General features: G+C 64.0%; 60 protein-coding genes and 1 tRNA gene (2 of these 61 running past the window's edge). 27 read left to right on the top strand and 34 right to left on the bottom strand.

Going from position 1 to position 55977, the window contains the following annotated elements; translation table 11 throughout:
* The 6 genes from fusA to ACZYZ4_RS01115 form a co-directional block, all read right to left on the bottom strand.
* On the bottom strand, positions 1–1707 hold the 5' portion of the coding sequence (fusA, locus tag ACZYZ4_RS01140) for an elongation factor G (protein WP_058931715.1). The gene continues 408 nt to the left of window position 1, outside the view; the window shows 1707 of its 2115 coding nt (coding positions 1–1707); it begins with the start codon at positions 1705–1707; its stop codon lies beyond the left edge, outside the window.
* A gap of 69 nt (positions 1708–1776) precedes the next feature.
* Complete coding sequence (gene rpsG, locus ACZYZ4_RS01135) at positions 1777–2247, bottom strand: 30S ribosomal protein S7 (RefSeq protein WP_011692813.1); 471 nt, start codon at positions 2245–2247, stop codon at positions 1777–1779.
* 1 nt (position 2248) lies between these two features.
* The gene (gene rpsL / locus ACZYZ4_RS01130) at positions 2249–2623 is read right to left on the bottom strand and encodes a 30S ribosomal protein S12 (protein ID WP_011692814.1); all 375 of its coding nucleotides are present in this window, start codon (positions 2621–2623) and stop codon (positions 2249–2251) included.
* A gap of 334 nt (positions 2624–2957) precedes the next feature.
* Positions 2958–6857 (bottom strand): DNA-directed RNA polymerase subunit beta', encoded by a 3900-nt coding sequence (locus tag ACZYZ4_RS01125; protein WP_463857437.1) that lies wholly within the window; start codon positions 6855–6857, stop codon positions 2958–2960.
* A gap of 119 nt (positions 6858–6976) precedes the next feature.
* Entirely contained in the window at positions 6977–10486 is a 3510-nt protein-coding gene (rpoB, locus tag ACZYZ4_RS01120) for a DNA-directed RNA polymerase subunit beta (protein ID WP_056344405.1), read from the bottom strand.
* A gap of 397 nt (positions 10487–10883) precedes the next feature.
* Positions 10884–11351: a hypothetical protein gene (locus ACZYZ4_RS01115; RefSeq protein WP_463857435.1), complete on the bottom strand. Its 468-nt coding sequence runs from the start codon at positions 11349–11351 to the stop codon at positions 10884–10886.
* A gap of 222 nt (positions 11352–11573) precedes the next feature.
* On the opposite strand from ACZYZ4_RS01115, the gene ACZYZ4_RS01110 reads away from it, so the two are divergent.
* Entirely contained in the window at positions 11574–12773 is a 1200-nt protein-coding gene (locus tag ACZYZ4_RS01110; RefSeq protein ID WP_463857433.1) for an acetyl-CoA C-acetyltransferase, read from the top strand.
* A gap of 2 nt (positions 12774–12775) precedes the next feature.
* Positions 12776–13270, top strand: coding sequence for an aminoacyl-tRNA deacylase (locus ACZYZ4_RS01105; RefSeq protein WP_463857431.1), 495 nt, complete (start codon positions 12776–12778; stop codon positions 13268–13270).
* A 70-nt stretch (positions 13271–13340) separates the two neighbouring features.
* Here the strand turns inward: ACZYZ4_RS01105 and rplL are convergent, their stop codons facing one another.
* From rplL to ACZYZ4_RS01060, 9 genes are all read right to left on the bottom strand, one after another.
* Entirely contained in the window at positions 13341–13718 is a 378-nt protein-coding gene (rplL, locus tag ACZYZ4_RS01100; protein WP_463857429.1) for a 50S ribosomal protein L7/L12, read from the bottom strand.
* An 80-nt stretch (positions 13719–13798) separates the two neighbouring features.
* Positions 13799–14410, bottom strand: coding sequence for a 50S ribosomal protein L10 (rplJ, locus tag ACZYZ4_RS01095; RefSeq protein ID WP_463857427.1), 612 nt, complete (start codon positions 14408–14410; stop codon positions 13799–13801).
* Positions 14411–14706: 296 nt separating this feature from the next.
* The gene (locus ACZYZ4_RS01090) at positions 14707–15825 is read right to left on the bottom strand and encodes a GNAT family N-acetyltransferase (RefSeq protein WP_463857881.1); all 1119 of its coding nucleotides are present in this window, start codon (positions 15823–15825) and stop codon (positions 14707–14709) included.
* 8 nt (positions 15826–15833) lie between these two features.
* Positions 15834–16952, bottom strand: a complete 1119-nt coding sequence (locus ACZYZ4_RS01085) for a GNAT family N-acetyltransferase (RefSeq protein ID WP_463857425.1) — start codon at positions 16950–16952, stop codon at positions 15834–15836.
* Positions 16953–17069: 117 nt separating this feature from the next.
* Positions 17070–17777, bottom strand: a complete 708-nt coding sequence (rplA, locus tag ACZYZ4_RS01080) for a 50S ribosomal protein L1 (protein WP_463857424.1) — start codon at positions 17775–17777, stop codon at positions 17070–17072.
* A 129-nt stretch (positions 17778–17906) separates the two neighbouring features.
* Positions 17907–18338, bottom strand: a complete 432-nt coding sequence (rplK, locus tag ACZYZ4_RS01075; RefSeq protein WP_024365990.1) for a 50S ribosomal protein L11 — start codon at positions 18336–18338, stop codon at positions 17907–17909.
* Between the two features lie 130 nt (positions 18339–18468).
* A complete protein-coding gene (gene nusG / locus ACZYZ4_RS01070; protein WP_463857421.1) occupies positions 18469–19335 on the bottom strand; it encodes a transcription termination/antitermination protein NusG in 867 nt (288 codons plus the stop codon).
* 118 nt (positions 19336–19453) lie between these two features.
* Complete coding sequence (gene secE / locus ACZYZ4_RS01065; RefSeq protein ID WP_111906645.1) at positions 19454–19738, bottom strand: preprotein translocase subunit SecE; 285 nt, start codon at positions 19736–19738, stop codon at positions 19454–19456.
* Between the two features lie 81 nt (positions 19739–19819).
* Positions 19820–19892 (bottom strand) — tRNA-Trp (locus ACZYZ4_RS01060).
* A gap of 274 nt (positions 19893–20166) precedes the next feature.
* On the opposite strand from ACZYZ4_RS01060, the gene ACZYZ4_RS01055 reads away from it, so the two are divergent.
* Complete coding sequence (locus tag ACZYZ4_RS01055) at positions 20167–21384, top strand: pyridoxal phosphate-dependent aminotransferase (RefSeq protein WP_463857419.1); 1218 nt, start codon at positions 20167–20169, stop codon at positions 21382–21384.
* A gap of 106 nt (positions 21385–21490) precedes the next feature.
* On the opposite strand, the gene ACZYZ4_RS01050 is transcribed toward ACZYZ4_RS01055, so the two are convergent.
* Complete coding sequence (locus tag ACZYZ4_RS01050) at positions 21491–22174, bottom strand: LuxR C-terminal-related transcriptional regulator (protein ID WP_463857417.1); 684 nt, start codon at positions 22172–22174, stop codon at positions 21491–21493.
* Positions 22171–23508: an ATP-binding protein gene (locus ACZYZ4_RS01045; protein ID WP_463857415.1), complete on the bottom strand. Its 1338-nt coding sequence runs from the start codon at positions 23506–23508 to the stop codon at positions 22171–22173. Before ACZYZ4_RS01045 ends, ACZYZ4_RS01050 begins: the two co-directional genes overlap by 4 nt.
* Before the next feature lie 124 nt (positions 23509–23632).
* On the opposite strand from ACZYZ4_RS01045, the gene ACZYZ4_RS01040 reads away from it, so the two are divergent.
* From ACZYZ4_RS01040 to ACZYZ4_RS01000, 9 genes are all read left to right on the top strand, one after another.
* Positions 23633–25171, top strand: a complete 1539-nt coding sequence (locus ACZYZ4_RS01040; protein ID WP_463857414.1) for a PspC domain-containing protein — start codon at positions 23633–23635, stop codon at positions 25169–25171.
* 1 nt (position 25172) lies between these two features.
* Positions 25173–25463, top strand: a complete 291-nt coding sequence (locus ACZYZ4_RS01035) for a hypothetical protein (RefSeq protein ID WP_463857412.1) — start codon at positions 25173–25175, stop codon at positions 25461–25463.
* A gap of 3 nt (positions 25464–25466) precedes the next feature.
* The gene (locus ACZYZ4_RS01030) at positions 25467–25718 is read left to right on the top strand and encodes a PspC domain-containing protein (protein ID WP_463857410.1); all 252 of its coding nucleotides are present in this window, start codon (positions 25467–25469) and stop codon (positions 25716–25718) included.
* A gap of 197 nt (positions 25719–25915) precedes the next feature.
* Positions 25916–26878, top strand: a complete 963-nt coding sequence (locus tag ACZYZ4_RS01025; RefSeq protein ID WP_463857408.1) for an ABC transporter ATP-binding protein — start codon at positions 25916–25918, stop codon at positions 26876–26878.
* On the top strand, positions 26875–27741 hold the full coding sequence (locus ACZYZ4_RS01020) for an ABC transporter permease (RefSeq protein ID WP_463857406.1): 867 nt from the start codon (positions 26875–26877) through the stop codon (positions 27739–27741). Before ACZYZ4_RS01025 ends, ACZYZ4_RS01020 begins: the two co-directional genes overlap by 4 nt.
* Before the next feature lie 64 nt (positions 27742–27805).
* Positions 27806–29092 (top strand): sensor histidine kinase, encoded by a 1287-nt coding sequence (locus ACZYZ4_RS01015; RefSeq protein ID WP_463857405.1) that lies wholly within the window; start codon positions 27806–27808, stop codon positions 29090–29092.
* Positions 29089–29721 carry a response regulator gene (locus tag ACZYZ4_RS01010; protein WP_463857403.1) on the top strand — a complete coding sequence of 211 codons (633 nt, stop codon included), beginning with the start codon at positions 29089–29091 and terminating at the stop codon, positions 29719–29721. The genes ACZYZ4_RS01015 and ACZYZ4_RS01010 overlap by 4 nt, the downstream gene beginning before the upstream one ends.
* A 98-nt stretch (positions 29722–29819) precedes the next feature.
* The gene (locus ACZYZ4_RS01005) at positions 29820–30845 is read left to right on the top strand and encodes an ATP-dependent 6-phosphofructokinase (RefSeq protein WP_463857401.1); all 1026 of its coding nucleotides are present in this window, start codon (positions 29820–29822) and stop codon (positions 30843–30845) included.
* Between the two features lie 90 nt (positions 30846–30935).
* A complete protein-coding gene (locus tag ACZYZ4_RS01000; RefSeq protein ID WP_463857400.1) occupies positions 30936–31652 on the top strand; it encodes a GNAT family N-acetyltransferase in 717 nt (238 codons plus the stop codon).
* 6 nt (positions 31653–31658) lie between these two features.
* Here ACZYZ4_RS01000 and ACZYZ4_RS00995 read toward each other — a convergent pair whose 3' ends face one another.
* The 6 genes from ACZYZ4_RS00995 to ACZYZ4_RS00970 all read right to left on the bottom strand — a co-directional run bounded on the left by ACZYZ4_RS00995 (position 31659) and on the right by ACZYZ4_RS00970 (position 35946).
* Positions 31659–31856, bottom strand: a complete 198-nt coding sequence (locus tag ACZYZ4_RS00995; RefSeq protein WP_463857398.1) for a hypothetical protein — start codon at positions 31854–31856, stop codon at positions 31659–31661.
* A gap of 103 nt (positions 31857–31959) precedes the next feature.
* A complete protein-coding gene (locus tag ACZYZ4_RS00990) occupies positions 31960–32400 on the bottom strand; it encodes an ankyrin repeat domain-containing protein (protein ID WP_463857397.1) in 441 nt (146 codons plus the stop codon).
* Positions 32400–33482: a CAF17-like 4Fe-4S cluster assembly/insertion protein YgfZ gene (gene ygfZ, locus ACZYZ4_RS00985; protein WP_463857395.1), complete on the bottom strand. Its 1083-nt coding sequence runs from the start codon at positions 33480–33482 to the stop codon at positions 32400–32402. The genes ACZYZ4_RS00990 and ygfZ overlap by 1 nt, the downstream gene beginning before the upstream one ends.
* Before the next feature lie 114 nt (positions 33483–33596).
* Positions 33597–34319, bottom strand: coding sequence for a flavodoxin family protein (locus ACZYZ4_RS00980; RefSeq protein WP_463857393.1), 723 nt, complete (start codon positions 34317–34319; stop codon positions 33597–33599).
* A 74-nt stretch (positions 34320–34393) separates the two neighbouring features.
* Positions 34394–35008, bottom strand: coding sequence for a nitrobindin family protein (locus ACZYZ4_RS00975; protein ID WP_463857391.1), 615 nt, complete (start codon positions 35006–35008; stop codon positions 34394–34396).
* Between the two features lie 170 nt (positions 35009–35178).
* Positions 35179–35946, bottom strand: a complete 768-nt coding sequence (locus ACZYZ4_RS00970; RefSeq protein WP_463857880.1) for a permease — start codon at positions 35944–35946, stop codon at positions 35179–35181.
* Between the two features lie 348 nt (positions 35947–36294).
* Between ACZYZ4_RS00970 and ACZYZ4_RS00965 the strand changes: the two genes are divergently transcribed.
* From ACZYZ4_RS00965 to asd, 8 genes are all read left to right on the top strand, one after another.
* Entirely contained in the window at positions 36295–36993 is a 699-nt protein-coding gene (locus ACZYZ4_RS00965; RefSeq protein ID WP_056344481.1) for a winged helix-turn-helix transcriptional regulator, read from the top strand.
* Between the two features lie 223 nt (positions 36994–37216).
* A complete protein-coding gene (mshD, locus tag ACZYZ4_RS00960; RefSeq protein WP_463857389.1) occupies positions 37217–38188 on the top strand; it encodes a mycothiol synthase in 972 nt (323 codons plus the stop codon).
* A gap of 148 nt (positions 38189–38336) precedes the next feature.
* Positions 38337–40586, top strand: a complete 2250-nt coding sequence (locus tag ACZYZ4_RS00955; protein WP_463857387.1) for an RNA degradosome polyphosphate kinase — start codon at positions 38337–38339, stop codon at positions 40584–40586.
* Between the two features lie 10 nt (positions 40587–40596).
* Entirely contained in the window at positions 40597–41565 is a 969-nt protein-coding gene (locus tag ACZYZ4_RS00950) for an NUDIX hydrolase (RefSeq protein ID WP_463857385.1), read from the top strand.
* Between the two features lie 170 nt (positions 41566–41735).
* On the top strand, positions 41736–42539 hold the full coding sequence (locus ACZYZ4_RS00945) for a thymidylate synthase (RefSeq protein ID WP_463857384.1): 804 nt from the start codon (positions 41736–41738) through the stop codon (positions 42537–42539).
* Positions 42536–43120 carry a dihydrofolate reductase gene (locus ACZYZ4_RS00940; RefSeq protein ID WP_463857382.1) on the top strand — a complete coding sequence of 195 codons (585 nt, stop codon included), beginning with the start codon at positions 42536–42538 and terminating at the stop codon, positions 43118–43120. The genes ACZYZ4_RS00945 and ACZYZ4_RS00940 overlap by 4 nt, the downstream gene beginning before the upstream one ends.
* Position 43121: 1 nt before the next feature.
* Positions 43122–43340, top strand: coding sequence for an NF038396 family protein (locus ACZYZ4_RS00935; protein ID WP_463857380.1), 219 nt, complete (start codon positions 43122–43124; stop codon positions 43338–43340).
* A gap of 274 nt (positions 43341–43614) precedes the next feature.
* Positions 43615–44757 (top strand): aspartate-semialdehyde dehydrogenase, encoded by a 1143-nt coding sequence (gene asd / locus ACZYZ4_RS00930; RefSeq protein ID WP_463857378.1) that lies wholly within the window; start codon positions 43615–43617, stop codon positions 44755–44757.
* 84 nt (positions 44758–44841) lie between these two features.
* Here asd and ACZYZ4_RS00925 read toward each other — a convergent pair whose 3' ends face one another.
* Positions 44842–45939 (bottom strand): winged helix DNA-binding domain-containing protein, encoded by a 1098-nt coding sequence (locus ACZYZ4_RS00925; RefSeq protein WP_463857376.1) that lies wholly within the window; start codon positions 45937–45939, stop codon positions 44842–44844.
* A gap of 37 nt (positions 45940–45976) precedes the next feature.
* On the opposite strand from ACZYZ4_RS00925, the gene ACZYZ4_RS00920 reads away from it, so the two are divergent.
* Positions 45977–46477, top strand: a complete 501-nt coding sequence (locus ACZYZ4_RS00920) for a hypothetical protein (RefSeq protein WP_463857374.1) — start codon at positions 45977–45979, stop codon at positions 46475–46477.
* Between the two features lie 2 nt (positions 46478–46479).
* Here the strand turns inward: ACZYZ4_RS00920 and ACZYZ4_RS00915 are convergent, their stop codons facing one another.
* The 4 genes from ACZYZ4_RS00915 to ACZYZ4_RS00900 are packed head-to-tail and all read right to left on the bottom strand — an operon-like array spanning position 46480 to position 49757.
* The gene (locus tag ACZYZ4_RS00915) at positions 46480–47547 is read right to left on the bottom strand and encodes a UDP-N-acetylmuramate dehydrogenase (protein WP_463857372.1); all 1068 of its coding nucleotides are present in this window, start codon (positions 47545–47547) and stop codon (positions 46480–46482) included.
* Between the two features lie 25 nt (positions 47548–47572).
* Positions 47573–48841: an MFS transporter gene (locus ACZYZ4_RS00910; protein WP_463857371.1), complete on the bottom strand. Its 1269-nt coding sequence runs from the start codon at positions 48839–48841 to the stop codon at positions 47573–47575.
* Positions 48842–48855: 14 nt separating this feature from the next.
* A complete protein-coding gene (locus tag ACZYZ4_RS00905; protein ID WP_463857369.1) occupies positions 48856–49293 on the bottom strand; it encodes a MaoC family dehydratase in 438 nt (145 codons plus the stop codon).
* Positions 49294–49295: 2 nt separating this feature from the next.
* Positions 49296–49757, bottom strand: a complete 462-nt coding sequence (locus ACZYZ4_RS00900) for an FAS1-like dehydratase domain-containing protein (protein ID WP_463857367.1) — start codon at positions 49755–49757, stop codon at positions 49296–49298.
* 146 nt (positions 49758–49903) lie between these two features.
* On the opposite strand from ACZYZ4_RS00900, the gene ACZYZ4_RS00895 reads away from it, so the two are divergent.
* The 4 genes from ACZYZ4_RS00895 to ACZYZ4_RS00880 are packed head-to-tail and all read left to right on the top strand — an operon-like array spanning position 49904 to position 51370.
* Entirely contained in the window at positions 49904–50281 is a 378-nt protein-coding gene (locus ACZYZ4_RS00895) for an ArsR/SmtB family transcription factor (protein ID WP_463857878.1), read from the top strand.
* Positions 50278–50418 carry a hypothetical protein gene (locus ACZYZ4_RS00890; protein ID WP_463857366.1) on the top strand — a complete coding sequence of 47 codons (141 nt, stop codon included), beginning with the start codon at positions 50278–50280 and terminating at the stop codon, positions 50416–50418. Before ACZYZ4_RS00895 ends, ACZYZ4_RS00890 begins: the two co-directional genes overlap by 4 nt.
* Complete coding sequence (locus ACZYZ4_RS00885) at positions 50415–51077, top strand: SulP family inorganic anion transporter (RefSeq protein ID WP_463857364.1); 663 nt, start codon at positions 50415–50417, stop codon at positions 51075–51077. The genes ACZYZ4_RS00890 and ACZYZ4_RS00885 overlap by 4 nt, the downstream gene beginning before the upstream one ends.
* Positions 51014–51370, top strand: coding sequence for an ASCH domain-containing protein (locus ACZYZ4_RS00880; RefSeq protein WP_463857362.1), 357 nt, complete (start codon positions 51014–51016; stop codon positions 51368–51370). The genes ACZYZ4_RS00885 and ACZYZ4_RS00880 overlap by 64 nt, the downstream gene beginning before the upstream one ends.
* Here ACZYZ4_RS00880 and ACZYZ4_RS00875 read toward each other — a convergent pair.
* The 3 genes from ACZYZ4_RS00875 to ACZYZ4_RS00865 all read right to left on the bottom strand — a co-directional run bounded on the left by ACZYZ4_RS00875 (position 51338) and on the right by ACZYZ4_RS00865 (position 52737).
* Positions 51338–51694 carry a GNAT family N-acetyltransferase gene (locus ACZYZ4_RS00875; protein WP_463857360.1) on the bottom strand — a complete coding sequence of 119 codons (357 nt, stop codon included), beginning with the start codon at positions 51692–51694 and terminating at the stop codon, positions 51338–51340. The genes ACZYZ4_RS00880 and ACZYZ4_RS00875 overlap by 33 nt on opposite strands.
* On the bottom strand, positions 51610–51891 hold the full coding sequence (locus ACZYZ4_RS00870) for a hypothetical protein (protein ID WP_463857358.1): 282 nt from the start codon (positions 51889–51891) through the stop codon (positions 51610–51612). The genes ACZYZ4_RS00875 and ACZYZ4_RS00870 overlap by 85 nt, the downstream gene beginning before the upstream one ends.
* 249 nt (positions 51892–52140) lie before the next feature.
* Positions 52141–52737, bottom strand: coding sequence for a helix-turn-helix domain-containing protein (locus tag ACZYZ4_RS00865; RefSeq protein WP_463857356.1), 597 nt, complete (start codon positions 52735–52737; stop codon positions 52141–52143).
* Positions 52738–52813: 76 nt separating this feature from the next.
* Here ACZYZ4_RS00865 and ACZYZ4_RS00860 point away from each other — a divergent pair, with 76 nt between their 5' ends.
* Together ACZYZ4_RS00860 and ACZYZ4_RS00855 are read left to right on the top strand one after the other, a co-directional pair.
* On the top strand, positions 52814–53740 hold the full coding sequence (locus ACZYZ4_RS00860) for an NAD(P)/FAD-dependent oxidoreductase (RefSeq protein ID WP_463857354.1): 927 nt from the start codon (positions 52814–52816) through the stop codon (positions 53738–53740).
* 68 nt (positions 53741–53808) lie between these two features.
* Complete coding sequence (locus ACZYZ4_RS00855; protein WP_463857353.1) at positions 53809–54057, top strand: putative antibiotic biosynthesis monooxygenase; 249 nt, start codon at positions 53809–53811, stop codon at positions 54055–54057.
* 808 nt (positions 54058–54865) lie between these two features.
* Here ACZYZ4_RS00855 and ACZYZ4_RS00850 read toward each other — a convergent pair.
* The 3 genes from ACZYZ4_RS00850 to ACZYZ4_RS00840 form a co-directional block, all read right to left on the bottom strand.
* Positions 54866–55144: a hypothetical protein gene (locus ACZYZ4_RS00850; protein WP_463857351.1), complete on the bottom strand. Its 279-nt coding sequence runs from the start codon at positions 55142–55144 to the stop codon at positions 54866–54868.
* 263 nt (positions 55145–55407) lie between these two features.
* The gene (locus ACZYZ4_RS00845) at positions 55408–55764 is read right to left on the bottom strand and encodes a helix-turn-helix transcriptional regulator (protein WP_463857350.1); all 357 of its coding nucleotides are present in this window, start codon (positions 55762–55764) and stop codon (positions 55408–55410) included.
* Positions 55765–55952: 188 nt separating this feature from the next.
* Positions 55953–55977 carry the final stretch of a recombinase family protein gene (locus ACZYZ4_RS00840; protein ID WP_463857348.1) on the bottom strand. Its footprint extends 542 nt past the window's final position, so the window shows 25 of its 567 coding nt (coding positions 543–567); its start codon lies off the right edge, out of view; its stop codon occupies positions 55953–55955.

The raw sequence follows: 55977 nt of genomic DNA, 5'->3' as shown, positions 1-55977 counted from the left end.
CGGGTAACCGGCCAGGACGCCGTCGTTCAGTGCATCCTGGATACCGGCGTCAACCGACGGGATGTATTCGCGCGGAATACGGCCACCGGTGACCTTGTTCTCGAACTCGTACAGCTCGCCCTCGGAAGTGTCCAGCGGCCCAATGGCAATCTGGATCTTTGCGAACTGACCCGAACCACCGGTCTGCTTCTTGTGCGTGTAGTCGTGACGCGCAACAACATTCTTGATGGTTTCACGGTAAGCGACCTGCGGCTTGCCGACGTTGGCCTCGACCTTGAATTCGCGGCGCATGCGGTCCACAAGGATATCCAGGTGGAGCTCGCCCATGCCGGCGATGATGGTCTGACCGGTGTCCTCGTTGAGGGAGACCTGGAAGGTCGGGTCCTCAGCGGAGAGCTTCTGGATAGCCAGTGAGAGCTTCTCCTGGTCACCCTTCGTGTTCGGTTCGATGGCAACCGAGATCACGGGCTCCGGGAAGCTCATGGACTCGAGGACGATCTGGTTGCTGGAGTCACACAGGGTGTCACCCGTGGTGGTGTCCTTCAGCCCGATCGCTGCGTAGATGTGGCCGGCGGTAGCGCCCTCAACGGGCATTTCCTTGTTGGCGTGCATCTGGAACAGCTTGCCGATGCGCTCCTTCTTGCCCTTGGTGGAGTTGACCACCTGGGCACCCGCTTCGACGTGACCGGAGTACACGCGGATGAAGGTGAGCTGGCCGAAGAAGGGGTGCGCGGCAATCTTGAATGCCAGAGCCGAGAACGGCTCCTCGGAGGAAGGCGCGCGCGTGAGTTCCTTCTCTTCGTCGCGAGGATCGTGACCGATCATCGGCGGGACGTCGAGCGGGTTGGGCAGGTAGTCAACCACGGCGTCAAGCATCGGCTGAACGCCGCGGTTCTTGAACGCGGAGCCACAGAAGACCGGGTAGAGCTCAGAGTTGATCGTCATCTTGCGGATGCCGGCCTTGAGCTCCTCGACGGTGAGTTCTTCACCCTCGAGGTACTTCTCCATGAGCTCTTCGGTAGCGTCAGCCACCGTCTCAACGAGGGCAGCCCGGTATTCCTTGGCCTTCTCCAGCAGATCCGCGGGGATCTCCTGGACCTCGTACTTGGCACCCATGGTGACGTCACCCTTGGAGTCGCCCGGCCAGACCAGCGCGCGCATTTCCAGGATGTCGACAACGCCGACGAAGTCGTTCTCGGCACCGATCGGCAGCTGCATAACAAGCGGCTTGGCACCGAGGCGGCTGATGATGGTGTCTACCGTGTAGTAGAAGTCAGCGCCGAGCTTGTCCATCTTGTTGACGAAGCAGATGCGCGGAACGTTGTACTTGTCAGCCTGGCGCCAAACGGTCTCAGACTGGGGCTCGACACCTTCTTTACCATCGAACACGGCAACGGCCCCGTCGAGGACGCGCAGCGAGCGCTCAACCTCGACGGTGAAGTCAACGTGGCCGGGGGTGTCGATGATGTTGATCTGGTTGTTGTCCCAGAAGCAGGTCACGGCGGCAGACGTGATGGTGATGCCGCGTTCCTTCTCCTGTTCCATCCAGTCAGTCGTCGAAGCGCCGTCGTGCGTTTCGCCGATCTTGTGGTTCACACCTGTGTAGAACAGAATGCGCTCGGTGGTGGTGGTCTTGCCAGCATCGATGTGGGCCATAATGCCGATGTTGCGGACCTTACTAAGGTCTGTAAGCACGTCCTGTGCCACGGTGTCTCCCTTTCGGATGGACTACGCGTTCGCCGCCGGCTCAGTCGAGCCGGCGGCGTCCGGGAAGTATTACCAGCGGTAGTGTGCGAAGGCCTTGTTGGACTCGGCCATCTTGTGGGTGTCTTCGCGACGCTTCACAGCGGCACCGAGACCGTTGGAGGCATCCAGGATTTCGTTCTGGAGGCGCTCGGTCATGGTCTTTTCACGGCGGGCCTTGGAGTAGCCAACCAGCCAACGCAGGGCGAGGGCGGTGGAGCGGCCCGGCTTGACCTCAACCGGAACCTGATAGGTAGCGCCACCAACGCGGCGTGAGCGGACCTCGAGGGAAGGCTTGACGTTCTCCATGGCCTTCTTGAGGGCCGCTACGGGGTCGCCGCCGGACTTGGCGCGGGCGCCTTCGAGGGCACCGTAAACAATGCGCTCTGCGGTGGACTTCTTACCGTCAACCAGCACCTTGTTGATCAGCTGGGTAACCAGCGGGGAGCCGTAAACGGGATCTAGTACGAGCGGCCGCTTGGGGGCCGGACCCTTGCGAGGCATATTACTTCTTCTCCATCTTTGCGCCGTAGCGGCTGCGTGCCTGCTTACGGTTCTTCACACCCTGGGTATCGAGGGCGCCACGGACGATCTTGTAACGGACACCGGGGAGGTCCTTCACGCGACCACCGCGAACGAGCACAATGGAGTGCTCCTGCAGGTTGTGGCCCACACCGGGGATGTAAGCGGTAACTTCAACGCCACCGTTGAGGCGCACACGTGCAACCTTACGAAGAGCCGAGTTCGGCTTCTTGGGGGTGGTGGTGTAAACGCGGGTGCAAACACCGCGGCGCATCGGGCTGCCGTTAAGCGCGGGAGCCTTGGTCTTTTTGACCTTAGGCGTGCGGCCCTTGCGGACCAGCTGGTTAATCGTAGGCACTCTCGTGTTCTCCGTTGGTTTGATCTCTACCTTCACGCTCAGGCGCCAGCCTGAACACAATGGTTTTGGCGTTGTTCCTTGCAGCCGCGGCCTCTGGAAACTTGCGTAGGCGTGCAAAAGCGTGGCATTCGTTGCGCACCTTACCCGCAACCCGGAAACAAGCTCCACCCAGCATCATGAGAACAAAACCAAAATGATGCTGCGGCGGCCTTCATCCACTGCCACACAGAACAATTACACAAAGTTTAGCACGGCTGGACCCGTGCCCTTAATGGGGTGTAGACGAAAGGCCCCGCCTCCAAAGAGTGGAAGCGGAGCCTTTCAACGCAATCGACTAGCGGAAATCGTTGCCGAGATCGTAGTCATCCAGCGGGATGGCATGGAACTCAGGAGCTCCGTCGCCGCCCAGGGAGTCGTACGAGAAGTCACTGAATGCGCTGGGGCCGGTGAACAGGTTGGCCTTTGCTTCCTCAGTGGGCTCCACGGTGACCTCGGTGTAGCGCGGGAGACCTGTGCCGGCCGGGATCAGCTTACCGATGATGACGTTCTCCTTGAGGCCGAGCAGCGGGTCGCTCTTGCCTTCCATGGCCGCCTGCGTCAGGACGCGGGTGGTCTCCTGGAAGGAAGCTGCCGACAGCCAAGACTCGGTGGCCAGGGACGCCTTGGTGATGCCCATGAGCTCAGGACGTCCGGAAGCCGGAGTCTTGCCCTCGGACACAACGCGGCGGTTGGCCTCCTCGAAGCGGCTGCGCTCGGCGAGCTCGCCGGGGAGCAGATCCGATTCGCCGGACTCGATGACCGTGACGCGACGCAGCATCTGGCGGACGATAACCTCGACGTGCTTGTCGTGGATACCGATGCCCTGGCTGCGGTACACGCCCTGGACCTCGTCCACCAGGAACTTCTGCGCGGCACGGGGACCCATGATGCGCAGAACCTGCTTGGGATCCACCGGACCGTTGATGAGCTTCTGGCCTACTGTGACGTGCTCGCCATCCTCGATGAGGAGGCGTGAACGGCGCAGTACCGGGTAGGCGATCTCTTCAGAGCCGTCATCCGGAGTGATGACCAGGCGCATCTGACGCTCGGACTCTTCGATGGCGATGCGGCCGGCTGCTTCAGCAATCGGTGCGACACCCTTCGGAGTACGGGCTTCGAAGAGCTCCTGGATACGGGGCAGACCCTGGGTAATGTCGTCGCCACCGCTGGCAGAAACAGCACCACCGGTGTGGAACGTACGCATGGTCAGCTGGGTACCGGGCTCACCGATGGACTGTGCGGCGATGATGCCGACGGCCTCGCCGATGTCCACGGTCTTGCCGGTGGCCAGTGAACGGCCGTAGCACAGGGCGCAGGTGCCGACGCTGGACTCACAGGTGAGTACGGAGCGGACCTTGACCTCGGTGATGCCGGCAGCGAACAGCTCAGCGATAACGACGTCGCCGCAGTCGGTGCCGCCGGCCGCAAGGACATTGCCCTTGGAGTCCACAACATCAACAGCGAGCGTACGGGCGTAGGCGCTGTTCTCGACGTTCTCGTCCAAGACCAGCTCGCCGTTGGCGTCCGGCACGGCGATTGCCGTGACCAGACCGCGCTCGGTGCCGCAGTCCTCTTCGCGGACGATGACGTCCTGCGACACGTCCACCAGACGACGGGTCAGGTAACCCGAGTTGGCGGTACGCAGCGCGGTGTCAGCCAGACCCTTACGGGCACCGTGCGTGGCGATGAAGTATTCCAGCACCGACAGGCCCTCGCGGTAGGAGGACTTGATGGGACGCGGGATGATTTCACCCTTAGGGTTGGCCACCAGGCCACGGATACCCGCGATCTGACGGACCTGCATCCAGTTACCACGTGCACCGGAGGACACCATGCGGTTGATGGTGTTCATCGGCGACAGGTTGTCACGCATCACCTGGGCGATCTCGTTGGTTGCCTTGTTCCAGATCTCGATCAGTTCCTGGCGACGCTCGTCGTCGTCGATCAGGCCCTTGTCGTACTGGCCCTGGATCTTGGCAGCCATGGTTTCGTAACCGGCGAGGATCCGCGGCTTGTCCTTGGGTACCTCGATGTCCGAGATGGCGACAGTAACGCCCGAGCGGGTGGCCCAGTAGAAACCGGCGTCCTTCAGGTTGTCCAGCGTTGCCGCCGTGACCACCTTGGGGTAGCGCTCGGCGAGATCGTTGACGATCGTGGACAGTTCGCCCTTGTCCGCAACGTTCTCAACCCACGGGTAATCGGCCGGCAGCGTCTGATTGAAGATGACCTGCCCCAGGGAGGTCTGGACGAGCACCGGCTGGCCGGCCTCCCAGCCTTCCGGAGCTTCCCATCCCGCGTACGGAACGAAGCCTTCGAGACGGATCCTTACCTGCGAGTTCAAGTGCAGCTCGCGGAGGTCGTAGGCCATGATGGCTTCGGCAACCGAGGAGAAGACGCGGCCTTCGCCAGCTGAACCGACACGCTTGGTGGTCAGGTGGTAGAGACCGATGATCATATCCTGCGAAGGCAGGGTGACCGGGCGACCGTCGGACGGCTTCAAGATGTTGTTCGAGGACAGCATCAGGATGCGTGCCTCAGCCTGGGCCTCGGGGCTCAGCGGCAGGTGGACTGCCATCTGGTCGCCGTCGAAGTCAGCGTTGAAGGCGCCACAGACCAGCGGGTGGAGCTGGATTGCCTTGCCTTCAACAAGCTGCGGTTCGAACGCCTGGATGCCAAGGCGGTGCAGGGTAGGTGCACGGTTGAGCAGCACCGGGTGTTCGGTGATGATCTCTTCCAGCACGTCCCAGACCTGCGGACGGTAACGCTCGACCATGCGCTTTGCCGACTTGATGTTCTGTGCGTGGTTGAGGTCAACCAGGCGCTTCATCACGAACGGCTTGAAGAGCTCCAGTGCCATCTGCTTGGGCAGGCCACACTGGTGCAGCTTCAGCTGCGGGCCGACGACGATGACCGAACGGCCGGAGTAGTCAACGCGCTTACCGAGGAGGTTCTGCCGGAAACGGCCCTGCTTGCCCTTGAGCATGTCGCTCAGGGACTTCAGCGGGCGGTTGCCAGGACCGGTGACCGGACGGCCGCGACGGCCGTTGTCGAAGAGGCTGTCAACAGCTTCCTGAAGCATGCGCTTCTCGTTGTTGACGATGATCTCCGGGGCACCGAGGTCAAGCAGGCGCTTGAGGCGGTTGTTGCGGTTGATCACACGACGGTAGAGGTCGTTGAGGTCGGAGGTCGCGAAGCGGCCACCGTCCAACTGGACCATCGGGCGCAGTTCCGGCGGGATCACCGGGACGGCGTCCAGCACCATGCCGAGCGGGCTGTTGTTGGTGGTCAGGAACGCGTTGACCACCTTCAGTCGCTTCAGGGCACGGGTCTTGCGCTGGCCCTTGCCGTTGGCAATGATGTCGCGCAGCAGGTCCGACTCGGCCTGCATGTCGAAGTTCTCAAGACGCTTCTTGATGGCTTCGGCACCCATGGAGCCTTCGAAGTACATGCCGTAGCGGTCGCGCAGCTCGCGGTAGAGGCCTTCGTCGCCTTCGAGGTCTGCGACCTTAAGGTTCTTGAAACGGTCCCAGACCTGCTCGAGGCGTTCGATCTCGGCGTCGGCACGCTTACGCACGTTGGCCATCTGACGGTCCGCGGAGTCGCGGGCCTTCTTCTTGTCGGCAGCCTTGGCACCTTCACCTTCGAGGCGCGCGATCTCGTTTTCGAGGTCACGGGCGATCGTGGCGATGTCGGAGTCGCGGTTGTCGATCAGCTGCTTCTTCTCGATGTCGTGCTCAACCTGCAGGTTGGGCAGTTCCTCGTGGCGGCTGTCGGCGTCGACGCTGGTGATCATGTAGGCAGCGAAGTAGATGACCTTTTCGAGGTCCTTCGGTGCCAGGTCAAGGAGGTAGCCCAAACGGGACGGAACACCCTTGAAGTACCAGATGTGCGTGACCGGGGCGGCCAGCTCGATGTGGCCCATGCGCTCACGGCGGACCTTCGCACGGGTGACTTCAACGCCACACCGCTCGCAGATGATGCCCTTGAAGCGCACACGCTTGTACTTACCGCAGTAGCATTCCCAGTCGCGGGAAGGGCCGAAGATCTTCTCGCAGAAGAGTCCGTCCTTCTCGGGCTTGAGCGTGCGGTAGTTGATGGTTTCCGGCTTCTTAACCTCGCCGTAAGACCAGCCACGGATGTCATCCGCGGTGGCGAGGCCGATCTGCATGAGGCCGAAGGAGGATTCGCTGGACATATGGTCCCTGTTCTCTCTTGTTCTCTAAATTCTGAAGTCTTGGTTACGGGAAGAGGGAGGTGATGCCCTGGGAAAAGACAGTGCGGCGGGCCGACTGCTTTTCCCAAGACATCAACCTGCTAAACCTCTTCTACGGAACTGGGCTCTGCACGAGACAGATCGATGCCCAGTTCTTCCGCAGCCGTGAAGACTGCGTCATCAGAGTCACGCATTTCAATTGTGGTTCCGTCCGTGGAGAGTACTTCCACGTTCAGGCACAGCGACTGCATTTCCTTGATCAAGACCTTGAAGGACTCAGGAACGCCCGGCTCGGGGATGTTCTCGCCCTTGACGATTGCTTCGTAGACCTTCACACGACCGTGGATATCATCCGACTTGATGGTGAGGAGTTCCTGGAGCGTGTACGCGGCGCCATAAGCTTCCAGCGCCCACACTTCCATCTCACCGAAGCGCTGGCCACCGAACTGTGCCTTACCACCCAGCGGCTGCTGCGTGATCATGGAGTACGGGCCAGTGGAACGGGCGTGGATCTTGTCGTCCACCAGGTGGTGGAGCTTGAGGATGTACATGTAGCCGACCGAGATCGGATCCGGGAACGGCTCGCCGGAGCGGCCGTCGAAGAGGCGGGTCTTGCCCGAGGAGTTGATCAGGCGGTCGCCGTCGCGGGTGACGTTGGTGGAGTCCAGCAGACCCGTGATTTCCTCTTCACGGGCGCCGTCGAACACCGGCGTGGCAACAGTGGTCTGGCCACTCTCGCGCGGCAGGTTCGGCAGCTGCTTCATCCACTCGGGCTCGCCTTCGATCTTCCAACCAGTCTTGGCAACCCAGCCGAGGTGCGTTTCCAGCACCTGGCCGACGTTCATACGGCCCGGAACACCCAGCGGGTTCAGGACTATATCAACGGGGGTACCGTCGGCAAGGAAGGGCATGTCCTCGATCGGGAGGATCTTGGAGATAACACCCTTGTTGCCGTGACGGCCGGCCAGCTTGTCGCCGTCGGTGATCTTGCGCTTGGCGGCCACGTACACGCGCACCAGCTGGTTCACGCCCGGGGGCAGCTCGTCGTCGTTGTCGCGGTCGAAGACGCGGACTCCGATGACGGTGCCGGACTCGCCGTGCGGAACCTTCAGGGAAGTGTCGCGCACTTCGCGGGACTTCTCACCGAAGATGGCGCGCAGCAGGCGCTCTTCCGGGGTCAGTTCGGTTTCACCCTTCGGGGTGACCTTTCCAACCAGGATGTCACCGGCTTCAACCTCGGCACCGATGTGGATGATGCCTCGCTCGTCCAGGCCTGCCAGGACTTCCTCGGACACGTTGGGGATGTCACGGGTGATTTCCTCGGCACCAAGCTTGGTGTCGCGGGCATCGATCTCGTGCTCCTCGATGTGGATGGAGGAAAGAACGTCCTCGGCAACAATGCGCTGCGAGAGGATGATGGCGTCCTCGAAGTTGTGGCCTTCCCATGACATGAATGCCACGAGCAGGTTCTTACCGAGGGCGAGTTCGCCCTGGTCCGTTGCCGGACCGTCGGCGATGATGCCGCCGACCTCGAGGCGCTGGCCTTCGTTCACCAGGACACGGTTGTTGTAGCAGTTGCCCTGGTTGGAGCGTGCGAACTTGTTGATGCGGTAGTTGGTTTCCGTACCGTCGTCGTTGAGCATGATGACCAGCTCAGCGGAGACCTCGGTGACCACACCGGCCTTCTTCGCGATGGTGACATCACCGGCGTCGACGGCGGCGGCGCGCTCCATGCCGGTGCCCACAAACGGGGCCTCGGAACGGACCAGCGGCACGGCCTGGCGCTGCATGTTGGCACCCATGAGTGCGCGGTTAGCATCGTCATGCTCGAGGAACGGGATCAGGGCCGTAGCCACGGACACCATCTGGCGCGGGGAAACGTCCATGAACTCGACCTCGCCGGCGGGAACCAGCACAGGCTCGCCTCCACCACCGCGGGCGCGGACCAGGACGGTCTCTTCGGCGAACTTCTTGTTCTCATCCAGCGGAGCGTTGGCCTGAGCGATCAGGACCTCTGCCTCGTCGTCGGCCGTGAGGTACTGGACCTCATCGGAGACAACGCCTTCAGCGACGAGACGGTAAGGAGTCTCGATGAACCCGAACGGGTTGATGCGGCCGTAGGATGCCAGCGAACCGATCAGACCAATGTTCGGGCCTTCAGGGGTTTCGATGGGGCACATACGTCCGTAGTGGGACGGGTGAACGTCTCGAACTTCCATGCCTGCGCGGTCACGGGACAGACCACCCGGGCCAAGCGCGGACAGACGGCGCTTGTGGGTCAGACCCGAGAGTGGGTTGTTCTGGTCCATGAACTGCGACAGCTGGGAGGTTCCGAAGAACTCCTTGATGGCTGCAACGACGGGGCGGATGTTGATCAGTGTCTGCGGCGTGATGGCCTCGACGTCCTGGGTGGTCATCCGCTCGCGGACAACGCGCTCCATACGGGACAGGCCGGTGCGGACCTGGTTCTCGATGAGCTCGCCGACGGCGCGGATACGACGGTTGCCGAAGTGGTCGATGTCATCGATATCAACACGCAGTTCGTGGTCCTGGCCGTCGCGCTTGCCCGTGAGGGTCTTCTCGCCGGCGTGCAGGGCAACCAGGAACTTGATCATGGCCACGATGTCTTCAACGTGCAGGACCGAAGCTTCCTTGTCGCCAAGGGAGCGGTCGATGCCAAGCTTGCGGTTGATCTTGTAACGGCCAACCTTGGCCAGATCGTAGCGCTTGGAGTTGAAGTACAGGTTGTCCAGGAGGGACTGGGCAGCCTCGACTGTGGGCGGCTCGCCCGGTCGCAGCTTCCGGTAGATGTCCAGCAACGCGTCTTCGCGGGTCTCGGTGGCGTCCTTCTCCAGCGTTGCCCGCATGGAGTCGTACTGGCCGAACTCTTCGAGGATCTGGCCTTCGGTCCAGCCGAGGGCCTTCAGCAGAACGGTGACGGACTGCTTGCGCTTGCGGTCGAGGCGAACGCCGACCTGGTCGCGCTTGTCGATCTCGAGTTCGAACCATGCACCGCGGGACGGGATGATCTTGGCAGTGAAGATGTCCTTGTCACTGGTCTTGTCGGCGGTGCGCTCAAAGTAGGCGCCCGGTGAACGGACCAGCTGGGAGACGACCACACGCTCGGTGCCGTTGACGACGAAGGTGCCCTTCTCCGTCATGAGGGGGAAGTCGCCCATGAACACGGTCTGCTGCTTGATTTCGCCCGTGTTGTTGTTCATGAACTCGGCCTTGACGTACAGAGGTGCCGAGTACGTTGCGTCCCGGTCCTTGCACTCAGCCATGGTGTACTTCGGATCAGCGAACTCCGGATCGGAGAAGCTCAAGGACATGGTGCCCTGGAAGTCCTCGATCGGGGAGATCTCTTCAAAGATGTCCGAGAGTCCGGACGAGGTGGCGACGCTGAGATCGTTTTCTTCGACGGCCTTCGCTACGCGCGCCTGCCAGCGTTCGTTTCCGACCAGCCAGTCGAAGCTGTCCGTCTGCAGGGCAAGAAGATTCGGAACGTCCAGCGGTTCGTGAATCTTTGCGAATGAGAGCCGGCGAGTGGCACCATCAGTGCTGTCGGCGGTGTTAGCGGTTTCGTTATTAGAGGTGCTCGAGGCGACCAAGAGGGATCCTTCCACAGACCTTCAGGCGTTTTCAGATCTCCCCCGCTGTGCACCCTGCGGAATGACTCCGCAGTGCTACCATCCGGTTCCGCTATATGACCCGGGCCGGGGCTTTCCATACAATGACGTTGTTGACGGCACGTTGATGGTCAGCTGCCAGGCAAAGCCCACCGCTATATGAAGGCTGAAGGTAAACAGGGAAGACGCAAATATCTACGATACGGCAAAACTAATTACGTGTCTACCCCACAACCGGACTTATTGCAAGCACTGATTTTTTGGCGTCCAGCCCGGGTTTCGCTCCCCACCCTCCCCCTTACCTCGCAAGCTCGGTCAGGGAACCCGGCGGGCGTGGGCCCAGGGTCAACCACCGGGCAGGCAACCACCGGAGGAGACGTCAGAGGCGCAGCGTAACGCCCGCTGCGGTGCATTCGCCTGCGTTGGCGAACACCGCGTCACGCACGGCGTCCTTTGATTCCTGCTCGGGCGCGCCACCGTTATTAACTGCCGACGAATGATCGATGGCGATGACCTTGAGCGACGCGAACAGACCCACCAGATTCCCTGTCACAGTGTCTTGGGCGTCGTCCGCGGCAAAATAGATGTCCTCGTAGGCGTTGGAATCATTCTGGATGGCCTTGTAATCGGCGTAGAGGGAGTTAAACGTCTCGCACGCCACTTTCACGCCGCCAGCCTGGGGCGTGGCTGACGGTGTGGAAGAGCGCGACGGCGACGCGGCGGAAGGTGCGGGGGTGGACGCCGTGGGGGCTGCTGACGTGGTGCTGTCCGGCGCAGGAGTGGCAACGCTGCAGGCGGTGAGTCCGGCGAGGCTGGCCATGGCTGCCGCGGCGAGGATTTTCTTCAAGATGCTGCTCCCTGTTTTTGCGTTGCTCTGACGCTTTCGTCTTCGCCGTCTACCCTACGGACCACCTCGACCGCGCGCACATCCGGCGGATGGGTAGTTCTCCCCTTTAGGCGACGGCCGGCGCGACTGGAATCACCGGCGCCCCTTAGGCGTTTGGATAAATAGGTGACGTGCCCCACGGTAGCCTTGGAAGTACATCGATTCAGAGCGGAAGAGATCACAATGGGCAACTCCAACGACAATACTGACGTTGTTATCCTGGCCGGTGCGCGCACGCCACAGGGCCGGCTCAACGGGCAACTGGCGAGCTTCACCGCCGTCGAACTCGGAGCGCACGCGATCAGGTCCGCGATTGCCGCGAGCGGCGTGGAGGCCGGCCAGGTGGACGCCGTCATCATGGGCCAGGTACTGCAGGCCGGCGCCGGGCAGAACCCCGCACGCCAGAGCGCCATCGGCGCTGGAATCGGCTGGAACGTTCCCACTGTCACCATCAACAAGGTGTGCCTGTCCGGGCTGACCGCTGTGATCGACGCCGCCCGGATGATCCGCAGCGGCGACGCCACCGTGGTGGTGGCCGGCGGCCAGGAATCCATGACCCGTGCGCCCCACCTCCTGCCCGGTTCGCGCCAGGGCTGGACCTACGGCGCCATCCAGGCGTTGGATGTGGCGGCGCACGACGGCCTCACGGATGCGTTCGACGGCCAGTCCATGGGACTGTCCACCGAAACCAAGAACCTGACGCTGGGCATCGACCGGACCTTGCAGGACAACGTGGCGGCCCACTCGCACCAGCGTGCGGCGCTGGCGGCGAAGAACGGCGTCTTCGACGACGAGATCGCACCCATCAGCGTCAAGCAGCGCAAGGGCGATCCGATCGTTGTGTCCACCGATGAAGGCGTGCGCCCGAACACATCCATCGACTCCCTTGCCGGGCTGCGGGCCGCCTTCGTCAGCGACGGCACCATCACCGCGGGCAACTCCTCTCCCCTGTCCGACGGCGCCTCCGCACTGGTGCTGGCATCGCGCCGGTTCGCGGAGGAGAACGGTCTGGAATACCTGGCTGTGGTGGGGAAGCCCGGCCAGGTTGCCGGTCCGGACAACTCCCTGCATTCGCAGCCGTCCCACGCCATCATGGCCGCCCTGCAGCGTGCGGGCTGGGGCACCGCGGACCTGGATTTCATCGAAATTAACGAAGCCTTCGGTTCCGTTGCAGTTCAGTCGCTCAAGGACCTGGACTACCCGCTGGAGCAGTGCAACATCCACGGCGGCGCCATTGCCCTGGGCCACCCGATCGGGGCGTCCGGTGCGCGGTTGGCGCTGCACGCGGCCCATGAACTCAAACGGCGTGGACGCGGCAAGGCCGCAGTCTCCCTGTGCGGCGGCGGCGGTCAGGGCGAAGCGCTCCTGCTGTACCGGGACTGATCGTGGGGCAGGTCGACAACGGGAGCACCGCCGTCGGACGTCAGCGCTTCCTTGCTGACGCCGCCGCCCGCGGCCTGGACGTGCACCTGGTGGAGCGGCTGGCCGTGCGGAGCCTCGAGGAGGCTGCCGGCATCCTGGGCATCACCCCGGCGGATATCGTGAAGTCGCTGGTGGTCAAGCACAAGGACGGGACGTTCCTGTTCGCCCTGATTCCGGGCGACCGGCAGATCTCCTGGCCAAAACTGCGGAGCCTGGTGGGCGTCAACAAGCTCTCGTTGCCGCCCGCGGACGTGGCGCTCGACGCGACCGGCTACGAACGCGGGACCATCACCCCGCTCGGCAGCACCACCGCCTGGCCGGTGTACGCGGACACCACCATCTCCGGCCGCCGCATCTCCATGGGCGCCGGCGAACACGGCTACAGTGCCTTTGTGGACGCCGACGCGCTCACCGCGGCCCTGGGCGCCGTCGTCGCCGATATATCCGAACCGAACTAGCCACCCGCCGTTAAATGCAGGAAAACCCCGCCCACCGAAGTGGACGGGGCTTTCTGAAAAGCCGCGTAAGTTACTTGAGGGTAACGGTTGCGCCGGCAGCCTGGAGCTGCTCCATTGCCTTTTCGGCAGCTTCCTTGGTGACGCCTTCGAGAACAGCCTTCGGAGCGCTGTCAACAACGTCCTTAGCTTCCTTCAGACCCAGGGAAGTGATTGCACGAACTTCCTTGATGACTGCGATCTTCTTTTCGCCAGCTGATTCGAGGATAACGTCGAATTCAGTCTGCTCTTCAGCTTCTTCAGCGGCGCCGCCACCGGCGGGGCCAGCAACAGCAACTGCAGCTGCAGTAACTTCGAAGGTCTCTTCGAAGAGCTTGACGAACTCGGAGAGCTCGATGATGGTCAGTTCCTTGAAAGCTTCAATGAGCTCTTCGTTGGTGAGCTTCGCCATGGTGTGGCGTCCTTCCTATAGGTGGTGCTTGGCGGCCTGGGCCATTGCCTTCACACCGGAGTCTGGTGGGTGAAGAGAAACTAGTTCTCTTCGGCAGCGGGTGCCTCGGCGGGTGCCTCAACACCAGCTTCTGCAACTGCTTCGGGGGCTTCGTCTGCGGCCGGAGCTTCTTCAGCGGCGGGAGCCTCGGCAGCTGCCGGTGCACCGTTCTCTTCTTCAAGCTTGAGGCGCAGCGCGTCAATCGTGCGTGCAGCGGCGGCAGCAGGTGCCTTGAGGATGCCTGCAACCTTGGCGAGCTGCAGCTCGCGGGACTCGAGTGCTGCCAGTGCAGAAACTTCGCTGGCGTTCAGTGCCTTGCCCTCGAAGTAACCGGTCTTGATGACCAGCTGCTTGTTGGCCTTGGCAAAATCCGTCAGGCTCTTGGCAGCTGCAACTGCGTCACCCTTGATGAACGCGATTGCAGTGGGGCCGGCAAGCTGGCCGTCGAATGCTTCGACACCGGCTTCCTTGGCTGCAATGGCGGTCAGGGTGTTCTTGACGACCGAGAACTTGGTGTCCTGGCCGAGAGAAACACGCAGCTGCTTGAGCTGTGCAACGGTGAGCCCACGGTATTCGGTCAGGACAGCGGCGTTCGATTCCTTGAAATCGTTAGCGATCTCAGCTACTGCTGAAACCTTTGTAGGCGTTGCCATAACCCTCCTTCCGGGGATAGTGCCGGTATGCGACGGTCCCCGCTCGGGTGAGCTAAAACTAAAAAACGCCCCGCGCAGATGCACGGGGCTTGGCTCAACACGGCTTTCACTGTGGAGCGTTGCTTCGTTCACCTGCGCCGGCCGCCCTATGTTCAGGGTCCTTCGTCCAGAAATACATTTGGTCGCCCGCACACAACTGCAGAGTTGAGCTGCGTTCAGGAGAATGGATTTCCAACAACCGACGGTCTTTGGTACTTCAAGCTTACGGGACGGGCGGCCGGACCACCAAATCGGCCTCAGCTCTTACTGGTCCCCAGGAACGGGAGTTCCTTCTGCCAGATGCCGGTCACGCCGGCCGTGGTGAAGCCAAGCTGCTTGTTCACCGTCAGCAGGTACCTGTTCTCCGGCGCATTCCAGGTGTAGATGACCCGGGCATCGGGGAACTGCTCGGTGAGCCGCTCCATGTTGGCAACCTTGATCAGCAGCCCCAGCTTGTTCCCGCGGTGCTCCTGCAGGACCAGGGTGTCGTCCTGGAACACAACATCGGGCCGGTGGGCCAGGACGCTGATCGTGGTCAGGCCCACCAGGGCTCCGGTGGCCAGATGCTCGACGGCGGTGACCACCGTCCGCCTCCCCTGCGCGATGGTGACCTCTTCCGCCTCGCGGAGGATGCCGCCGTCGAACACCATGTCCTGCTCAACGGGAGTCTCCAGGGTAGGGTCGACGTCGGCGCCCGCCTGGTTCTCGAGCACGGCCACGGCTTCCAGCCACTCATCCGGATAACGGTCCGTCCAGTGATGGAGCCGGTAGCGCCCGTTGTTGGCTTCATCCGCCTCGACCTGGAGATCGGCCACGAGCTTGCTGTCCAGCGGCAGCGCACAGGCGCTGAACTGTTCGATGTGCTGCAGCGTATAGCCCGTCCGGCGGGCGAATTCGACTTCCCTGCTGTCCAGCGGCACGAAGCCCTGGCCTGAACCCGGCACCAGCTGGGCCTTCTCAAACTCGTGCAGGGATGCACCGGGATGGTTGGTGTCAACGAGGATCAGTGTGCGGCCCTCGCTGCGCGCCAGGTGTTCGGCCGCCAGGAGCAGCTTGCGGCCCACCCCCTGGCGCTGGAATTCCGGCAGGATGTCCAGGGTGAACTCCGCCATGTCCAGGTTGTCTGTCAGCGGCAAAGCAATGTCCACCGTACCGAGGATCTGGTCACCGGCTTTGGCCACCAGGATGACTTGGCGCTCATAGGGATCGGCCAGCTCCAGGAGCTTCTCCAGCGGTGTGTACGCGAGGTCATCGCTGCCCCAGGTCTGCATCCGGACTTTGCGGCCCACCTCGACGGCAGCCAAAAAATCCGCTGCGTCAGGCGCGTCCAAGGTGTCCGGGATCCACAGCTGCTCGATCCGTACGTCTTCTGCCATCAGGTGCGTCATCCCAGCCGTTTCTGCCATTCGCCCTCATATCCAGCAGGTGTGAATCCGAGCGAATTATTTATCGCCAGCATATGCCGGTTTTCCACGGCGTTCCATGTCAGCACCGAACGCGCCGCTGGCCATCGATGCTGGGCGGCGCGGAGGTTCGCCGCCTTGATCAGCAATCCCAGCCTCTTCCCGCGGTGCTCGGAGGAGACCAGGGTGTCCTGCTGGGTAATGCTCGCAGGAATGCCCGGCCGCCAGTTCAGGACCGTGTAGGCCACGAGCTTGCCGGTAGGCCTGTGCAGCGCTGCTGCGACCTGGCTCTGCACGCCGCCGCGGCTGCTCGACTGCTCCTCCTGCCGGACCCTGGCAGGGTCCCAGTCCTCGGCTTCCCAGTCCAGGCCGGCAATGGGGACATCCGTGCTCATCCGGTTCTTGAGGACAGCGTATTCAGCCACGAGTTCGTCAGGACACTGATCAGACCAGCCCACCAGGGCGTAGCCGGTTGCCCGAGAAGACGCCTCCATCTCAAGTGCGTCGAGTTGATTCGCCGGTACCGGCAGCGCGAGCCGGCTGGCCCTCTCCACCTGCTCGAGTTCGTAGCCCGCACTTGCCGCAAAGGCCACGGCCGGGTCATCTGCGGGGAGCCCGCCCGCGCCCGATTTGGCGGGGATCAGCCGGGTCGCCTTCTCCACCGGCCCGGCGGGCAGCTCACAGTAGGCATCTAAGGAAGTGCGGCCACTGTCCGCCGCCACAGCCTCGGCGTGTTCCAGCAGCCTGCGGCCCCAACCATGCCGCCGGAAGGCTGCCGACACGTCCACCAGGATCCCTGCCGTGGACGTGTTTTCACGAAGAGGCAGGGTTACGGAGCAGGTTCCCACGGTTTGCTGGCCCAGCCGGGCTATAAAGAGCCGGCGTTCCTCATACTCATTGCCGCGCCAGTATTCCAGGCCCTCCCTGGCTGTGGGGCAGCGGTCCAGATCGCCCCATTTCTCCAGTTCATGCTTCTCGCGCAAGGCGTGGCACTCGTGGAAGTCCATCACGCCGCTGGTGCCGCCGGCACTGCGGTCTGTCCCGGCGTCTAGCGCTGAAGGAATGGCGACTGTGGTGATCTTCAGCTGCTGGCTGGTCATGCCCCCCAGCCTAACCATACGCACGGTTCAGTGGGGTTAAACCAAAGAACCGCCCGGCGCAATGCCGGACGGCCCTTAGGGTGTGCCGGAATAGACCGGCGGAAGTGCTGCGGAGGACTAGACCTCGGTCAGGACCTTCGTGACGTTGGGGTCCACGGCGATGCCGGGACCGAACGTGGTGGCAACGGTGGCCTTCTGGATGTAGCGGCCCTTGGAAGCGGACGGCTTCAAACGAAGCACCTCTTCCAGAGCTGCTGCGTAGTTCTCGGCCAGCTTGATGGCGTCGAAGGAAACCTTGCCGATGATGAAGTGCAGGTTCGAGTGCTTGTCGACGCGGAAGTCGATCTTGCCACCCTTGATGTCGTTGACAGCCTTGGCGACATCTGCGGTCACGGTGCCGGTCTTCGGGTTCGGCATCAGGTTACGGGGACCCAGGACCTTACCAAGACGGCCAACCTTGCCCATAAGGTCAGGGGTGGCAACGGCTGCATCGAAGTCGGTCCAGCCGGCTGCGATCTTTTCGATCAGGTCATCGGAACCAACGAAGTCGGCGCCGGCAGCGATTGCTGCCTCAGCCTTGGCGCCCGTTGCGAAGACCAGGACGCGGGAGACCTTACCGGTGCCGTGGGGCAAGATAACGGTGCCGCGGACCATCTGGTCAGCCTTACGAGGGTCAACGCCCAGGCGGAAGGCAACCTCAACGGTGGCGTCGAACTTGGACGGGTTGGTGTCCTTGGCGAGCGTTACTGCCTCGAACGGCGCGTAGAAGTTCTCCGCGTCGATCTTGGCGGCTGCTGCCTCATATGCTTTGCTGCGCTTTGCCATGCTGCTTATTTCTCCTTGTGCAGTTGTGGTCTGCGGACCGCGCTGGGCCCTGCCACAGCCGAGGATCCTGCAAGGATCCTGCGACATTTCAATGTTTCAGTGGTGCCGGTTTCCCGACGGTGAAGGCTATTAGCCTTCTACGGTGATACCCATGGAGCGGGCGGTACCGGCGATGATCTTCGCTGCGCCTTCGAGGCTGGTGGCGTTGAGATCTTCCATCTTGGTAGTGGCGATCTCGTTGACCTGGGCCTGAGTCAGCTTGGCAACCTTGACGGTGTGCGGGGTGGGTGAACCCTTGGCAACGCCTGCAGCCTTTTTGATGAGCTCTGCAGCCGGCGGGGTCTTGGTGATGAACGTGAATGAACGGTCTTCGTAGACCGTGATTTCCACGGGGATAACGTTTCCGCGCTGGGCTTCTGTGGCAGCGTTGTACGCCTTGCAGAATTCCATGATGTTGACACCGTGCTGGCCAAGCGCAGGACCGATCGGCGGGGCCGGGTTAGCGGCGCCTGCCTGGATCTGCAGCTTGATGAGGCCGGTGACCTTCTTCTTGGGAGCCAATGTAAGGTCCTTCTCTCAATATCTTCCTGGGACACAGGAGCGTGCCTCAGGTTTTTGGCCGCCATGGCGAGGCGACCGGCCGTTCCGGGGCTGCTAAGCGGGCAGTCCGGAACGAATTCTGTGCAGCTTATTAGATCTTGCTGACCTGGTTGAATGCCAGTGTGACCGGGGTTTCGCGTTCGAAGATCGACACGAGCACCACGAGGGTCTGGGAGTCCACCTTGATCTCGGAGATCGTGGCGGGGAGGGTCTCGAACGGACCTTCCTTGACGATGACCGATTCGCCGACCTCGAAGTCAACGTCAATCTGGGCGGCAGCGTGCTTGACGGGCTTGCCCTTTTCGGCCTGCTCTTCTTCGAAGACCGGCGCGAGCATGGAGAAGACTTCGTCGAGGCGCAGCGGCACCGGGTTGTGGGCGTTGCCCACGAAGCCGGTTACACCGGGAGTGTGGCGGACGGCGCCCCATGAGGCATCCGTCAGGTCCATACGGACCAAAACGTAACCGGGGATCCGGACGCGGTTGATGACCTTACGCTGAGCGTTCTTGATCTCAACAACCTCTTCCATGGGCACCTGGATTTCGAAGATGTAATCTTCCATGTCCAGGGTCTGGATGCGGGTCTCAAGGTTCGCCTTGACGCGGTTTTCATAGCCGGCGTAGGAGTGGACGACATACCAGTCACCCTCCTGGCGGCGCAGCTTGGCTTTGAATTCGTCGGCGGGGTCAACCTCGGCCTTGGCGGCCGCGGCTGCCAGGGCGTCTGCATCAGCGTCGTCGCCCTCTGAGTCGCCCTCAGCAGGTTCGCCTCCTGCGGCGTCATCCTCTGAATCGGCATCCTCTGAATCGTCTGAATCGTCGGCGGAATCGGCGTCAGCGGATTCGGGCGCAGCGGACTCAACCTCGGACTCTTCACCGGCTTCAGCCGTGGGGGCCGCCGTGTTGTCCGTGGACTCTTCCAGCTCAGTCTCGGTTACCTCGAGCTCCTGCTCAGACACTTGGTCTCCTGCTTCCTCATTGCCTAACATGCCTATTTAAATGGCTCAATTCCGCACACCGGCGTGGATTTCTTCCGGTTTACCCGGACAAGGCCACGCGGCCTGCGGACGATTTGCCTTAGCGGTCCGTGGGAGCGATCCCGCCAAAGACCCAGCTGACCGCGGTTCCAAAACCGATGTCCAGCAGGCTGACGATCACCATCATGATGGCCACGAACACCAGCACCACGAGCGTGTAATTGATCAGTTCCTTGCGGGTTGGTGCAACAACCTTCTTCAGTTCGCCGATGACCTGGCGAATGAAGAGTGCAATACGAGCGAAGAAGTTTGCCTTGGCGTCCTTCTTAGCTGGGCGGCCCTTGGAGCTGCTGGCAGCTGTTTCGGTCACCTGGTCCTCGCTCATCTTTGCAATGTTGGATTACCCGGTTCTGATCAGAACCATGGTTGCTGCGCTTGCTCCGGCATTCCGCCGGAACAGCTTGCGCAGGGCAGACAGGACTCGAACCTGCAACCTGCGGTTTTGGAGACCGCTGCGCTACCAATTGCGCCACTACCCTATGGATCGAAAACAGCATCCTGACAATCTTCCGCAGTTTGCACTGGGGCGCACGTCATCATCCGTGTTTTCAACACCGGAGAACCAGTCTACGCAACAACTTCGTCTACGTCGAACCAGCCTCATTCCGGACCGTCCAATCCGCCCTGGTGGGTGAGTTGACCTGCAGTCACATCCACGCCGGCAGCCCGGACGATCCGCTGAACAGCATAGAGTAGATCACGTCGAATTCCACCATTCAGCCTCCCGGCTGCAAGCGAAGAACGGACCCTGCCATGTCTGCCGCCCGCGTTTCCCAGCGCATTTCCGCAATTGCCGAATCCGCAACCCTGGCCGTTGATGCCAAGGCCAAGGCGCTGAAGGCAGCTGGCCGGCCGGTTATTGGCTTCGGGGCAGGGGAACCGGACTTCCCCACTCCGGACTACATCGTCAAGGCGTCTATTGAGGCCGCCAGCCAGCCCAAGTACCACCGCTACTCCCCCGCCGGCGGCCTGCCGGAGCTCAAAAAGGCCATCGCCGAGAAGACTCTCCGCGACTCGGGCTACGCCGTGGATCCGTCCCAGGTCCTGGTGACGAACGGCGGCAAGCAGGCCGTGTATAACACCTTCGCCACGCTGGTGGATCCGGGCGACGAAGTGATTGTCCCCACTCCGTTCTGGACCACCTACCCGGAGGCCATCAGGCTCGCCGGCGGTGTCCCTGTTGAGGTGTTCGCCGGACCTGAGCAGGACTACCTGGTCACCGTTGAGCAGCTTGAGGCCGCGGTGACAGACAAGAGCAAGATCCTGCTGTTTGTCTCGCCGTCCAACCCCACGGGCTCCGTCTACAGCCCGGAGCAGGTGGCCGAGATCGGCAAGTGGGCCGCCGCCAAGGGGCTCTGGGTGGTCACCGACGAGATCTACGAGCACCTGACGTACGACGGCGTCCCGTTCACCTCCATCGCCACGGCAGCCCCTGAACTGGGCGACAAAGTGGTCATCCTCAACGGTGTAGCCAAGACGTATGCGATGACCGGCTGGCGTGTTGGCTGGATGATTGGCCCCGCCGACGTCATCAAGGCGGCCACCAACCTGCAGTCGCACGCCACCTCCAATGTCTCGAACATCATGCAGATCGCAGCCCTCGCCGCGGTCTCCGGACCGCTGACGGCCGTCGACGAGATGAAGGTAGCGTTTGACCGCCGCCGCAAGGCGATCGTTGCCGGCCTGAACGCGATCGATGGTGTTGAATGCCCGACGCCGAAGGGTGCGTTCTACGTCTACGCGGACGTCCGTGCGCTGCTGGGGAAGGAATTCCCGACGGCGGCAGGTACCGCAACGCCGTCGACCTCCGCCGAACTGGCTGCTTTGATCCTGGATGAGGTTGAGGTGGCCGTGGTGCCGGGTGAGGCGTTCGGCCCCTCCGGCTACCTGCGGCTCTCCTACGCCCTGGGCGACGAGGACCTGGCAACCGGCGTCGCCCGGCTCCAGGACTTCCTCGGTCAAGCCAAGTAGGCACGCTCTCTCACTTCCTGCAGGAAAAACGCAAACGTTGGGCCGCAGGAAGTGCGAGAGGGTTGGGGAAAAAGGTGCAGGAAGTGAGAGAGCGTCCGGGGTGGAACTAGAGGAGGCGGCGTTCGGCGGCCCACTTGGTCAGCTCGTGCCGGCTGGACAGCTGGAGTTTGCGCAGCACCGCTGACACGTGGGTTTCCACGGTTTTGATGCTGATGAACAGCTCCTTGGCGACCTCCTTGTAGCTGTAGCCGCGGGCGATCAGCCGCATCACTTCGAGCTCGCGGGCGGAAAGCCTGTCCAGCTCGTCGTCGGCAATGTCGGCGGGAGCGGTGCCGAAAGCATCCAGCACGAAGCCGGCCAGCCGGGGCGAGAACACGGCATCGCCCCCAGCCACCCGGAACACGGCGTCGGTGATTTCGGCACCGGAGATGGTCTTGGTGACATACCCCCGGGCGCCGGCGCGGATGACCGACACCACGTCCTCGGCGGCGTCGGACACGCTCAGGGCCAGGAACTTGGTAGTGCCCAGGAGCGCCGCGGAACCCGCGATGACTTCCCGGCCGCCGCCGCCGAGGCCGCCCGGCAAGTGCACGTCCAGGAGCACCACTTCCGGGCGCTCCTGCGCTATCACGGCGATGGCCTGCTCAACTGTGGCCGCTTCTCCCACTACCTGGATGCTCTCATCGAGGTCGGCCTTGAGTCCCGAGCGGAAGATGGCGTGGTCGTCCACGATCACCACCCGGACCGGCTGTGCGGGGCGGATGGGCCCGGTCCCCTGTACGTTGTTCATGCTTTCCCTTCCGCGTTTTCCGTTTGGAGCGCCGGCATTCCCAGCCGCACCTCTGTGCCGTCCGGCGTGCTGGTGATGGAGGCGGACCCGCCGTGGCGTTTCATGCGTCCGATGATCGATTCGCGGACACCAAGCCGGTCTTCGGGAACATCCAGCAGGTCAAAGCCCGGCCCCCTGTCCTTGATGAAGATTTCTGTGCGACCATCGGAAACTTCCAGGTAGACAGAGACGGTCCCGCCGCCGTGCCGGGAGGCATTGAGCATCGCCTCACGGCTGGCCTGGACCAACGCCTCGTGGGATTCGGTCATGGCTGTGTCCCCGACACTCACCACCTCCACGGCGTTGCCGAGCGAGTCTTCCACCTCAGCACCCACGGCCTTGATGCGGTCCGAAAGCTGGCCCGCCTCCTTACCCGGGTCCTGGAACAGCCAGCTCCTGAGTTCACGTTCCTGGGCCCGGGCGAGCCGGACTACGTCGTGCTCGTTTCCCGCCCGCCGCTGGATCAGGGCGAGGGTCTGGAGGACGGAGTCGTGCAGGTGGGCGGCAATCTCGGCCCGCTCGGTTTCACGGATGCGGCCCGCACGCTCCGTTTCCAGGTCGCGCCAGAATTTGAGTGCCCACGGAAGAAGCACCAGGACCACGCCGCCCAGCACCGCCACCGATGCCAGCAGCGCCAGCCAGGTCTGTTCCCAGGATCCGGAGCCGGACACCATCACCAGCACACCGGCAACCACCAGCGCCAATCCGGCGGCCAGGCGCGCCCAGCCGCCTGCCTGATCGGCCTTGGTTTTGTCCACGAGCCCCGCGCGGCGGGTCTCGTCAAGCTGCATCCAGGCGATGGCTGCACCGCCCAGCACGGCAGCGGCGGGGATGAGGGTCTCCAGGGGCACGTCCACGCCGAGTAGCTGGGCAATCATGATGCCCGCCACCAGGAGGAGGCCGGCGCCCAGCAGCATTTCCTTGCCATAGCGCATGCCGCGGACCCGGAACCACGGCGGCCGCACGGCGGCTCGGTAGCCGGCCACGGGCGGACCCGGCGACGGCGACGCGGACGGAAGCACAGCGCTGAATGGCGGGTCAAGGCTGACGGCCGGGGCAATGGGCGACGCCGGACGCCTGGCGTTGCGCCGGGCGTCCTCGTCTGCGGTGGGCACCATGATCCACAGCCACGCGTAGAATGCAAACCCGGCGCCGCCGGCGAGGGTTGCGAGCGCCATACCGATCCTCACGTTTTTCACCGGCCAGCTCAGATGCGCCGCGAGGCCGGCGCATACGCCCGCGATGACGCGGTCGCTGCTGCGGACAAGCGGTGGGCGGGTGAGGGCGGTGGTCATGTGTCAATCCAAGCACGGATCAGGGTTCCCCGGACCCGATTCCGGTCTGAACCGGGGGTAACTCAGGGGCGAGTCAGGGTGTTCCCCAGTAGAGGTGCGCCGCCCCGGACGGCAGGATCGAAGTATGAACTCCCAGACCCCTACCCCCGATGACGGCCAGCCCACCGAACCGCTCCCACCAAGTGACCCGGACCAGCCAACCGAACCCCTGCTGCCGCCCCCGGCTTCCTCGCAGGACACACCACCGTCCGCCGGTCCCTATGACGGCCCGTATGCCGGCCCCTACGCAGGCCCGTCTGCAGGCCCGTATGCCAGCGCCAAAGGGCCGGGCCAGTCCAGTGACTTCTTCACCTGGGTCCGGAGCCACGGCATCCAGCGCGGACGCGACCGGTGGATCGGCGGCGTCTCCAGCGGCATCGCGCACCGGATGGGCATCGACCCGCTGATTGTCCGCGGCATCTTCATTGTCCTTACCCTCTTCGCCGGAATCGGCGTCCTGCTCTACGGCTTGGCTTGGGCATTCCTTCCCGAACCCGACGGGCGCATCCACGTCCAAGAAGCCGGCGCCGGCCGCTGGTCCAGCGGCATGACCGGCGCGCTGATCACCACCGTGGTGGGGCTCACCGGGCTCGGCGGCGGATTCTGGGGCTGGAGCCGCAACGGCTTCGGCGGATTCCTCTGGACCGTCTTCTGGGTGGGCGGCGCCATCTACTTCATCTACTACCTGACCCAACGCAACAAGGCCCGGAACGGAGCTCCCGTGAACGCCACACCGCAACCGTCCGGCGGAAACTCCGGTTACTCGACTGCCTACCCCACAACCCCCTATGCCTCGCCGTTTGCGGCCACGGACTCTGCTTCGACCCGCACGTCCGGCACGACCGGCACGACCGGCAGCGCACCTTATTTTCCTGTCCCGCCGTCGAGCGTCAACCCGCCTTACGGCGGCGGAAGCTACGGTGGGGGCGGTAGCGACGGCGGTGCCTACGGCGGCTACCAGCCACCGCAGGGCCCGGCCCGGGCACCCAAGGTCCGCCCCTCCGGCCCAGGCGCCCCGGCAGTGGCCGTCACAGCCGGAACAGCACTCCTGGTGGGTGGCGGGCTCAAGGCCCTGGACGCCGGCAACGTGGTCAACCTCGGTGACGCCACCAACGCGATCGTCTGGGCCAGCGGCGCAGCCGTCCTGGGCCTGGGCATCCTCATCGCTGGCCTGCGCGGCAGGACGTCCGGAATCCTTGGCTTCTTCGCCGTGGTTGCCCTGGTGATCGGCGGCATCTTCAACGTTGTGGGCAACGGGGACAGGGTCCGCTTCACCCAGGTCGACTGGGCACCGACGAGCCAGCAGCAGGCGGCCGATGGCTTCAGCGTCACCGGCGGCCGGGGAACCGTTGACCTCACCCAATTGGCGGTGCAAGCTCCGCTGGACTCAGACGTCGTGGTTCCCTTGGACATCACGGCGAGCAACGTCACCGTGATCCTCCCCAGCAACATTCCCGTGGACGTGAGGGCAGACATGACGCTGGGGAACCTGAACGAAGGCACCAATCACCGGGGCGGCATTACCTCCCGGGAAACCAGCTACAACACCGACAAGCCAGGCGGCCACCTGATCATCCGGATCGACGGCACCGTCAGCAACGTCACCATCCAGGAAGGAAACTGACATGAGCAGCTTAGATCCGGCACCGGATTCAGATTCATCTACCCCGCAAACCCCGACGACGGTGCACACCGACGCGGCCGGACCCGCACCCACACGGGTGGGGACGGTAGTCTGGAGCCTCATCGTCCTGGCGCTGGCCGCACTGATCATCATCGCCCAGTTGGGCATCGTGACCCTGAACGGCACGTACGTGCTGATCGGACTTATGATTGGAGCCGGCGCCGCACTGGTGGTCGGTGGACTCCTGTCGGCACGGAAACGTGACAACGGGTCCACAACAGGGAAGTCTTGAACCATGGACAAGTTCTTCAGCATCGTCAGGGGCTTCGGCCTGAAACGTGGACCCCAACGCTGGCTGGGCGGCGTGTGCGGCGGAATCGCGGCAAAGCTCAACGTGGATGTGGCATTTGTACGGATCGCTTTCCTGGTCTTCTGCCTCCTCCCCGGTCCCGCCGTCGTCCTGTACATCGCGGTTTGGCTGGTCCTTCCGGACCAGCGGAACTCCATCCCGTTGCAGAACTTCCTGGACCGCCGCTCCATCAGCTGACACCCCCAGGTTAGAACCCTCAGGCCCCTTCTCCGCCGGAATCGTTCCGGGAGCGGGGGCCGTTCTGCTGCCATGGCGGGGCGCCATGTCAAGGCGCTGTGGAGCGGCGTGTCGGGTCCTAGTCCACCGGCCGGTGGACAACAGGTTCAACCGGCCGGGCCTGTTGGCCAGCACCCCGGGACGGCCACGCTGGAAGCATGAACACTTCCCTCAGACCCGTGCAGCGGCAAGCCGCTGATGCCATCACCGTCCGCGGCCTCAACAAAACGTACGGCCTGCCCAAAGGCGGCACCCTCACGGCCGTGGACCAGCTGGACCTCACCATCCGTGCCGGCGAAACCTACGCCCTCCTGGGTCCCAACGGCGCCGGCAAGTCCACCACCATCGAAATCCTGGAGGGCCACCGGAAACCGGACAGCGGTGAGGTCACGGTTCTGGGAACGCGCCCCTGGAAGGCGGCACCGTCCTTCCGTGCCAGGATCGGCATTGTGCTCCAGGAGGCCACAGACTCCGGGGAACTCAGGGTTTCCGAGGCGCTGCGGTCGCTGGCTTCCTGTTTTCCGGTGCCCCGGCCGGTTGATGAGGTCATTGAGGCCGTGGGGCTCGGTGGCAGGGGTGGCCTCCGGATCTCGACCCTTTCGGGCGGCCAGCGACGCCGGCTGGACGTGGCGCTGGGGATCATCGGCAACCCGGAGGTCCTGTTCCTGGATGAACCCACCACCGGCTTCGATCCGGAAGCCCGGCGGAAGTTCTGGGACCTCATCCGCGAGCTGAGCAGCGGCGGCACCACCATTGTCCTCACCACGCACTACCTGGACGAGGCCGAGCAGTTGGCGGACCGGATCGGCATCATCAACCACGGGCGCCTGATCGCCGAAGGCAACCCGCCGGACATCGGCGGCCCGGGCCTCCGCGTGCCACGCGTCCGCTGGCGGGATGCCTCCGGCCTTCGTGAAGTGGTGACCGAGCAGCCGGCTTCCCTGGTCGCGTCGCTGTCCGACGGCGGCGCTATAGAGCCGGCGGAGCTCGCCGTCGTCCGTCCCAGCCTCGAGGACATCTACCTCCAGCTGATCGGTGCCGCCGACGGCGCCGAACCGGCTGCCGAGCCCTCTGCCGAACCCTCCCAGCCAACATCGTCCGTTTCAGGAGCTTTCCGATGAGCACAGCAACCCCCGCCCCCATGTCCCCCGTCACAGGCCGTCCGGCCTGGCGTCCATCAGTCCTGCGCCTGGGACTAGGCCGGGTCCTGTTGGAGATCAAGCTATTTAACCGTGACGTGCTATCTCTGGTCCTGGTCCTCTTCTTCCCGATCCTGATGATGTCCCTGTTCGGGACTGTTTTCGGTGATGAGCCGGTCTTCGGGGCCGGCCCGAACGGGCAGGGCGGCATCATCCCGGCGCACTACTACCTGCCCGGCATGCTTGCGCTGAGCACCATCCTGAGCGGGTTCCAGAATCTCAGCAGCTACGTGGCCACGGAGCGTTTCAACGGCACGGTGAAGCGGCTGGCCGGAACGCCATTGCCCGCAGCCTCGTACTTCATCGGGAAAACAGGCCAGACGCTCTACCTGATTGTGGCCCAGACTGTTCTCCTGCTGCTCGCGGCGGCCGTCCTGTTCGACGTCCCGCTCCCCCGGGATGCCGGGCAGTGGGGCCTGGTGGCGCTGCTGATGATCCTGGCCACGGCCGCCTGGGCCACGGTGGCCATCGCGTTCACCGCCTTGCCAAAGTCGGCACAAAGCGCGTCCACCCTGGCGGTCCTGCCGGTACTGCTCCTGTCCTTCACGTCGGGCGTGTACTTCCCCTTCTCCCAGCTTCCAGACTGGCTGCAGTCCGTGACCAATTTCTTCCCCTTGCGCTGGACGGCGAGCGCCTTCGGGTCTGTTTTCCTGCCTGCCGGCTTTGAAGCCGTTGAGCCCGGCGGCACGTACAACCTGCCGCTGACGTTCCTGGTCCTGGGTATCTGGGTGGCCTCGGGTGCAGTGCTTGCCCGGTTGGCGTTCAAGTGGCCGCCGCAGAAGTAGCCGGTTCCGGGCCGCAGGAATCGTTAATCTTGGTTGCCTGGCGGCACGCCGATAGGGTGCACCCATGAGCTATATGAGCGGACGGACTGAGAGGCTACTGCCGGCACGGTCTGTGTGGACCACCTCCATGGTCTGGTGGCACGTCGGCTTCTACGCCGCGCTGGCCAGCGTGTCCTATTTCGCCCTGTTGGGGCATGAGCGCGGGTTTGGGACGCCCCTGGTCATTAGTGTGCTGGTGTTCCTGGGGGCCGCGTATCCGTTCCTCACCCGGACCAAGGATCTCCGGACGCTACGGCCCACCATCTACGTGGCACTGCTGGTGGCGGTGGTGGTGTTCCTGTCCTTTGTGTACGACGGCGCCGGGGTCCTGCTGTTTGTGGCCTTCCCACAGGTCTGGATGTTCACGTCCTCGCAGCGTCAGGGCGTGGTAGCCACCGCCGTGCTGTGCGTCGGCGTGGCCGTTGGCCAGATCAGCCGCTGGGGACTTGCCGGCACGGAGGTTTACGGCATCACGGCTCAGCTGGTGACGTCGTTCGTGGCCAGCTGCATGATCGGACTCTGGATCTCGAAAGTCATTGAGCAAAGCGAACAGCGTGCCGAGCTGCTGGCCCAGCTCGAGGCCACGCGCCACGAACTGAACAATGCCGAGCAAGCACGCGGTGCATTGGCTGAGCGTGAGCGGATGGCCCGGGAAATCCACGACACCTTGGCCCAGGGGTTCACGTCCATCGCCATGCTCTCCGAAGCGGCGCAGGCCCAACTCAGGGCGCAACCAGAAGCCCCAGCAGGTCTCGTGCGCAGCCTCACCGCCATTTCGCGGACCGCCCGGGAGAACCTGGCCGAAGCGCGTGCCCTGGTGGCTTCAGGCGTCCCGTCAGATGTCCAGGGCGGAGACCTCCTGGCGGCGCTGAAGCGACTGCCGGACACTCTGCACCTGGACAGCATCCGGCTGACCGTAACAATGCCCGACAGCCTGCCCCCGCTGCCGTCCACGCAGCAGGTGGCACTGCTCCGGACGGCCCAAGAGGCCCTGAACAATGTCCGCAGGCATTCCGGAGCCACGGCCGCGGAGGTACTGATGGACGTTCCAACCGGCGACCCGCCGCTGCTGCGGCTGACAGTCACGGACAACGGGCAGGGGTTCGACGCGGCCGCCGACCACCAGGGGTTCGGCCTGAAATCGATGGCCGCCCGGCTGGACGAAATCGGCGGCCGGCTCCAAGTCATCTCCGCACCCGGCGCCACCCGTCTAGTGGCGGTGGTCCCCACAGCGGCTCCTGGGCCAAGCGGCACTGACGCCGGGCCAAGCACCCGCGGCACGGACGCAAGCATGCCAGGAGCCACGGCATGAGCGTCCCGGAAACTGTGACGGTGGTCCTCGCCGATGACCACCCCGTGGTCCGGAGCGGCCTTGCAGCGCTGTTGGACACGGCAGATGGCATCGACGTGGTGGCCGCCGCGGCAAACGGCCAGGAGGCGGTGGACGCCGTCAGCCGGCTGCGCCCCGCCGTCGTCCTGATGGACCTGCGGATGCCCGTCCTTGACGGTGCCGGCGCCACCGCGCAGATCCGGGACCGGTTTCCTGACACCAAGGTGCTGGTGCTGACCACGTACGACGACGACTCCGACATCATGCGAGCAGTGGAGTCAGGGGCGGTGGGCTATCTCCTGAAGGACACGACCGGGGAACGCATCATCGAGGCCGTGCGTGCTGCGGCACGAGGTGAGACCGTCTTGGCGCCCCCGGTTGCGGCCCGGCTGGTCTCGCGGATGCGGACGCCGGAGCTGCCGCGGCTGACAGCCAGGGAAGTGGAGGTCCTCCGTTGTGTCGCCCAGGGACTGAGCAATCCCGAGGTCGCCGCTCGGCTGCACATCGCCGAAGCGACGGTCAAAACCCACCTGCTGCGGGTCTTCAACAAACTGGACGTTGATGACAGGACCCGGGCTGTAGTCCTCGCCATGGAACGGGGCCTTTTGTAACCGGTTTGTGTCGTACCCCACACCGACCACTAGAATCTAGGGTGAGCTCAGCGTGGCGCTCTGCCTGTATACCTTCACACCAGGATTTGAGCCGAGACATGAAAATTGGAATTCTTACCAGCGGCGGCGACTGCCCCGGACTGAACGCCGTCATCCGCGGAGCCGTCCTCAAGGGCATCGCCATCCACGGCCACGAATTCGTGGGGTTCCTGGACGGCTGGCGTGGCGTCGTTGAAGGCGACATCATCGATATCCCCCGCAGCATGGTCCGCGGCATCGCCAAGCAGGGTGGCACCATCCTGGGAACTTCCCGCACCAACCCGTTCGAGAACGGCGGCGGGCCGGAGGTCATCAAGGCCCACATGGACCGCATGGGCATCGATGCGATCATCGCCATCGGCGGCGAAGGGACCCTCGCTGCCGCGAAGCGCCTCACCGACGCCGGGTTGAAGATCGTTGGTGTCCCCAAGACCGTGGACAACGACCTCGACGCCACCGACTACACCTTCGGATTTGATACGGCCGTACAGATCGCCACCGAGGCCATCGACAGGCTGCGTACCACCGGCGAATCCCATCACCGCTGCATGATCGCCGAGGTCATGGGCCGTCACGTGGGCTGGATTGCCTTGCACGCCGGCATGGCCGCCGGCGCCCACGCCATCCTGATCCCCGAGCAGAAGGTCAGCATCGAGCAGATTACCGAATGGGTGCAGGAAGCCCACGACCGTGGCCGCGCTCCGCTGATTGTTGTGGCCGAGGGCTTTGTTCCGGACCACATGGAATCCCCGCACTCGGAGCGCGGCCTGGATACGTTCGGCCGGCCGCGCCTGGGCGGCATCGCGGACCAGCTCGCCCCCGAGATTGAAGCGCGCACCGGCATCGAGACCCGTGCCACGATCCTGGGGCACATCCAGCGCGGCGGCGTTCCGTCCGCGTTCGACCGTGTGCTCGCCACCCGCCTGGGTATGGCCGCGATCGATTCCGTGGTGGAAGGTTACTGGGGCACCATGGTGGCGCTCAAGGGCACCGACATCCAGCACGTGGGCTTCGCGGAGGCCCTGGGCCAGCTGAAGACCGTTCCGCAGAACCGCTACGACGAGGCAGCGGTCCTCTTCGGCTAGGCCGGATGAGCTCGAACGGACACTTGAGGCGCCTACGCTGTGGGGCCTCACTGTACGTTCGCGATTCACGGTGCTGGGTAGGCTGGGGATATGACTCTTGACCCCGGTTCCGCCGCCATCATCCAGCTCGCGTGGGCCCGGCGCCTGGGGCTCGACGACGACGCTTTCGCTGCGTCGCTGACTTCCGGGGAGCGGATTGTCCGAGCCGACGACTCAGTGAAGACTGTCGAATTTGTCCGGCTTTTCGGCAGCTCGGCCCTGGTGGGCCCGCAGTGGGTGGTTGACGCTGCCGCCGCAATCCCGGACGGAGAGATGGCCCAGCACGTCACCCTGCTGACCTTGACACGGTCGCACGGAGGGCACGGCCTGGGCGCCGCGGCATTGTTCTTCGCCGACGACCTGCCCCTGCGCCAGCCCTCCGAAGAGCTGACCGTGTCGCACGGAAACCCGGAGGCGATCGAGCTGGAAGGCCTGTGCCCGCCGGACGACGTCAACGAAGTGCACCTGTCAGAACTTGAGCACCGCTACACGATCCTCCACGAGGTGGACGGGCGGCGCTTCCCGGTGGCATGCGGCGCCTACGGGGAATGGGAAGGACTTCTCGCGCAGATGGGGGTCCTGGTGGACCCCGAGTGGCGGCGGCGCGGGCTCGGATCGGTGGCGGCATCGACCGCCGCCCATGAGGCCCTCGCGGCGGGCCTCACCGTCCAGTGGCGCGCCGAGGTCAGCAACACCGGCGCCGTGGCCCTGGCGCGGCAGCTGGGCCTGTCCGCCGGCGGTATCCAGACCAGCGTGCATCTGGGCTGACGCCGACTAGGACGCCCGGTTGGCGCCCTCTACGGCCGGAGCCGCCGGCTGACCGCCCCAGCCCGCCACCACCTTTGGCTTGGCGAAGAACAGTGCCACGGCTGTGCCCACCAAGATCACACCGGCAGGAAGCAGGATGGACTGGCCCATCGCCGTCGAGAATCCCTCGTGGAGCGACTCGGGCAACAGGCCGGAGAATTCCATTCCGCCCCCGGGACCTTGCGCGGGAAGCTCTGCGGCCAGGCATGAAGAACCCGATGACCAGCGACCAGAGGGCTGGCCAAGGCCGCGCTACATTCTCTAAGCGTCAGTTCCCCAGCAGATCGAGGATGTCCGTGCGGGCGAACATCTCCGCGGCAGCCCGGGCGGAGGGGCTGCCGGCGTCGGGATCTGCACCGGCGTCCAGCAACACCCGGGACACGTCCGTGTACCCCTTGAACGCAGCACCCGCCAAGGGGGTCTGGCCGCGGTCGTTGGCCGTATTGGCCTCGCCGCCGTGCTCCAGGATCAGCTGTACCGTCTCCGCGTGGCCGTGGTAGGCGGCCAGCATCAGCAGGGAATCCCCCGCCGTGTTGGTCATAGTGGCCGGAGCCCCGGCGTCCAGATATGTGCGCAGGAGCCCTGTGTCCCCCTCCCGGGCGGCCTGGAAGAGCCGGTGGGCCAACGCCACGGCCTCGTCGTCGGGCGTTGTGGCATCGGCTTTGGCGTCGCCAGGTGAAGCGGCGTCGGGTGCGGTGTTCTCGGTCATCAGCGGGTCCCCCTCAGGAATCCTGTCTGGCGCCCCACTACCTGGCCGGCGTCGGGAGCAACAATTACTTCCTGGGCAGCGATGTAAGGCTCCTCGCCGTCCAGCACGGTCAGCATTTCATCCGGTGCGACGGACCGTTTGATGACGGCCAGCGCCACCGGGCCCATTTCGTAGTGCTGGGCTACGGACGTTACTGTTCCGACCTTCCGCTCGCCGAGCATGACCTGGCTTCCGGGCGCGGGCATGGTGTGCTGCGATCCGTCCAGCTGCAGGAACACCAGGCGACGTGGCGGATGGCCCAGGTTGTGCACGCGGGCGATGGTCTCCTGGCCTTTGTAGCAGCCCTTGGACAGGTGCACGGCGGTACGGAGGAGGTCCAGCTCGTGCGGAATGGTTTTGTCGTCGGTTTCCGCGCCCAGCCTGGGGCGCCACGCAGCGATGCGGAGGGCTTCGGCCGCCATAACACCGGCGAGTGGGCGGTCCGCCAATTTTTCCTCAAGTTCAGCGACCGGCACCAGGTACTCGATCCAGGGCCGCTCCAGCCCGGGGTGCCCGTCCTCCGGAACCACGGCGTAGGAGTAGCCGCCGGCACCGACATGGGGCCAGGGATCCCGCCAGGCCAGCAGGGCGGACCATTCCTCCACAGTCTTTGTGGACCCGAGAACTGCCCAGTCGGCGGAGACGTCGGTGACCTCGACGCGCAGCATGAATTTCATTTTGTTCAGCCACTCAGCCAGCGGTGCAGCCTCGGCGGCCTCAACAATCAGCCAGGTGGTCCCGCCGTCGTCCACTACGCGGGCGTCAAATTCGATCCGGCCCTGGACACTCAACAACAGCAACTCGCTTGACTCCCCCGGCTGCAGGCCGGTGACGTGCTGGGAAGACAGGGTGTTCAGCCAGGTCAGCCGGTCCGGACCGCTGACGGTCACCACGCCGCGGTGGGAGAGGTCGACGACGGCGGTACCGGCTGCGAGGGCGCGCTGCTCACGCAGCGGCTCACCGTAGTGGGATGCGACGCCGGCGTCCGCGCCGGTGGCCTCGACGGCGCCAGGGCGCGACAGTAGGGGGCTGGGAGTAGTCATACTGGGGGAACGTCCTTAGGTCAGTAGGTATTCCGGTCTCGGGCAGCGGGTCTCGAGCCTTGGGGCCACGACCGCTGGGTTCCCTGGCCGAGCTTGCGAGGTTAGGGGGCGGCGTCAGCGGTATTCCGGGTTCTCGAAGTCGAAGCGTGTTCCGGCTTTCCATTCTTCAGGAAGATTGCCGTACGTGGGAATCCCGCCGGCGTCTTTGAGCATCCGGGCGAAATGCAGCAGGTTCCACGTCATGAACGTTGTGTTGCGGTTGGTGAAGTCGGATTCGGGGCCGCCGGAGCCTTCGTCGAGATAGCTCGGGCCGGGGCCCACCGGGCCGATCCACCCGGCGTCGGCCTGCGGCGGGATGGTGAAGCCTATGTGCTGCAGGCTGTACAGCACGTTCATGGAACAGTGCTTGATGCCGTCCTCGTTGCCGGTGACCAGGCAGCCGCCAACCTTGGGGTAGAACACCCATTGGCCCTTGTGGTTGAGTTCGCCCGAATGGGCGTAGAGCCGTTCGATCAGTTTCTTGGTCTGGGAGGAGTTGTCGCCCAGCCAGATGGGACCGGCAACCACCACAATGTCGGCTTCTTCAACAGCCGGGTATAGTTCCGGCCACTCATCGGACGGCCAGCCGTGCTCGGTCATGTCGGGGTAAACACCGCTGGCGATGTCGTGATCGACAGTCCTTATCACGCGGGTGCTGACGCCCTGCTTCTCCATGATGAGGCGGCTGACGTTAATCAGGCCCTCGGTGTTACTGGTCTCCGGCGACCGTTTAAGGGTCCCGTTGAAGAACACAGCCTTCAGGTCGCTGTAATTCGTGGAGTCCTGCGGTGCAGCCATGACGCTCCCTTGATTCACTCGTGGGTGAAGCCCAGGATGCCAAGTCTACTGAGGATCGGTGACGCGGCGGGGCGTCAGTAAACCTTTTTCAGGAAAGCCGAGGCATGCGCTTCGAGACCCTTGCCGGGCTGTGATGTTCCGCCGGCGGCCACGTCCCAGCGCCAGAGCAGGTTGCCGTCCACCAGGCCAAAGATCCGGGTGGCCGCGCTGTAGTCCTTGGAATGGCTGCCGCGCATCACCATGTCGGTGGTGAGCTGGACCTGCGGGCCCTTGATCTGCCCGTAGTAGAGCTCAGAGATCCCGCCGGGATGTGAGATGGACACCGAGATATCGAACCCGCCGTCTTTATTGCGCAGCGCTTCGACTTCGTCTGCGCTCTTGAGCGCGGGAACAATATCGGCCGGAATCAGGCCCGGTCCGCCGTCGGCATCAAGCTGTTTGCGCTCCAGCGCCCAAAAACCGGTCTCAACTGTCAGCGGCCGCAGGCGCGTGCCGTCGTCGTCAGTTAACCAGCTCTCCGCGCGGTACTGAAGATACGGCAGGCCGTTGTGCGTGAAGGAGACATGCTGGAGGAAGTGTTCCGAGTCCTCGTCCCCGCTGCCGAGCCGGCCGCTGCCTTCCCACTCACCAATGAGCCAGGAAAGCGGAACAAGTTCCGGTGTCAGGTCTGTAGGAATTTCTATCGGCACGGCAATTACCTCAGGAAAATGCTAGCTCGTTGAACGGGTTTACTTCTGGCCTCTGAAGAGGCGGTAAACCACAAAGCCAGCGAACCAGGCCATGGACAGGCTGGCGATGCCGAGCAGGACGAGGAAGAAGATTTCAAATGCAAGTACGGACATGATGCCATCCTAACCGGTTAGTAGATGAGTAGTTTGTCTATGAAGTAAGCCAGGGAGCCGACGGCCGAAACCGGCGCAAGCCCCATGCTAACCGCAGCCAAAAGATTCAGCGGACCGCCGCGGAGTGTTACGAGGCGGCGGAAGCTGACCAGTACGGCGCCCACCACAACGCCGAAGATCGCCGCCGGCAGAACGGCAATGTCGGAGAAAACCAGGCCAGTGAGCGGCCCGGCAAGTCCTGCCATGACGATGCCGAGAGGGGCCACGATGCTGTCCGGCCAGCGGATCAGGCCGGCTAACAGTGCCACGGCAGCGCTGATGGCTGCCACCAGGAGCATCTCGCGGACGCCGTTGAAGCGCGCGCCGGCAATCCAGCCTGCACCCAGGCACGAGAGCAGCACACCGGCGCAGCAGCCCAGGGTGGATTCAAGCCGTTGGGCCTGGCCGGTGCCTCGGATGAGCTGCACCACAAACACGGCCATCATTCCCAGCGCCATGAAGGCAGGCGTCCAGTCCAGGAAACCCGGGGCAGGGACGAAGCCGGCAGCGAGCGCCGATCCGACGCCGGGCAGCGCAATGACGGCAGCCAGGGTCTTCTTTGCCGGAATGCGGAGGAAGTGAGGCCAGCCGATGCCTACCGCCACAGCAATCACCGCGGCGACGCCGATAAGTGCCTCGCGTGAGACGTAGACGCCAGCGATGATCGCCACAAGGCCCGACACTCCAACAACACCGATGACCCACGAGCCCAGTGACTTTGCCGGGGCCTGCACCTGGGCGGTCATCGGGGACCCGGCCGGCCGGTTCGCGGCGGCTTCGACTCTGCGCTCAATTCGTGGCATCCCATTCTGGCTGTGGACCCGGCGGCTCTGCCTACCGCGTCAGGGCGTTCTGCCCCACGGCTCAATCCTGCCTTATATGACCCGGATATGTCGCAAAACGACGGTTTGCCGGGCCGGAATCCATGCCGTCGCGCGGGCCGATGGGTATACTCGGAGTTCAGCTACGCTTCCTGCCCCTGATGCCGCCCGGAAAGATCCTTAGTCGGCCAAGTCCGCTGCAGTGAGATAGTACCGGCCGGTGAAAACCCGGTTCAGTCGCCCGAAGATGCGCGGACGCCCCTTGGAGGAACAATGTCGCACATCCTGCTATTGACGAACAGCACCGGTTCTTCGGTAGACATTCTGCCTGCCTTGGAATTGCTGAACCACCGCGTGCACATCCTCGCCGCGGAACCCACAGCCCTGCTGGAGACAGATCCCTGCGATATTGTGCTCCTGGACGCCCGTAAGGACCTGGTGGGCGCCCGCTCCCTCACCCAGTTGCTGAAAGCCACCGGCCTGAGCGCACCCTTGGTCCTGATCCTGACCGAAGGCGGCATGGCTGCTGTTTCGTCGGCTTGGGCTGTCGATGACATCGTGCTCGATTCGGCCGGTCCCGCCGAAGTGGAAGCCCGCATCAGGCTCTCCGTGGCGCGGGCAGTTCCGGACAAGGATGACGCCCCCACGGAGATCCGGGCGGCAGGCGTGGTCATCGATGAAGCGAGCTATACGGCCCGCGTCAACGGAGCGCCCCTGAACCTGACCTTCAAGGAATTCGAACTCCTCAAATACCTGGCCCAGCACCCCGGCCGCGTCTTCACCCGCCAGCAGTTGCTCACCGAGGTGTGGGGCTATGACTACTATGGCGGCACGCGCACCGTGGATGTCCACGTCCGGCGGCTGCGTGCCAAACTCGGCGCCGACCACGAAAACCTCATCAGCACGGTCCGGAACGTCGGCTACCGCCTGACTCTGGTGCGGCAGCAGGAAGACGAACTGACGGAAGCCTGATACCGGTCAGACAGGAACAGCCCCGGGCCAGTGGTCCGGGGCTGTTCCTGTATTGGTGAAGCTTTATTTGTGGAGGACATACGGGTCGAACGTATCGAGGCCACCCCACTGGTGGATCCCCCTCGTTCCCACCATGACCGGCGGGTGAGATAACGACTATACGTGCCTGCCCCGGGGCCATCAAATCGGAGCGCCTTCCGGCCGGGGCGTATAGCCTAGCCTCATGAGTCCTGCGCACCCGGAAAAATGGCCCGTCCTTGTTGTCCACGGCGGCGTGGAAGAACAACTGCTGAAGGACTGCGTGGCGCTCTTGGCAGCTGCCGAGGAGTCTGACGGCAACCCCTCGCTTTCCGAGCAAACAGTGGTGACGCTCCGCGCCGGGGACTCGGCAGAGCATTCCCTTCTGACCCTTGCGCTCTACGCGCCGGACGAGGATTCCGATCCCTCCTCCGGCCAGGACCTGGCCGGGTTTGCAGTTGTTGTGGAGGACGCGGACGGCAGCGGAGTCCTGGAAATTGCCGTCCATCCCAGCTACCGCAACCAAGGCGTGGCGGACCGCCTTGTCGGCGCGCTCAAGTCCGGGCGCGGCCTGGCGGGCCTGAAGGCCTGGTCCCACGGCAACCACGAGGCGGCAGCGGACCTCGCAGCCCGCTACGGATACGGTCCGGTGCGCGAACTCTGGAAGATGAGGATGACTACCGCCACTGCGGAACTGCCCGACGTCGGCCTCCCGGACGGCGTCACGCTCCGCGCCTTTGTGCCGGGCAAGGACGAGGACCGCTGGCTGGCTGCGAACCGCGCCGCCTTTGCCCACCATCCCGAGCAGGGCTCCATGTCCCGCGTGGACCTGGATGCCCGGATGGCCGAGGACTGGTTTGATCCTGCCGGCTTCCTGCTGGCGGTGGACACCGAGGACAGGTTGCTGGGATTCCACTGGACCAAGGTGCATCCCCGCCACGGCGCCCACCCGGCGATCGGCGAGGTTTACGCGGTGGGCGTCACACCGGCCGCGCAGGGTATGGGCCTGGGCAAGGCGCTCACGGTGGCCGGCATCAGGCATCTCCAGGGCCTGGGGCTTCACGCCGTCATGCTCTACACGGACGCCGACAACACCGCGGCCGTTTCCCTCTACCGGGGCCTGGGCTTCACACGCTGGGATATGGACGTCATGTACGGCCCGCTGGCCTCCGTTTAGTGGCACCCCGGTGAGTTAGCCCACTCGTGTGACTAACGGCTCAGGACGGGCCGAAGTCTAGGGCTTGTGGACGCTGATTGATTGTAAGGTTGGTAGAGAACCGCGACGGCCGAGGGCCAGCATCAAGCGCCAGGTAAGAGGAGAGACCATGAAACCGGAACCCGCCGGAACAGTCACGTCCGAGGGCGCTTCAGTGCCGGTGCGCGCGCGCTTCGGCTCGTCTGAAGTCCCTGCCTCGCGTGCAACGCAGGATCGGATTGACATCCCCGAGTTTGCGCCCAACCTTGTGCCCGAAGGGGACATCCGGCCGGACCGTTTCCTGGACCGCGAGCTCAGCTGGCTGGCTTTCAACTCCCGCGTCCTGGAACTCGCCGAAGATCCCACCCTCCACTTGCTGGAACGCGTGGCCTTCCTGTCCATCTTCGCGTCCAACCTGGACGAGTTTTTTATGGTCCGCGTGGCAGGCCTGAAGCGGCGCATCGCCACCAACCTCGCCGTGCCGTCCCCGGCCGGCCTCAGCCCTGTGGAGGTGCTGGAAAAGATCGGCGACGAAGCCCACCGCCTCCAGCAGCGCCATGCCCAGGTCTACGCCGAACAGATCCGCCCCGCCTTGGCCTATGAGCACATCCACCTGATGCACTGGGACGAACTGGACGACGCCGCCAAGCAGCAGCTCAGCGCCATGTTCGCCGAAAAGGTCTTCCCGATCCTGACGCCGCTGGCCGTGGACCCGGCACACCCGTTCCCCTACATCTCGGGGCTGTCCCTGAACTTGGCCGTGGTGGTGCGCAACCCTGTGAGCGACAAGGAACTCTTCGCCCGCCTCAAGGTTCCGGACCAGCTTCCCCGTCTTATCTCCATCGACGGTCCGCGGGCCGGGGCTGTCGCGGGACGCGTGGCGCGTTTTATCGCGCTTGAGGAAGTCATCGCCGTCCACCTGGACAAGCTCTTCGCCGGCATGGAAGTCCTGGAACACCACATCTTCCGCGTCACCCGTAACGAGGACCTCGAGGTGGAAGAGGACGACGCCGAGAACCTCCTGCAGGCGCTGGAGAAAGAACTCCTGCGCCGCCGGTTCGGCCCGCCCGTCCGTCTCGAGGTCACCCACGACATCAACCCGAACATCCGGGCCCTGCTCATCCGTGAACTCGGAGTAGAAGAGTCCGAGGTGTACTCGCTCCCGGCTCCGTTGGACCTCCGCGGATTGTCCGTCATCGCCGGAATTGACCGTGCCGACCTTCATTACCCCAAGCACCTGCCGCACACGTCCCGGTTCCTCAACGAGTCCGAGACGGCCAAGGCCGCCAACGTTTTCTCGGCCATGCGCCGCCGCGACATCCTGCTCCACCACCCGTACGACTCCTTCTCCACCTCGGTGCAGGCGTTCCTGGAACAGGCGGCCGCGGACCCCAAGGTCCAGGCCATAAAGCAGACCCTGTACCGGACGTCGGGCGACTCCCCCATCGTTGATGCCCTGATCGATGCCGCCGAGGCCGGCAAGCAAGTACTGGCCCTCGTGGAGATCAAGGCCAGGTTCGATGAGCAGGCCAACATCTCCTGGGCCCGCAAGCTGGAACAGGCGGGCGTCCACGTGGTCTACGGCATCGTGGGCCTGAAAACCCACTGCAAGCTGTCGCTGGTGGTCCGCCAGGAAGTGGACGGGCTGCGCCGCTACTGCCACATCGGCACCGGCAACTACCACCCCCGCACGGCCCGCTACTACGAGGACCTTGGCCTGCTGACCGCCAACGACCAGGTGGGCGAGGACCTTTCCAAGCTGTTCAACCAGCTCTCAGGCTATGCGCCGAAGTCCACGTTCAAGCGGCTCCTGGTTGCTCCCCGCTCCGTCCGCTCCGGACTGATCGACCGCATCGAGGCGGAGATCCGCAACGCCCGGGCCGGTCTGGCCGCCAGGGTGCAGATCAAGGTCAACTCCATGGTGGACGAAGCCATCATCGACTCCCTTTACCGCGCTTCCCAGGCCGGCGTGATGGTGGACGTCATTGTGCGCGGCATCTGCTCGCTGCGTCCCGGCGTCCCGGGCCTCAGCGACAACATCACCGTGCGGTCGGTGCTGGGCCGCTTCCTGGAACACTCCCGGGTGTTCGCCTTCGCGAACGGCGGCGATCCTGTGGTTTACATCGGCTCGGCCGACATGATGCACCGGAACCTGGACCGCAGGGTCGAGGCCCTGGTCCAGCTGTCCAATGCCGACGACATCAGCTACGTCCTTAACCTGCTGCGGCGCTACATGGATTCGGAGACAGCCAGCTGGCATCTGGATAACCAGGGCCTGTGGAACCGGCGCCACATTGCCGACGACGGCAGCCACCTCGACGACATCCAGTCCTGGCTGTTGGCGTCGCGCACCCGCCAGCGCAGCCTGAGCCGGCGGTAGGGCTACGGCGTTGGCGAGCGACATCCTCGTAGCAGACCAGACAGACCATCCCGGCGAAGCAGTTGCCGTCGTCGCGGCCGGGGCGCTGCCCTGGCGTATCAACTCGGACGGTCTTGAAGTCCTGCTGATCCACCGTCCGCGGTATGACGACTGGTCCTGGCCCAAGGGCAAGATCGACGCCGGCGAGACCCTTCCCGAATGCGCGGCCCGTGAGGTGCAGGAGGAGATCGGACTTGCCGCGCCCCTGGGCATCCCACTGCCGCCCATCCACTACCGGGTGCCGTCCGGACTGAAGGTGGTCCACTACTGGGCGGTCCACGTCAACGGTGCCCGCCTCGTTCCCGACGGCAAGGAGGTGGACCGCGTGGTGTGGTGCGCCCCTGAAACGGCCGCTGGGCTGCTGACCAACCCGACCGACGCCGTCCCCCTGGAGCACCTGCACGCTGCCCATAAACGCGGAGAACTGAACACGTGGCCGCTAATCGTGGTGCGGCATGCAAAGGCCAAGCCCCGGTCGTCCTGGTCCAAAGCCGAGGGTGAACGGCCCCTTGCCGCGACGGGCATCAGGCAGGCGCAGGCCGTCGGCCGTTTGCTGCAGGCCTGGAAGCCGCCGCGCGTGGTGACCAGTCCCTGGCAGCGCTGCGTGTCCACGGTGGCGCCGTACCTCCGGGCAACAGGTGCCAAGGTCAAACTGGTGGACGCGCTGACAGAACACAAGCACGCCAGGACCCCCAAAAAAACCGCAGCCATCATTGAGGCGCTCCTGGACAAGCAACAGCCAGTCGCGGTCTGCACACATCGTCCGGCACTGCCTACAGTGATGGCCCAACTGGGCAAGCACATGCCAGGGCGGTTGCGAGCACTCCTGCCGGACTCGGACCCTTATCTTTCCCCGGGCGAGCTGGTGGTGTGCCACGTGGCCGTCGATAACAAGCACCGCATCGTGGCCGTGGAGCAGTTCAAGCCCTTCGACGACTAGGTTTTTCGGTCAACGCCGGGCGCGACGCCCGGCTCGGCGGTGAGCTGCTGCTGGATCTGGTCCGCGGCAAGCTACGGAAGCGCTGAAGGATGGCGCAGCCGGCGGCGAACGCTGAAGCCAGCCGACGAAGCCTTGCCGGCTGGCCGAGCATGGCCCGGTAGACTTTAGCCGTGAGCATCCCGACGCCTTATGAAGACCTCCTCCGCGATGTCCTGGCCCATGGCACGCACAAATCCGACCGCACGGGCACCGGAACCACCAGCGTTTTCGGCCGTCAATTGCGCTTTGACCTTGGCCGGAGCTTCCCGCTGATCACCACCAAACGCGTGCACTTCAAGTCCGTGGCAGTGGAGCTGCTGTGGTTCCTGCGCGGCGAATCGAACGTGAAGTGGATGCAGGACCAGGGCGTGAGCATCTGGAACGAGTGGGCTGACCCGGACGGCGAACTGGGTCCCGTGTACGGCGTCCAGTGGCGCAGCTGGCCCACCCCTGACGGCGGCCACATCGACCAGATCGCCGAGCTGGTGGAGAACCTCAAAGCCAATCCGGACTCGCGCCGGCACATCGTGTCTGCCTGGAACGTCTCCGAGCTCAAGGACATGGCGCTGCCCCCGTGCCACGCGTTCTTCCAGTTCTATGTGGCTGACGGCAAATTGTCCTGCCAGCTGTACCAGCGCTCGGCGGACATGTTCCTGGGCGTGCCCTTCAACATCGCTTCCTACGCCCTGCTCACCTGCATGATTGCGCAGCAGGTGGGGCTGGAGCCTGGCGAGTTTGTATGGACAGGCGGCGACGTCCACATCTACGAGAACCATATGGACCAGGTCCTGAAGCAGCTGGACCGGGAACCCTATGAATACCCGCAGCTGAGGATCACCCGGAAGCCGGCCTCAATCTTCGACTACACGCTCGAGGACTTCGAAGTGGTGGGCTACCAGCACCACCCCACGATCAAGGCCCCGATCGCCGTATGAGCACCGAGAACGCAGCAGACCCCCAGGCCTTCACGCAGGAGCTTGCCGGTTCCGTGACCGGCGTCGGCCTGGTGTGGGCCCAGACGTCCGGGGGTGTGATCGGCAAGAACGGCGACATGCCGTGGAGTTTGCCCGAGGACCTGAAGCACTTCAACCGGCTCACCATGGGGCACCCGGTGATCATGGGCCGCAAGACGTGGCTGTCCTTCCCGGACAAGTACCGTCCTCTGCCTGGCCGGACGAACATTGTGATCACGCGGCAGAAAAACTGGGGCGAATCGCCTGAGGCGGAGGGCGCCGTCGTGGTCCCCTCCCTGGATGATGCACTCCTTGAGTCGCAGTTCGTCGACGGCGGCGGGACGGTGTGGATCCTGGGCGGCGGGGAAGTCTTCCGCCAGTCCACCGAACTCGCCAATGTTGCGGTGGTCACCACCATCGATGTGGAGGCCGACGGCGACACGTTCGCTCCCGAGCTCGACGAGACCTGGGAGGCGGCGGCGTCCGTCCCGCCAGACGGGTGGCTGACGGCAGCCAACGGAACGCGCTACAGGTTTACCAAATGGATGAGGACGCAGGGCTGAGATGTTGAAAAAACCAGAAACACTGTTTGTACTGGGCTACATGCTGCTGCCGCTGCTCGCGCTGCTGTCTGCGATCGTTGGCCTGACCATGATCCTGGGCGGCAACAAGATCGCGGGGGCCATCGTGCTGGTGGTGGTGACGCAGGTGTTCGCCTTCGGCGCCTTCTACGCGTTGCGACTCCGGAAAGCCGCGGTGCTGGAGGAAACCAACCGCGGCTGACGCCTCATTGTTTGGCGTGGGTGCCGGGTCGTGAAAATATGAGCTGCATAGCTATGCCGATGATGAGATCGGGTTCTCGCCTGGCCGCGGCCAAGCCCAGGTCAGTACCTGGTGGGGCATCGGAATTGTGACGGCCGTGCTCGGGCTGTTGTTCGTCGCCTCTGGGGTGATACTCCTGATGCCGTTGGGGAAGGGCCTTGATTCTGACGTACCATCCCCACGGGAGTGACGTAACCGACTGCGCCCTGCCCGTTCCGGCGTCTAAACTGTACGAATGACTACAGCAGCTACCCCCGCCGTCGGCCTGGTCGGATGGCGCGGCATGGTCGGCTCCGTCCTGATGCAGCGCATGCAGGATGAGGGCGACTTCGCCAACATCAACCCGGTGTTCTTCTCCACGTCAAACGCGGGAGGTGCCGCCCCGGCTGTTGCCGGTGCTGCCGCTGGCGCGGCCGGCAAGCTTGAGGACGCGTTCGACGTCGATACGCTGGCTAAGCTGCCCATTGTTGTCACCGCCCAGGGCGGGGACTACACCAAGCGCGTGCACACCGAGCTGCGCAGCCGCGGCTGGGACGGCCTCTGGATCGACGCCGCCTCCACGCTGCGCATGAACGACGACTCGATCATCGTGCTGGACCCGATCAACCGCGACGTCATCGACAAGGGCCTGATCAACGGCACTAAGGACTTCATCGGCGGCAACTGCACTGTTTCCTGCATGCTTATGGGCCTCGGCGGGCTGTTCAAGAACGGACTCGTCGAATGGGGCACGTCCATGACTTACCAGGCGGCGTCCGGCGGCGGCGCCCGCCACATGCGCGAACTGCTCAGCCAGTTCGGCACGCTCAACGCCGAGGTCCGCTCGGAACTGGACGACCCGGCGTCGGCCATCCTGGAAATTGACCGCAAGGTCCTGGCCCACCAGCGCTCCGACATCGACGCCACCCAGTTCGGCGTGCCGCTGGCCGGCTCCCTCATCCCGTGGATCGACGCGGACCTGGGCAACGGACAGTCCAAGGAAGAGTGGAAGGCCGGGGTTGAAACCAACAAGATCCTGGGCACCTCGGACGAAAACCGGATCATCATGGACGGCCTGTGCATCCGGATCGGCGCCATGCGTTCGCACTCGCAGGCACTGACGCTGAAGCTCCGCGAGGACCTCTCCGTGGCCGAGATCGAGACGCTCCTCGCCGAGGACAACGAGTGGGCCAAGGTCATCCCGAACACCAAAGAAGACTCCATGGCAGGCCTGACCCCCGTGGCCGCGTCCGGCACGCTGGACATCCCCGTGGGCCGCATCCGCAAGATGGAAATGGGCCCGGAATACATCAGCGCCTTCACCGTGGGCGACCAGCTGCTCTGGGGCGCCGCCGAGCCGCTGCGCCGCATGCTCAACATCGCCACCGGGAACCTGTAACTCCCCCGCAAGTCCCTGCCCCGCAAAAGCGGCGCGGGGCCGCTTTTGCGTCGGCTGCGGGGGCATGCGCTGGCGGAGCCCGTCTCAGCTGTCCAGGAATGCGAGGTACTGTTCGGCAGCTCTGTTGACGGCGGCCTGCGCAGCGGGCCCGAGTGGCTTGGCGTCGTTAAACAGCTCAGGCACGACGGCGGCGCTCCGGGTCGTTCCAGCCCGCGCCCACGTGCCGATCACTTCTCCCCCTGCCACGACGGTCTTCTTGAACACTCCGTTGCCGCCCGGGACGATCTTGTTGGCGTGCTCAGGGGCCAGCACAAGGCTCCGGTCCATGTAGCCCAGCACAAACTCGTCGAAGCCCGGCAGGAGGAGGACGGACCGCTGGCCGGGCACACCGTCGTCGAGCATTGACGCAGTCTCCGGTGACATCCAATAGTGGACACCCCCGAATTCCAGCTCCACCAGCTGCCCGCTGACCAGCTCAAACGCTGCCCGGACATCGGTCAGGGGAAGCTGCGTCCACCAGGCGAAGTCGCGGACGGTGGCAGGGCCGTGGCTGCAGAAGTAGCGCAGCATGAACTCGGCGATCGCTTCCTGCTGTTCAAGGTCCCGCGACACCGGGATCCAGTCATCGAACGCCACCAACAGCTGCTGGTTCCCGGCCAATGGGCCTTGAACCAACCAGGTGTGCCGGCAGAGCGTCCCCAGGATGTGGATCCCCCGCTGGCCGGTGGTGGGCTGCCCTGCCGCCTCAAACACGTCGAAGACTTCGCTCCGGCTCACGGGGCCGCCGGCCGCAATCCGCTCCAAGGCAACTTCGCGGCATTTCTCGATGTCCGCCCACGTGATGTCCAGTTCCCGGTGCCGGCCGGCAACGATGCGGCTGAGTCGCTCGGTGGTCAGGCCCAGCATCCAGCGCAGATCCTCCGGAGCCACGAAGTGCAGGGTGCCGCGCATCGGCCAGGACCGGACCACACCGCCGCTGTGCAGTGCAGCGCGCACGTCGGTCAACCCGGCGCCCGGAACGCGAAGGCCGATGGCCCAGAGCGCTGCCTGCAAGTCCTGAGCCTGCGTGGCCGTCATCCAGCGGACCGCATCCTCGACTGAGCCAAGTCCGGGGCCAAGCAATCCTTGAGAGGCAAGCCGGAGCCTGCCCATCACCTGGGGGCTTACGCGGTTCACTGCCATGTCCTCATCGTAGGACCTGGCCCGATAGGGTGTAAGCATGACTTTGGGGAGTTTGTGGCAATTGTTCGCGCGCGGAACACAGATATGGCTGGTGGCAGGGACCGTTTCGGTCCTGGCCGGCGTGGCCATCGGGCTGGCCACAGCCATTGGTTTCCAGCCCGCGGGAGGCGGCGGCGAGGCACCCTTGGAACTCTTGTTGCCGTCCCTGTTCCTCTCGCTGGGCGGAGGGTACGCCGTCCTGTTTCCCGGCATCCGGGTGGGCCGCGGCAAGGTCCACATTGTGCGCGACTGGAAGCTCTATCCCGTCAGCGGCCGGCTGCTCTGGATCCTCGCCCATGCCACCTCCGTCATCGGTTTGGTGGCCTGCATCCTCGCGGCCGCCACCAACCCGGCCCTTCCGGGACTCATGGTCTGGCTGTTTATGGGTCCATATTTGGCGCTGACCGGCTGGGCCGCCGCCCTGCTGGGCATGGCCACGAACGTCCGGCTGATAGGCGCCGTGGACGGGCGCCTGGCGCCGGCCACTCGAGCAGGCTGACGCTAGAGCGTCAGGCCGATGAGCAACGGTTCCGGGTGCAGTTCAATGCCAAAGCGTTCGACGACGCCGGCACGCACCTCGCGCGCGATGGCCAGCATGTCCTTGGCGCTGGCGGAGCCGCGGTTGGTGATGGCCAGCGTGTGTTTCGTGGACAATGACGCCCGCCCACCGGAGGCACTGCACTCCTCCAGGCCATAGCCCTTGCCGAACCCTGCCTGGTCGATCAGCCACGCGGCCGACAGCTTCACCAGCCCGACCGCCCCGGCGGGGTACTGCGGTGCGGTCTCCGGCAGCCCTGCCGCCACGTCCACGGGGACTATCGGGTTGGTGAAGAAGGAGCCCGTAGAATACGTGTCCCGGTCGGCCGGGTCCAGCACCATGCCCTTGGAAGCCCGCAACCGCAGAACCTCCCGGCGCACATCGTTGGAGTACGCCCGTTTGCCTGCCTCCACGCCCAATGAGCGGGCCAGTTCGGCGTATCGGATGGGCGCACTCATCCGGCCCAGCGGCAGCTGGAATTCCACGGTCAGCACCACGTAGCGGGGCGAGCCGTCTACCGTGGTCTGCTTCAGAATGGAGTCGCGGTAGCCGAATTTCAGCTCGGAGTTGGTGAAGGTCTGGACCGCGTTCCGAGTCCGGTCCCAGGTGCGTACCGCCGCGATGGTCTGGGAGACGTCAGATCCGTAGGCCCCGACGTTCTGCACGGGACTGGCGCCTGTGGCGCCCGGGATACCCGAGAGGGCTTCGAGACCAGACCACGCATGCAGCACGGCATGTTCCACCAGGGCATCCCAGTTGTGGCCGGCCTGGACCACCACCGCCACGCCGCCGCAGGAATCCTCGGCGTTGACAACGAACCCTTCGGAGGCGATCCTGACCACGGTGCCGGGGAACCCGTCGTCGGAAATCAGGAGGTTGGAGCCGCCGCCGAGAATGAGGACCTGCTCCCCCGCAGCGTCACCCGTGCGGACGGCGTCGATGATCTCCGCCTCGGTTCTGGCCTCAACATACTTACCGGCGGGTCCTCCGACGGCGGCCGTGGTCAGGGAGGAGAGCAGTGTTTGGGTCACCTCTCCACCCTAACTTAGGCGAAAGCTAGGGAAGTTTCCGGGCCACCGGCGAGAGCAGGAAGCTGACCACCAGCATCACCATCACGGCAAGCAACGAGTGCAGGATGCCCACGTGTTCGGCCAGCAGCCCCAGCAGCGGCGGTCCGCACAGGAAGGCGCCGTAGCCGATCGTGGCGACAACGGAGACCCGGGCGGCAGCCTTGGCCGGATCGTCTGCCGCGGCGGACATTCCGACCGGGAATCCCAGGGACGCGCCGAGTCCCCAGACCGCCAGGGCCACGTACGCGAGCCAGGGAACGGGGGCAAACACAAACAGGCCGAGGCCGAAGACCGCCATCGCGGCGCACCAGCGCATCACGGGCACGCGGCCGAAGCGGTCCAGGACCACCGTGCCAGCGAAGCGTCCGATGGCCATGAAGGTCACGAAGAGCCCGTAGCCGGCGGCTCCGGCAGCGTCAGTCTGGCCGTGCCCGTCGGCGAGGGCCAACGCCACCCAGTCCCCCGCTGCGCCTTCGGCCAGTGCAAGCCCCAGGACCAGGACTCCCAGCAGCAGGGTTCGCCGGTCCCGCCAGGCCTCTGCGATTTTGCGCTTGTTGTCCAGCGGGACATCGCCACCCTCGGCCCGCGCGCCCGGGGTGATGATGGGGATAGGACCCGTGGACGGATCCTCGAAGTTGTCCGGCACATAGGTCCGCTCCCCCGCTACGGGGGTGACATCCGCACGAAACCAGGCTGCCGCCGTCGTCACCGAAACGGCAACCACGGCGCCGGCCGCCGCCAAGTGCCAGAACACCGGGACGGACGCAGCCGCAGCCCACGCGCCAAGGCCGGCACCGGCCACGGTGCCCAGGCTAAAGGACCCATGGAGCCGGGGCATGATGTGACGGCCCACCGCGCGTTCCACCGCGGCGCCCTCCACGTTGGAGGCGGTATTCCAGCTGGCGGCGCCCAGTCCGATGACGGCCAGGCCCACCGCCACGGCTACCGGGGTAGCCAGGACCGAGGTTCCGAAACCGGCGATGGCCAGTCCACAGCCCACCATGATGCTGCCGGTCCGGATGGTCCTCTTGGAACCCAGCCGGAGCACAATCAGCCCCGAGGCGGACACAGAGAGAAAGGAACCCAACGTCATGCACAGCAGCAGCAGGCCGATATTGCCCGGAGTCAGGTCAAGCCCGTCCCGAATCGCCGGCAGGCGGGAAACCCACGAGGCGAAGGCCAGTCCACTAGCGCCGTAGGCAACCACCACGGCATTGCGCCAGGCGGTGACCTCGGCAGTGGTGTTGGCGGTCAATGGATCGTGGCTGCTCAGGACAGCCTGACGACTGCCTGGGCCTTCATCAGCACTTTCTGGCCGGCAGAAACCACGGTGAGGTCCACGCGGGCGGTGCCGGAGTCGGCGTCGAGCTTTCCAATGGCGCCGCTGACCTCGATGGTGGCCCCGGCTGCCGGGGTTCCGGTGGTGTCCGTGACCAGGACCGGCCTGGTGAAGCGGGTCTGGAAGTCGACGACGGCGGCGGGGTCGCCTGCCCAGTCGGTCACCAGCTGCACGGCGGCGCCCATGGTGAACATGCCGTGGGCGATGACGCCGGGCAGTTCCACGCCGGTGGCGAAGGCTTCGTTCCAGTGGATGGGGTTGAAGTCGCCGGAGGCGCCGGCGTACTTGACCAGGTCGGTGCGGGTGACCTCGATGGTGCGGCTGCCGATGTCCTGGCCGGCGCTGAGTTCGTGGAAGCTGGGGCTCATGGTTACTGTCCCTCTCCGCGGACGAGGATGGATGACGTGGTGGTGGCGACTGCCTCGCGCGACTCGCCTGCTGCGAGGGCGTAAATTTCCTGGCGGGTGGTGATCATGGCCCCGCCGCCCATGGCGCGGACGCCGTCAACGTGCAGTTCGGCTACCAGGCGGTCCCCGGCGAAGATGGGGCGGTGGTGGATGAAGCGCTGGTCGGCGTGGACCACGCGGGAGAAGTCGATGCCGGCATCCGGATCCTCGATCAGCTGGGCATCGGCGCGCTGGGCGATGACGATGGCGAACGTGGGCGGCGCCACCAAGTCTGTGTGCCCCAGGGCCTTGGCGGCCTCGACGTCGAAGTGGGCTGGGTGCGTGGCCTTGACCGCGCGGGCGAACTCGCGGATCTTCTCGCGGCCGACGTCGTAAACCTCTGCGGCAGGGTAGCTGCGGCCCTGCAGGTCCGGATTGATAGTCATGGCCTCAAGCCTATCGTTCTGCGTCCGGGCGCCCGCGCCGATGACATCAGGCTGTACAGGATTACCAATGCGATATGATGAAAACATTAATTCATTAATTCATGGCCGGTCCCAGGATCGACGGTGACGAGAAAGCACAGGCAGCGATGATTTCGGCAGCGCAAACCCCCTTGTACGAGATCAAGGCGAACCTGTTCAAGGCCCTCGCCCACCCGGCGCGGATCCGTGTGCTCGAACTGCTGTCCGCGGCGCCGGACAACTCGGCGACCGTCAGCTACCTGCTATCCGAGACGGGCCTCGAGGCATCCCACCTTTCCCAGCATCTCGCCACCCTGCGCCGGCACCGGGTGGTGACCTCGGTCCGTTCCGCAAACACCGTGACCTACCGGCTGGCCCATCCGAAGATCGCCGAATTGCTGGCCATCGCCCGAACGTTCCTCCTCGACAGCCTGGCCAATTCCAACGAGCAGCTCAAACTCGCGCAGGGACTGTCCCGCGAACATCTGAAGGGTTCAAATTCATGAGTGCCGCACTGGCTCACCTCAGCCGGTTCCTGCCATCCCGCCGTGACTATGACGGGCTGCGCTTGTCCTGGAAAACGGATCTGCTGGCCGGCATCACCGTAGGGATTGTGGCCCTTCGGCCCTGGCATTCGGAGTGAGCTCCGGCGTCGGCGCCGAAGCCGGACTCATCACCGCCGTCGTGGCCGGCCTGGTGGCTGCGGTAATGGGCGGCTCGCACGTCCAGGTCTCCGGCCCCACCGGCGCGATGGTCGTGGTGCTGGCCCCGGTCGTCGCCACGCACGGCGTCGGCAGCATCGCTTTGGTTTCCCTGTTCGCAGGGCTGCTGGTGGCCATCCTGGGCATTAGCGGGTTGGGCCGTGCGGTGGCCTTCATCCCGTGGCCGGTGGTGGAGGGCTTCACGCTCGGCATCGCCGCGATCATCTTCCTCCAGCAGGTCCCCATGGCTACCGGCACCGCGGGTACCGGGCCACAACACACTGCTGGCCGCCTTCGAGAGCGCCTCCCAGGCCACCTTGCCCGCCGTTCTTCAGACGCTCGGCGTCGTGGTGGGTGTGGCCGCCGTGATGCTCCTGCTCCCGAAGCTGAACAAGGCCTTGCCCGCCACCCCACAACTGGACGGTCATGCTTAAGTATGTGGGACACTCTAGGATTTTCAGCATGCTATCTCCAGACAAAATTGCTGGTCTACCGGTCGAAGAGTACGGGTTTCCGGGCCCCCTGCGAGATGCACTCGTGGGCGCGATCCTTGACGGACGGAAGACGAGCACGACCTCTCTTGTCGTCCAATACAAGCTAGACAAAGAGCCGTTGCCCGTCGTCGGTGAACGCGGTGTGGTCGTTGATTCGTCAGGGCGGCCCGTCTGCATCACGGAAGTTACCGAGGTTCGCGTTGTGCCCCTCGGCACCGTTGATGCAGCTCACGCGATCAACGAAGGCGAGGGTTACCAGACGGTCTCCGACTGGCGTGTAGGCCACGAGGAATTCTGGCATAGCCCCGACTTTCGGGCCGCCATGCGTGATCCCACCTTTACTGTCTCGGACTCGACGGAAGCGGTTTTAGTGCGTTTCTGTGTGCACGTCCAGCGCTAAACTCCCAGCAAAAACGAGTGCACGGTGAAGAATCCTGTACTGGCTCAGTGGTACGTCGGTTTCAAGGATCGACATGTAGTGGACGTCAATCCATTGCTCGTCGAACCACAGCGAGTCCCGGCCCGTTCCTTCGTGGCGAAATCCTACTTTCTCATAGACATGCCGGGCGCGTGGGTTGAAGGCGTAAACCTCACGAGCTATTCGGTGGAGACCAAGCTCGTGTATGCCGTGCCGGACAATCAGCTCGGTCGCCTCACTGCCAAGCCCCCGGCCGCGGCCTTCGGCGCGCCAAGGAAAGTGCGGAAGCCGCAGGAGCGATTCCACTCGTTCCAGTCGTTGAGCACGACTTCTCCAACCATCGCGTTCGTCTCCTGATCGATCACGGCGAGGACGAGACGGTCATCAGCGGAGCTCCAGCGTTCGTACGTGACGCGGAGGTCATCAACAGTCCAAGGCAGCGTTGTCTGGCTGCTGGAGTGCACCGTTCCGGTCAGAATTGCGGCTTCGGCGTCCTGAAGCATCCGATGCACTATAGGTGCGTCCTGAGCCTGAACCGGTCGCAGTTTGACGCGTTGGCCCACGATTGTCGGCTTATGCGTGAAGATCGTGGTCATGGGGGCTTGAGGACCATGCTCGGGAAAGTCACGCTAAGCCGATCTCCAGTGGTAACGATGGTCGCCGGCGGCGCGCTATTCCCAAGCTGCCAGTGCCGCAACCGATGCGGCGGGGTCCCGAGGATCCGGCAGAGCTGTTCTGCGGTTTCGGTGGTGCTATTCGTTGCGGTTCTTGCTGGCTTTCGCGCGGACGTGCATCCTTTCGCCTTGTCCGCCGAAAACACTGAGTACCTCTGCCTGCTGTTCTCCTGTACTGCCGAACCAATGGGGCACATGGGTGTCGAACTCGGCTACTTCTCCGGGGCCAAGGAGCAGGTCATGGTCTCCGAGAACAAGGCGCATGCGGCCCGAAAGGACATAGAGCCATTCGTAACCGTCGTGTGTCTTGAGGGCGGGCCGGGTTTTGGAAGTAGGGATGACGATCTTCCACGCCTGCATGCCCCCGGGCTGCCGGGTCAACGGAATGACGGTGCGCCCGTTCGCGTTTCTGGGTTTGAGGCGGATTCGCGGATCACCGACTTCGGGTGCACCGACCAGCTCATCCAGAGGTACGTGATACGCCTGCGCCAGAGGCAGGAGCAGTTCCAGGCTTGGGCGCCGCTGACCCGTCTCCAGCCGGGACAACGTGCTTTTAGAGATACCCGTGGTTGCGGCGAGACTGGTCAAAGTGACACTGCGCTGCATACGTAGGCGCTTGAGCCGCATTCCCACTTGATCGAGCGCTGAGGCGATCGCTGCTGTTTGGTCATCCACAGGCCCATCAAACCTCTGATTCCCGGAAACGGCAACGTTTGTTGCTGACACTGGACTTCCGGGCGACCCTGAAATCATGACTGATTACGACGTATTGATAGTAGGCGGCGGTGCCGCAGGATTGTCGGCTGCTCTGGTTCTATCCAGAGCCCGCCGCAAAGTTCTGGTGGTCGATGCCGGGGAACCCCGCAACGCACCGGCCTCACACATGCACGGTTTCCTTTCGCGGGATGGGCTCCCTCCCAGGGAATTCCTGTCCTTGGGACAGGAAGAGGTAAAGGGCTATGGGGGCGAAATTCTTGCCGACACCGTCACCGAGCTGGTCCCATCAGGCTCAGGATTCTGGGTATTGCTTTCAGATGGGCGGCGGGTTTTGACACGTCGTCTCCTCGTGGCCACGGGCCTGCGCGATGAACTGCCATCCATCCCGGGCCTTGCCGACCGGTGGGCAAAGGATGTTTTGCATTGTCCCTACTGCCACGGTTACGAAGTCCGCGACCAGCAGCTCGGTGTCCTGGGCGGTACTCCGGATACCATTCGTTACGCACAGATTGTTCGTCAGTGGGCCAAGGACGTTGTGCTGTTCGTGCCGGCAGAGTTCCTGACACCACTTCAGCGTTCGGAACTGGTGGCCCGTTCAATCGGAATCGTCGAAGGCGATATCGCCCGGGTCCTGACCGAAGATGATCACCTGCGCGGCGTCGAAATGGGTGACGGAAGCGTCATCGCGCGCGGCGCACTTTTCGTTCCACCGCGCTTCATTCCCAACAATGACCTCATCGTCGGCCTCGGCTGTCAGATTGATGAAACCGGATGGGCCGTCAAGGACAGCACCGGTCAGACCACGGTCCCGGGTGTGTGGATAGCGGGCAATGTAGCCAATCCCCGGGCCCAGGTAATCACCGCCGCCGGAGAAGGATCCGCCGCCGCCATGGCCATCAACGCCGACCTCGTCGACCAAGACGTCCGGGACTCCGTCAGAGCCTTCAATCTGGGCTTCTAACCCCCTAACCCCACTTTTTCTACTTCAAAAAAACCTAACATCAAGCAAAAGAATTTTTAGGAGCTCTCATGTCCAACCCCTCCACGACCGCCCGTCCGGCGCCGCCGACAACACACCACTTGGCACTGATGATCTGGCTCGCTGTATTCCCGACTCTGACGGTGATCAACCTGCTGTTTGGCGAGCTGCTGATTACTCTCCACCCGGTATTGCGCACCTTCGTACTGGCAACGGTCGCCGTCCCCATCGTTATTTACGGGATCATGCCTCATCTTCACCGGCTCCGGGCACGGCTGGTAAACCGTACGACCAGCTAACTCCGGGCCTAATCGAGATGTCCGCTTGGTGCCGGCGGACATCTCGGCCACTACTTACGGCACATTCATCCGCTACTTCAGGCAGAGAGCGCTTGGATTTCACCACTGGCCGCCCTCCTGGGGAACCAACCTTATCCAGAGTGCTTCATGGATACTCCGCGACGGAGCGGTGTCCCTCTCAATCGCCCCCACTTGGTGGAACCGCTTCAACGCCACCTTCGGACCGGCAATTACGGAGGGGTGGAAGGAAGCTCTTGCCAAAACGCCGAGTACGTACCTGAATCAGCGGACTTAAAATAGAGTCGGGATTGTCGGTCTAGTCATTTCATTGCCGTCGTGGTTCGCTACTAGGCGGAAAGGACAATCCGCCTAGCAGCCTGACCTGGGACTGGCTATTGACAGATTCCAGCAAAGGCGAATACAACCAATATAGGGGAGAGTTCGTCGGCCACGGCGGGCCTCCCGTACGTCATCCCTTACAGCCGAGCTCGGCACGATTAGCGACGAGAACGCGGGTAGACGAGGGTGTTAACCCGGCTGCCATCGGCAACTCCCCTGCTTCCGTGAATCGCAATGATAAGCCCAGTTACGCCATGCGCAGGTGCGCGGCGTTAGGCGAGTTTCGCGGGAAGCTGCTCCCAGCGTTCTGCTCACGCTGGCCGAAGTTGGGAGCGGGACTTTCTCTCCTGCGGCACGGCAGCCTTTCTCGGAAACGAAGGATTTCAAGAACCGGTTGATTTGAGAATCCTGGTCTGTGAATCGCAGTGGTGTTTGGCGTTGTTCTGTCATCGGTAAATGGCGGTGTGGCTTAGCTCGATCGCTTGTTGCGGCGCCACCATAACATTCCGGCCACGGCTGTGAAGGCGAGAGCCGCGGCACTCACAACGAGTACGACAAGGGTAAGGCTGATATTGGCTGCCCCGGGCCACGCAACGTATCCGTACCGTTGGCCGCCAGTTTCGATCATCTCTGTGATGGACGTTGCGAGGCCGATGGCGGCCAGGACAACGAGGGCCGCCCATAGGACAGCCGAGACTTGGCCCGCGAGGGGCGTATCTGGCATATCCGCTTCTCTTGATGTTGCCATGGTTCTTACCTCCGGATAGTTGTGGATCCTGCCCCACGCGATGTCCGCAAAGATGCCCCGAACAGCCCGAAAGGCAATCGAGGGGTTAACTGCTTTGACTGGAAGGCCGCGCCGCAATGCGTCTACCTGCTGTTCGTACATATCTGAGATCAGCTCCTCCCGCCGGGCGTCGCCCTGACTGGAAGGCACGCGCCGGCTGTATAAGTCGACCCACGATAGAACTGCTTTCGTGACTCTCGTGCTCTGCAAATCCTGATGTTCGCTCATGCTTGCACCGGCCGGAAGGTCTGAACACGGGTGGGCGCGGCCACATCAGACTGGGCAGTGAGCAGTGCGGTCTTGCCGTTTGTGGTGATCCGATAAAAACGCCGCCTCGGGCGGCGTTCCTTCGCAGCAATTTCGGGATCTTCCCAAGTCGCCTCGAGAAATCCGGACTCCGTCATGCGCGCCAGAGCTTTGTACAGCGTGCCATGCGACGTCAGTGCCTTGCCGTCGTCGGCAGAGAGAGCACTCGCCAAGGCAAACCCGTAAAGGACATCGCCCTTGGACTCCAGCTTTTCAGCGATCTCCAAAATGCGGACCTCCAGGCGGAGCAAACATCCCTGCTTTCGACGGCTCATGATGACAGAATAGGAAGATACCTTCCCTTAGTCAATAGCACGGATAGAGTCCTCGGTGCTTTTTTCGGTCGCCGACGGGCTCACTGGCCTGGATGGGAGAGTCGCCTCACTTGTGAGTCGCAGCTCTAGATGGCTTTCTTTCCGCAGCGCTGAGTGGTGCTCTTAGCAGTTGGCGCCCACTTCGGTCTTCAGGTGGAGCGTCGTTGGAGCTCG

The organism is Pseudarthrobacter adonitolis (genome assembly GCF_055412845.1).
Note: the sequence above shows the minus strand (reverse complement) of the source record. Positions and strands in the feature narration are given on the sequence as shown.

Bases quoted from the DNA above. Each gene is read 5' to 3' on its own strand.
- ACZYZ4_RS01030 (WP_463857410.1), top strand. From the start codon at position 25,467: ATGGACAAGTTCTTCAGCATCGTCAGGGGCTTCGGCCTGAAACGTGGA.
- ACZYZ4_RS01035 (WP_463857412.1), top strand. From the start codon at position 25,173: ATGAGCAGCTTAGATCCGGCACCGGATTCAGATTCATCTACCCCGCAA.
- ACZYZ4_RS00890 (WP_463857366.1), top strand. From the start codon at position 50,278: ATGAGTGCCGCACTGGCTCACCTCAGCCGGTTCCTGCCATCCCGCCGT.
- ACZYZ4_RS00900 (WP_463857367.1), bottom strand. From the start codon at position 49,757: ATGACTATCAATCCGGACCTGCAGGGCCGCAGCTACCCTGCCGCAGAG.
- ACZYZ4_RS00990 (WP_463857397.1), bottom strand. From the start codon at position 32,400: ATGACCGAGAACACCGCACCCGACGCCGCTTCACCTGGCGACGCCAAA.
- ACZYZ4_RS00855 (WP_463857353.1), top strand. From the start codon at position 53,809: ATGTCCAACCCCTCCACGACCGCCCGTCCGGCGCCGCCGACAACACAC.
- ACZYZ4_RS01050 (WP_463857417.1), bottom strand. From the start codon at position 22,174: ATGAACAACGTACAGGGGACCGGGCCCATCCGCCCCGCACAGCCGGTC.
- ACZYZ4_RS01015 (WP_463857405.1), top strand. From the start codon at position 27,806: ATGAGCTATATGAGCGGACGGACTGAGAGGCTACTGCCGGCACGGTCT.
- ACZYZ4_RS01020 (WP_463857406.1), top strand. From the start codon at position 26,875: ATGAGCACAGCAACCCCCGCCCCCATGTCCCCCGTCACAGGCCGTCCG.
- ACZYZ4_RS01110 (WP_463857433.1), top strand. From the start codon at position 11,574: ATGGGCAACTCCAACGACAATACTGACGTTGTTATCCTGGCCGGTGCG.
- ACZYZ4_RS00980 (WP_463857393.1), bottom strand. From the start codon at position 34,319: ATGGCTGCACCGCAGGACTCCACGAATTACAGCGACCTGAAGGCTGTG.
- ACZYZ4_RS01045 (WP_463857415.1), bottom strand. From the start codon at position 23,508: ATGACCACCGCCCTCACCCGCCCACCGCTTGTCCGCAGCAGCGACCGC.
- ACZYZ4_RS00845 (WP_463857350.1), bottom strand. From the start codon at position 55,764: ATGAGCCGTCGAAAGCAGGGATGTTTGCTCCGCCTGGAGGTCCGCATT.
- ACZYZ4_RS01055 (WP_463857419.1), top strand. From the start codon at position 20,167: ATGTCTGCCGCCCGCGTTTCCCAGCGCATTTCCGCAATTGCCGAATCC.
- ACZYZ4_RS00935 (WP_463857380.1), top strand. From the start codon at position 43,122: ATGTTGAAAAAACCAGAAACACTGTTTGTACTGGGCTACATGCTGCTG.
- ACZYZ4_RS00965 (WP_056344481.1), top strand. From the start codon at position 36,295: ATGTCGCACATCCTGCTATTGACGAACAGCACCGGTTCTTCGGTAGAC.
- ACZYZ4_RS01000 (WP_463857400.1), top strand. From the start codon at position 30,936: ATGACTCTTGACCCCGGTTCCGCCGCCATCATCCAGCTCGCGTGGGCC.
- ACZYZ4_RS01125 (WP_463857437.1), bottom strand. From the start codon at position 6,857: ATGTCCAGCGAATCCTCCTTCGGCCTCATGCAGATCGGCCTCGCCACC.
- asd (WP_463857378.1), top strand. From the start codon at position 43,615: ATGACTACAGCAGCTACCCCCGCCGTCGGCCTGGTCGGATGGCGCGGC.
- ACZYZ4_RS00860 (WP_463857354.1), top strand. From the start codon at position 52,814: ATGACTGATTACGACGTATTGATAGTAGGCGGCGGTGCCGCAGGATTG.
- ACZYZ4_RS00920 (WP_463857374.1), top strand. From the start codon at position 45,977: ATGACTTTGGGGAGTTTGTGGCAATTGTTCGCGCGCGGAACACAGATA.
- ACZYZ4_RS00850 (WP_463857351.1), bottom strand. From the start codon at position 55,144: ATGGCAACATCAAGAGAAGCGGATATGCCAGATACGCCCCTCGCGGGC.
- ACZYZ4_RS00940 (WP_463857382.1), top strand. From the start codon at position 42,536: ATGAGCACCGAGAACGCAGCAGACCCCCAGGCCTTCACGCAGGAGCTT.
- ACZYZ4_RS01025 (WP_463857408.1), top strand. From the start codon at position 25,916: ATGAACACTTCCCTCAGACCCGTGCAGCGGCAAGCCGCTGATGCCATC.
- rpsG (WP_011692813.1), bottom strand. From the start codon at position 2,247: ATGCCTCGCAAGGGTCCGGCCCCCAAGCGGCCGCTCGTACTAGATCCC.
- ACZYZ4_RS01005 (WP_463857401.1), top strand. From the start codon at position 29,820: ATGAAAATTGGAATTCTTACCAGCGGCGGCGACTGCCCCGGACTGAAC.
- secE (WP_111906645.1), bottom strand. From the start codon at position 19,738: ATGAGCGAGGACCAGGTGACCGAAACAGCTGCCAGCAGCTCCAAGGGC.
- ygfZ (WP_463857395.1), bottom strand. From the start codon at position 33,482: ATGACTACTCCCAGCCCCCTACTGTCGCGCCCTGGCGCCGTCGAGGCC.
- rplA (WP_463857424.1), bottom strand. From the start codon at position 17,777: ATGGCAAAGCGCAGCAAAGCATATGAGGCAGCAGCCGCCAAGATCGAC.
- ACZYZ4_RS01090 (WP_463857881.1), bottom strand. From the start codon at position 15,825: ATGGCAGAAGACGTACGGATCGAGCAGCTGTGGATCCCGGACACCTTG.
- ACZYZ4_RS00995 (WP_463857398.1), bottom strand. From the start codon at position 31,856: ATGGAATTCTCCGGCCTGTTGCCCGAGTCGCTCCACGAGGGATTCTCG.
- ACZYZ4_RS00925 (WP_463857376.1), bottom strand. From the start codon at position 45,939: ATGGCAGTGAACCGCGTAAGCCCCCAGGTGATGGGCAGGCTCCGGCTT.
- ACZYZ4_RS00905 (WP_463857369.1), bottom strand. From the start codon at position 49,293: ATGAGCCCCAGCTTCCACGAACTCAGCGCCGGCCAGGACATCGGCAGC.
- rplJ (WP_463857427.1), bottom strand. From the start codon at position 14,410: ATGGCAACGCCTACAAAGGTTTCAGCAGTAGCTGAGATCGCTAACGAT.
- ACZYZ4_RS01010 (WP_463857403.1), top strand. From the start codon at position 29,089: ATGAGCGTCCCGGAAACTGTGACGGTGGTCCTCGCCGATGACCACCCC.
- ACZYZ4_RS00955 (WP_463857387.1), top strand. From the start codon at position 38,337: ATGAAACCGGAACCCGCCGGAACAGTCACGTCCGAGGGCGCTTCAGTG.
- rplL (WP_463857429.1), bottom strand. From the start codon at position 13,718: ATGGCGAAGCTCACCAACGAAGAGCTCATTGAAGCTTTCAAGGAACTG.
- ACZYZ4_RS01040 (WP_463857414.1), top strand. From the start codon at position 23,633: ATGAACTCCCAGACCCCTACCCCCGATGACGGCCAGCCCACCGAACCG.
- mshD (WP_463857389.1), top strand. From the start codon at position 37,217: ATGAGTCCTGCGCACCCGGAAAAATGGCCCGTCCTTGTTGTCCACGGC.
- ACZYZ4_RS00970 (WP_463857880.1), bottom strand. From the start codon at position 35,946: ATGACCGCCCAGGTGCAGGCCCCGGCAAAGTCACTGGGCTCGTGGGTC.
- ACZYZ4_RS00870 (WP_463857358.1), bottom strand. From the start codon at position 51,891: ATGCTTCAGGACGCCGAAGCCGCAATTCTGACCGGAACGGTGCACTCC.
- ACZYZ4_RS00895 (WP_463857878.1), top strand. From the start codon at position 49,904: ATGATTTCGGCAGCGCAAACCCCCTTGTACGAGATCAAGGCGAACCTG.
- ACZYZ4_RS01085 (WP_463857425.1), bottom strand. From the start codon at position 16,952: ATGACCAGCCAGCAGCTGAAGATCACCACAGTCGCCATTCCTTCAGCG.